Here is a 57,671-nt window from a genome sequence, read left to right on the forward strand (position 1 = left end):
AATACTTCTGCGGCGAGCTGAGCTTCCGCCACCGTCTGCCGTTCGATCGATCGTCGATGACGCGCTGGCGGCAGCGGCTCGGCGAGGAGCAGCTCGTTGCGCTAATCCAGGAAAGTCTGTCGGTGGCGCACATGACAGACGCCCTCGGCCCGAAGGACCTGGAGCGGGTGGTGGTCGATACCACGGTGCAGCCCAAGGCGGTTGCGCATCCGACCGACGCGCGGCTCCTGCATCGAGCAATTATCAAGCTGGTCGGGCTCGCCAAGCGCAACCGTGTGCCGCTACGCCAGAGCTATCTGCGCCTGGCCAAGCGCGCCGCCATCATGACCGGCCGCTATACCCACGCCCACCAGTTCAAACGCGCCCGGCGGCAGCTCAAGTTCCTGCGGACACGGCTTGGCCGGATCATCCGCGACATCCGCCGCAAGATTGATGGCGATACGGTGCTGGAAGCTCGCTTCGGCCCGTTGCTCAGTTTAGCGCAGCAGGTGCGCAGCCAGGATCAGCATCAGCGCGGTCCGAAGGTCTATGCGTTACATGCTCCGGAGGTTGAGTGCATCGGCAAGGGTAAAGCCCGCGCGCCCTACGAGTTCGGCTGCAAGGTCAGCATCGCCACCCCTGTGACGTCTCCGAAGGGCGGCCAGTTCGTGCTCCATGCCAAGGCGCTGCATGGCAATCCCTTCGATGGGCACACGCTCGGTCCCGTAATCGCCGACATGGAGAAGCTCACCGGGGTGGAGGCTCGCGGTATCCACGTCGACAAAGGATATCGCGGTCACAACCACCCGCATCGGTTCAGGGTCTGGATCTCGGGTCAGGTCCGCCGCGTCACAGCTTCCATCCGTCGCGAGATGAAGCGTCGCGCGGCTGTCGAGCCCGTCATCGGCCACGTCAAGGCCGAGCACCGCATGGACAGAAATTATCTCAAGGGACGCCTCGGCGACCGCATCAACGCTGTTCTCGCCGCTGCCGGCTATAACTTCGGCCTGCTGCTGCGATGGCTCGCAGAGCTCTTGCGTGTCATCATCCGAGCCTTCTTCGAGACCGTCCCGGCTCGAAACACCGCTTAAGCCGGGCGCTGGCGCCAGTTCTTCACAAACGACCAAAAAGAAGGGACGAGCGGAGCCTAGAAGTGCCAAGCACCCCAACCCTTGGTGGCAACGTCGTGCTGAGTGGCCTGACGCCTGGGCAGCTCACGGGCCAAAAAGGCAATGCGACATCGACTGGCGCTGGGCCGCCTGATTTCGCAGAGTCCGCTTCCATAAGATCGTACCGAGCTTGCGACCGGATCTCGACATTCGGGGCTGAAATGACTTGCTGCCGGCTGATCGTTTCAAGTGCATCCTCCGTTGCGGTTTTCCTTCAGTGCGGCATCGAGGTGCTCGATCAGTGCATGTCCGGCGAAGGGCTTGGCCAAGAAGCCAACCGCTCCTGCGCTTAGAGCTGAGGCGCGCACGCGGTCGTTCGGGAAGGCAGTAATGAAAATGAACGGCACCCCGTGACCGCGAGTCCGCATTTCCGCCAGCAGATCCAAGCCGCTCATAACCGGCATCTGCACGTCCGTAATTACGCAGGAGGTCTCCTTCAACCGCGGCGATCTCAAAAATTCCTCCGCCGATGTAAATGTTTGAACGATGTAGCCGCGCGATTTCAATAGGTTCTCCGTCGCCGCGCGGACAGATGCATCGTCGTCTACGACGGAAATCAAAGGCGTGGACAAGACGATCCCTCCTGGCGCGGGACTAACGGCTGCCGAGGCATTAGCCACCCTGGGTGAAAAGTGGGCTCGAGGGACGAAATTGTAAAATCATACTTAGGTTTGTTCAGGACGATTGGCGCCGATCCCCAGAGTCTCAGCCATTCTGATCAGATCGGCCAGCGAGCGGGCACGCATCTTTCTCATTACGTGTCCCCGGTAGATCTTGACCGTAATCTCGGCGAGCCCAAGCTCAGCGGCTACCTGCTTGTTCATCAGGCCGGAAGCGACCAGCTTCATCACCGCCTGTTCGCGCGGGCTTAGGGTCTCAAATAGGGACTGCAGGTTCGCGACGGTTTGCTGGGCCTCCCGTCTTTTGCGGTCGCGCTCGGTCGCGGCAATCACCGCGTCAAGCAATTCCTGATCGCGAAATGGTTTGGTAAGAAAATCGACCGCGCCTCCTTTCATCGCCCTGACGCTCATGGGAATGTCGCCATGGCCGGTAATGAAAATGATCGGAGTATGTATGTTCAACTTCGCCAGCTCGGTTTGGAACTCCAAGCCGCTCAAGCCAGGGAGCCGAACATCAAGAACCAGACAACTAACAACATCCGGAAGTGTGCTCTGCAGCATTTCGCGGGCCGATCCAAATGCAACGACGTCCAACCCTACCGATTGAAAAAGGTTGGTGAGCGATCGACGCATGGAGATGTCGTCCTCGACGACGAAGACGATCGCCTTTGTCGAAGCCTCGAGATTGATGCTTGGCGATTCAAAGCGTCGCGTCATAAGGCGATCTCCTCATGCAACGGTAGGGCAAACTGGAATGTCACGCCCGGCTCCTGCTTGCGCACCACTGACAGCCGTCCTCCGTGAGCCTCAACGATTGACCGGCAGATCGAAAGACCCATTCCAAGGCCGCTGGATTTCGTGGTGAAGAAAGGCTCTAGCACGCGGTCCGCATCATTCTCGGCGATCCCGACGCCCCAGTCTGTCACGGCCACTTGTACATGCCCCATATCGTCCATAGACGACTGAATCAGCAACTCACGCTTCCGGTCCCTAATTGCGTCCATGGCTTCGATCCCGTTCATCACCAGATTGATGATCACTTGCTGCAGCTGAATCCGGTCACCCAGAATAGTTGGCAGCGCTGCCGTCAGCTCGGTTCTTAACGCCACCTGGTGGCTCACCAGCTCTCGGGTCACCAGCGCAATGACGTCTCTAACAACCTCATTGATATCGAGCGGCACCATCTCGATCGCGCCTTTCTTAGCAAGAGCGCGCACGCGACGGATCACTTCGCTTGCCCGTATTGCATCTTCGATGATCCACTCAACCGAAGAGCGCGCCGCCGATAGATCAGGAGTTTCGCGGCCCATCCAGCCGAGGCACGCGTCGGCGTTGCTGATGATTGCGGCGAGTGGCTGGTTAATTTCATGGGCAATGGAGGTTGTCAGCTCTCCTAACGTCGTCACACGTGTGACATGCGCAAGTTCCGCCTGTGCCTTCCGCAACTGTTGTTCGGCTTGATCTGCGCGAATGATAGCGGTGATGTCGGTGCTGACGCCGCGGTAACCAAGGAACTTGCCGTTCGTATCAAAAAAGGGCTTGCCGCTCGTCCGAACGTAGATCGGACATCCGGTCCGGTTGACAGTACGGTAGACGAGATCTCGGAACGGCAGATGCGCCTCCAGTGTGGCCCGGTGCTCCTGCCACTTCTCAGGTTCTTCTTCGACATCGCACGCAATGTCCCAGCGGAGCAGGCCCATCAATCCTGTCGCCAGGATTCCCGCCGTGCTGGTGTGCTCGGACAAGCGGGTAACCTGGTGGTCCGGCCCGGTCTCCCAGAGCCAATCGGACGCCGTCTCGGCGTAATCGCGAAAGCGCTGCTCGCTTTCGCGCAGCGCAGCGAGTGTGTTTTCCAGGCGCTCTCTGGCGGCGTATTGCTCGGTCACATCCATATGCGTTCCGATCAGTTCGCTCACGCGACCATCGTTGCCGAGCACGATATGCGCAACGGCGTGTATGCGCCTTATCCCGCCGTCTTTTAAAAGGATTCGAAAATGATATTCGAAGCGATCTTGCTTGAGCTCGATAGCCTGCCGCTGCACCTCCTGGAGCCCGGGGAGGTCGTCTGGATGAATGCGCGAGCGAATGGTCTCTATTGATACAGTCTCTTGCGGATCAAACTCAAACAGACGATCGACCTCGGCGGAGCGATACACAAAATCGAGCCCGTGAACATCCCAAGACCAGCTGCCAGTGTGACTGAGATGCTGGGCTTCGGCGAGATAAGCCTCGCTGCGGCGCAGCTTCTGCTCTGCTTGCCGTTCCGCGGTAACGTCCGTCGCTGCTCCCACAAACTCAATATCACCGCTTGCGGTTCTCGTGGCTCGTGCAAGCGCATGGATGTGCTTCACGGAGCCGTCCGGCAGCAGCAATCGGTATTCATGTTCGAAGTCCTTCGGATCTCGCATCGCCCGATCAATGACCTCTTGAACCGAAGCCCTATCATCTGGATGGGTGCGCTCGACGACGAGGTGCGGCGACGGAACGGTCTGCGGGTCCAACTCAAATATTCGAAATGTCTCCTTTGACCAGAAGACCTCGCCGGTGAGGACGTTCCAGCCGAAGCTGCCCGTATTGCTCAGCTCCTGCGCCTGGGCCAAATGTGCTTCGCTCCGCTGCAGGGCAAACTCGGTCCGCTTCCGTTCCGTGATATCTTCGCAGGATATCAGAACAATGGGCCGATCATCAGCCCAGAGCATGGCTTTGGCATTTTCACGTACCCACAGCACCGATCCATCGTTCCTGACTTTCCGGGCCTCCCAGGTCCGCGATTGACCGATATCTTCAAGGCAGGCGCGAATGCATTCGCGAGCTAACTCGCGATCCTCCTCCAGAAAGACTCCCAGGATGGAATGGCCGATCAGTTCGGAACGCGCGTAGCCAAGCTGTGCCGCGCCGAACGTGTTGGTATTGAGGACGGTACCGGCTTCGTCGACCATGACGTACATGGCCGGATTGTGTTCAAAGATTGCTTGCCAGCGTTTCTCGCGGTCCTCCAAATCGGCCGCGCTGATCCGGAGTTTGGCTGCGGCGTCACGCGCGGCTTGGCTTTCTTGGCGGACTTTTCCGATTAGGTGCGTTCCGATTATCGAGACAATGAAGAACGCGACGACCACCGGAAGATCTTGTGGGTCATCGATCCGCAGACTGAACGCTGGCGGCGCAAAGTAGTAAGCCAGAGCTAGGATGGCCACGACACAAAGCGCGGATGACGCGATGAGGCTGCCCATCAACGAAAACAGCAATACGACTAACAAATAGGCGAATGCCGTCGCGGCGAACTGCGCGTGAAGGTACAAGCAAGCCAGCGTCACCACGGCCAACGTTATGCTGCCGAAGGTAAACTGAGGGGCTGAAACTTTCAAACTGCTGATCTGGCTACGCATTTTTTTATCGTCCGGCCTTTTCTCCGGCGGGAGAGCTATAACATTTTAGGCAAAAATGAGGCAGTCCTTTCCGTGCCGACGTTTGTGCGCGGTTCCGAGATTGATTGCCTTCCGTTAAACTCAGCACGCGCCGAAGGAAGACGCATTACAAACGTACGTATAGTTGTCCTAAACCTTTCAATATTGCGAGCTGACTTCTGTACATCGAGGCTGGGTTGTCTGCTTTCCTCCGCCGACGCTGACCTCGGGGCAGGCGTCCGAAACTGCGGCCGAGGACCGACGCCGCGACCCAACGGCACCGACGACGAGGACAAGGAACCAGTTCAGCCAGGACGGCGCGGACGAAAAGCAGGCTTCCTCGTCGGACCCGGTAAAGGGCAGGTGCAAGCTGCGGGATCACGCATCTCGCGATCGATTATGCGGAAGGGAGCGCAATGCAATGTGCTGAGCTAGCAAGGCGAAGTTATGCAACTGCTGTCTATGCCTCGGGCCAGGTCCGCCCAGGCTTGGTGCCGACGAGCCGTCAGCCGAAATCCAGAGCGGGCATATGAGGGCCGAGCCGACACTTGCTTCTGCGATCTGTCTCGTCCCAGTCAAGGTGCCAATCTAAGTCCACGCTGATCACATCCATCGCGATCTGATACACACCGTGTACGGAGTTGCTCGGAAGACGCTACCGCCTCGTCGGCCGGTCGAGGCAAGTGTGTTGACCACCCAATGGGCATTTGTCGGCAGGCCGACACGTTGGTCCGTCACGCTGAATACGGTATTTGGCAGTCTTACCGTCTGGCTCGGCAATGTTGCACAGGCGCTCGGCTGGCCGAAGTCTGACCTCGAAAGCCCACGCTTGAAAATGACTTTCTAGAACTGCAGCTTTTTATCGCGTGCGGTAACCCGTCACAGGCGATCGCCGAGGGCGTGATGCGGAGCAAGAGCTGCGTTCCGGGGATGCCGTGGCAGAAAGCTCCGATTCGCAGATCAGGCACAGCGCCGACTTGAACTACAAGGACCGTAAATGCGGTTGCGCTTGGAGTCGACGCGTCTTGCAATGACGGCGGCCAAAATCCGGGGCCTACCTCCCTGTGTCGACAGTGGTGGGCCGGTCGAGCCGAGCGAGCAACGTCGCGTGCTCTAGCTCGCCTTCCCACCAGGATACGAACACGGCTGCAATGCCATTGCCAGTGATGTTGGTAAGGGCGCGTACCTCGCTCATGAACTTGTCGATCGAGAACACGATTGCCATACCCGGTACCAGCGCTGGGTTGACGACCGACAATGTTGCTGCGAGCGTGATGAAGCCCGCACCGGTGACGCCGCTTGCTCCCTTGGAGGTCAGCATTGCCACGAGCAAGATCGTAAGCTGTTGGCCAAAGGTCAGATCGACTCCGAGCGCTTGGGCGATGAACAATGTGGCAAGCGTCATATAAATGTTGGTGCCATCGAGGTTGAAGGAGTACCCAGTTGGGACAACCAGGCCGACCACGGGCTTGGAGCAGCCGAGCCGCTCAAGCTTCTCCATCAATTGCGGCAGCGCGCTTTCCGAGGACGAAGTTCCGAGCACGATCAAAAGCTCGTCCTTGATATAGACAATGAACTTGAAAATCGAAAAGCCGACGATGCGTGCGATAACGCCGAGCACCACCACCACAAAAAGCGCAGCCGTCACGTAAAATAGCGCGATCAGACCGATCAGATTGCCGAGCGCCGCCGGCCCGAACTTGCCAATCGTGAAGGCCATGGCGCCGAAGGCTCCGATCGGGGCCGCTTTCATAATGATGCCGATTACGCCGAACACCGCGTTCGCGACGTCGTCAATCATGCCGCGCAGCCGCTCCCCGCGTTCTCCTAGCGCCATCAGAGAAAAACCGAACAGGATCGCGAATAGAAGTACCTGCAAAACATCGCCGCGAGCGAACGCGCCGACCACGGTATCGGGAATGATGTTGAGGATGAAATCGACGCTCTTGGACGCTTCCGCTTGCTTGACGTAATTGGCAACCGCTGCCGTGTCCGGCTTGAGTGCAAGGCCACGACCGATTTGGATCAGATTACCCATAATAAGGCCCAATAGCAGCGCAAAGCTGGAGGCGATCTCGAAATAGACCAATGCTTTGACGCCGACGCGACCGACTTTCTTTGCATCCTGGATGTGCGCGATGCCGGATGCGACGGTGCAGAAGATGATCGGCGCGATCACCATCTTGATGAGTTTGATGAATCCGTCGCCGAGCGCCTTGACCCAGTCGTTGGTCGCGACAGCTGGCCACAGCCAACCGACCAAGGCACCAACCACGATGGCGATCAACACCTGAACGTAGAGGATCTTATACCAAGTCTGCGACGCGCGTGCGGGCGCTACGGTTGCCATGGTGGTCATGACGCTTCCTTCCCGAATATACTCGAATGCAAGTCGCCGCGTCGTTGAGAGGCGGCAGCCTCATGCGAGCTCGTTGTTTTAGCCGTGTCCGATTGAAGACGATCCGAGAGGCGGCGCGTCATCCCAAAGGCAGGCGTTCAGTTACGTTATCTTTTTTCGCTAAGCAAGATATGCACCAGATGTCCGATCTGCGGCGAATCAAGTGTCCGCGGATAAACCGTCTCTCCTTGGCTCGGTCCAGACCGCGGTTGCAAGCTCGAACATGACGTTGCAGCATAATGCGTATCTTTGGTTGGCTGTGCGTAGCGCGAACTCGTCTCGACCTAGAAGCCTGGCGTGGTCGGTATGCGCCGACTCATGAGATTGATGCAACACTGCGAGAGATTGGTAAAATCGATAGTTTCGATCGCAGGTATTCACACGATGGAAGTCTGGCACATCGAAGATCTAGAACGCGATTGCCTCCAATTCTGTGATGGAGGCGCCACTTTTTCGCTAGCGGCAAGGCGTGTCCGTTCGCGGGGCATTTGTCTCCAGGTGAAGTGACCGCACAGTTCAGCAGAAAGGCTGACATCTGGGCCTGTGCTCACAAGAGTCCGCAGAGGTCGTCCAAGAAGAAGGGATCTTACGGCCCTTGATGTCCTGCCGTATGTCGCCGAGTCCAGCGGCAACGTGGCCCCTCAAGACGGGCTACCGTCGTCGCCGCCGGAGCGCGGTTGGCCAGAATGGAACGCCGCACATGCTCTATCGCTCCCCGCATGTGGGCGCGCACTACGAAGCCAAATCGTGGTTTGATGAGAATCTCCGAGCACGGCCCATGCGGCGCAGACGAATGGGCGCGCTGATTCCGTCGTTTTTTATCGGATTGTCCAAGCCACGCGATGCTTGCGCCTTCACGACATCCATGCGCATGGGGAAGGGGCTGGCACGATCGTAAATCGTGCAAAGGCCCGCTTCGGCAACTTGGGGCGCGGCGAGTGTGGCGTTCGCGCCGACGACATCGTCAAGACGGACGGTGATCTTGACCACCGTGACGTCTTCTTCGGCGAGCCGCAGAAACGCGCGAAATGAAAAGATTCGCCCGGGGCACTACCACGGTCGACATCCGGGCGCTCTGTAGGTTCGCTGCAAACCATTCCGGCAGGTCCCGGTCCCAGCACAACTCTGCTGTCACCAGCACAACTTTGCATGTCACAAGGTTGTTCGCCCGCGGATTATGGTGCGCACATGATTGCCGGATGAAGGCGTCTCCGCTTGATGGTCTTTTCCGGCGCGTCAGTTGCGATGTCCTTGCAACCAGCCGCGTCCATTGTCGTAAATGGAAATGCAGCGGGTTGTGCTCGCGCTCAGCCGCGCTCGCGTTTGCTCGAACTCTAAACGGCCGGGGCAATTTTCGAAACAGAATCCACTTAAGGATCTCGTCGAGCGATCATCAAGCGCCGAAAGATCCAATAACAAACCTGAAGGCATCAAACTTCGCCAACAATTGTGCCCGCGCTGTCTGCTCGGGAACAAAGATGCCGCAAACCTGACAAGCGCAGGATCAACTTCACAGTGAACTCGTCGTCTGTGCGTATTTTCTCACGTTGAGCCTAGGATTCACCACATTGCTCAAGCGGCACAGGGATTGCTGGATGATGAGCGAGGAGCTGCCGCCGTCAAGATCGGTCGAAGCGGCCTCGTAACAGGAGTCTCCTATGAAGCTTGCGACGCTGCTCTTGGTTACGAGAACGACGGACGTCAAGGTGGTGGCCGCCAAGAAGTTCCGCACGACTAGGAGGTGCCGCGCGCCACATGCCTCGGCGCGCCGGGCGTGCAGGCGATCACTGCCCCGAGACGGTGACCGTCTCTCGGTGGGAGGCTGACGGCGATGGATGCGTTTTTGGCAGAGATCTGGCAATCGGTTGCGCTTACGGTGGAGCTCGCCAGCGTGACGACCATGATCCTCCTGGTGATTGGCGCGCCGCTCGCGTGGTGGTTAGCGCGTTCAAAGACTGCTCTGCGCGAGGCCGTGGCTGCGATCATCACGCTGCTGCTGGTGCTGCCGCCGACGGCACTCGGTTTCTGCGTCCTCGTGCTGCTCGGCCCCAGCGGCCCGGGCGGCCTTCTCGCTGCTTTCTGGGGTGAGCGCTCGCTCGCCTTTACCTTCGCAGGAATCGTAATCGGATCGGTGCTCTCGGCGTTGCCTTTGGTGGTGCAGCCAATCCGCAACGCCTTTGTTGCGATGGACGACCTTCCTTTGGAAGCTGCGGCGCGGGTTTCTCCATTGTATGCCTTTATTACAATCGGTTTGCCGCTGGCGCGATTGGAGTTTGTCAAGGCCGCTGTGATTGGTTTTGCTCATACGATCGGCACATTCGGCGTGGTGATGATGATCGGCGGCAATATTCCCGGCCGCACTAAGGTGTTGTCAGCCTACGTCATAGACTACGTTCAAGCATCGCGCTGGCGTGAGGCGAGTGTGGTTGCGGGCGGTATGGTGATGTTCGCATTTGCGGTCATCGTCACTTTAGCTCTCCTCGACAGACGCTGTGCCAGGAGAAGCACATGAGCGCAGGCACGCCAAGCCGGATGGGGAGGGGCGTTCCGCTTGCCGAACCAGACATGCCAGAGCTGGAGCAGCGCAAGGCACACTAACTAATGGCAAGGATAGAATGAACAAGCTTGCTATGGCCGCTGCGGTTGCTGGAATCAGCGTCAATTCAGCGCATTCAGCGCCTCTGGCCGAGGTCGTTGCCGATGACATCGGAGTTTCTCAGACGCCTTGCTAAGCTAGATGAGTTCTTCGATCGTGAGATCGAAAACAAACGAGTGCCGGGCGCGGTGGTTGCAAGGACGAACGCGACGCCTCCGCACCGCGAAGAAATGTCGGAGGCGCGTGCGGTGTCGTGATACGCCAAGAGGACCGCCGCCTGCCATCGATTGGCTCGCGCGATGCGCTCCTAGATGATAGCTCAGAACATCCAGCCCCTTGCACCAGATCCCGCGGTAATGCCGTGCGGCAGCCACTTGTGTGACAGATCGGATCGATCCGCCCTTTCAGATCAGAGCATGTGCGCTGCACGGCTCGGTATCGCCTTCTGCTCGGCCGTGGGCTGCCACTTTGGCGTGTTTCCGCAGTCGGACTATGACGCGGATCGAACCAATTGGCCCGTAGAGAGGAAGTCTGATTGAGACGGACGGCTGGCGCGGTGCTCGTCACCTGCACCACTCCTTCAAAAAGGGCACGCGCGCGTGTGTTCCGATCGTGCAAAAGCGAGCGTAGTCGCCAGGATTGTCAAATCATTGTGGTGCTCTGTTCAAGTTCTCACATCGACGTTCAAAGGCCGACATCACCGGCACGACAGGGCTCGACGGCGCGCGCCTGGCGTTTGCTGGTCGGCCCGCCGATTGGGCAAGAGTCGAAAGGCTGGCTTGGCACCCAGTCAAGCGTTGCGCTCCGATGGCCTGTTTCTTGCTGCTGGGTCAGCAGTTGATTACCGCCGACGACGACTCACATGGAAGGGTTCATGAGTGGGGCAACGGAGACGCTTTACAATGTCATCAGACGGCAGGGCATAACGCGTCGTAGTTTCCACAAATTCTGCAGTTTGACGGCCGCAAGCTTGGGACTTGGTCCGCTTGCCGCAAGCACCATTGCTGACGCCTTGGAGACCAAGCCGCGCGTACCCGTGATCTGGCTGCACGGGCTCGAGTGCACCTGCTGCTCGGAAAGCTTCATCCGCTCGGCCCATCCGCTGATCAAAGACACGCTGCTCTCGATGATTTCGCTCGACTATGACGATACGATCATGGCAGCGGCAGGAGAGCAGGCTGAAGCTATCCTGGAGGAAGCCCGCGCCGAGTATAAAGGCAGGTATGTGCTTGCGGTCGAAGGTAATCCGCCGCTGAAGCAGGCGGGTATGTTCTGCATCGACGGCGGCAAGCCGTTCGTTGAAAAGCTCAGGTCGATGGCTGAAGATTCGATGGCGATCATCGCTTGGGGTACGTGTGCGTCCTGGGGATGCGTCCAGGCGGCCCAGCCCAATCCTACTGGCGCTGCGCCGATCGATCAAGTGATCAAGAACAAGCCGGTCATCAAGGTGCCCGGGTGTCCGCCTATCGCAGAGGTCATGAGCGGCTTGGTGACTTTCATCACGACGTTCGGAAAGCTTCCGGAGCTCGATCGCCAAGGGCGCCCCAAGATGTTTTATTCCGAGCGCATTCACGACAAATGCTATCGACGTTCCCATTTCGATGCCGGGCAATTCGTCGAAGAGTGGGACGATGAGTGCGCACGCAAGGGCTATTGCCTCTACAAGATGGGCTGCAAGGGACCAACCACCTACAATGCCTGTTCGGCCCTTCGGTGGAACGGCGGTGTTTCATTTCCGATTCAATCCGGCCATGGCTGCCTGAGTTGCTCCGAAGACGGCTTTTGGGACAAGGGTTCATTTTACGACCGACTCACGACTATCCAGCAGTTCGGCATTGAGAAGAACGCCGATCAGATTGGTATGGCTGCTGCCGGGGTGGTTGGGCTGAGCGTCGCCGCCCATGCGGCGGTCACCGCCGTGAAGCGGTTGACCAAAAAGCCAGATCGCTCAGCTCCACCCAAATAAACGGAATGAGAAGAGGGTGATGGTGGCCGGACAGATACCAAATGGGTTCGATCTTGATCGCTCTGGCAAGCGAATTGTCATCGATCCGTTCACGCGCATCGAAGGCCACCTGCGTGTCGAAACCAATGTCGATTCCGACAACGTGATCCGCAATGCGGTTTCGAGCGGGACGATGTGGCGTGGCATCGAAGTCATCCTGCGCGGGCGTGATCCACGCGACGCATGGGCGTTTACTGAGCGGATTTGCGGTGTCTGCACCGGCACCCATGCGTTGACCTCCGTGCGCGCGGTCGAGAATGCGTTAGGAATCACGATTCCGGAGAACGCTAATTCGATCCGAAACATCATGCAGCTGTGCTTGCTGGTGCATGATCATCTCGTGCATTTCTACCATCTTCACGCGCTCGATTGGGTCGACGTGGAATCCGCGCTCAAGGCCACCCCCAAGTCGACCTCTGCGCTGGCGCAGTCCATCTCGCCGTGGCCATTGTCGTCCCCTGGCTATTTCAAGGATTTGCAGATCAGGCTGACTAAATTCTTTGGATCAGGGCAACTAGGTCCCTTCAAGAACGGCTATTGGGGGCATCCGGCCTACAAGCTGCCAGCGGAGGCGAACCTGGTGGCCCTGGCACATTATCTGGAAGCGCTCGACTTCCAGAAGGAGATCGTCAAAATCCAGGCCGTCTATGGCGGCAAGAATCCCCATCCGAACTGGCTGGTCGGCGGCGTGCCCTGCGCGATCAACATCGACGGAACTGGCGCGGTCGGTGCGATCAACATAGAACGCCTCAATCTCGTATCCTCGATCATCGACCGTTCGATCGAGTTTGTCGAGCAGGTCTATCTGCCCGACGTCGCAATGATCGGCTCGATCTATAAGGAGTGGCTCCATGGCGGAGGACTTTCAAGCAAAAGCGTAATGTCCTATGGCGATATCCTCGAAAACGCCAACGACTGTTCTGCGAACAATCTCAAGCTGCCGCGCGGCGTGATCCTTGACGGCAACCTCGCGGAGATATTGCCGATCGACCATAGTGATCCCGAGCAGATCCAGGAGTTCGTCACGCATTCGTGGTATAAATACCCGCACGATTGCTGTGGACTGCATCCATGGGATGGCATCACCGAACCGAATTTCGAGCTCGGGCCAAGAGCCAAGGGCAGTAAGACTGATATTAAGGAACTCGACGAAGGGGGCAAGTATTCGTGGATCAAAGCGCCGCGCTGGCGCGGCCACGCCGTCGAGGTCGGGCCTTTGGCGCGATACATCATCGGTTATGCGCAGGGCAAAGCCGAGTTCAAGGAGCCCGCCGACAGACTGCTCAAGGAACTGAATCTTCCCCTGACGGCGATCTTCTCGACGCTTGGCCGTACCGCGGCGCGGGCACTCGAATGTCAGTGGGCGGCGCATCAGCTGCGTTATTTCCAGGATAAGTTGGTCGCCCACATTAAGGCAGGCAATACGGCAACTGCCAATGTCACAAGATGGAAGCCGGAAAGCTGGCCCAAGGAGACCATGGGCTACGGTTTCGCTGAGGCGCCGCGTGGTGCGCTTGGACACTGGATCAAGATTAAGGACACAAAGATCGACAACTATCAATGCGTCGTGCCAACGACATGGAACGGATCTCCTCGCGATCCCAAGGGCAATATTGGCGCCTTTGAAGCCTCGCTGATCGGCACCCCGTTGGCCGATCCGCTGCGACCCCTGGAGATCTTGCGTACGATCCATTCCTTTGATCCCTGCCTGGCGTGCTCGACCCATGTGATGAGTCTTGACGGCCAAGAAATGGCTTCAGTCAGTGTTCGTTAGGGACATGCGAAACGAGGCTCGGCAGCCCCCGGCTGTCGATGCGGTACCGACCGAGCGTGGCATCGGGGATCGCGGCGCCTATGTTTATGACGCGCCCGTGCGACTGTGGCACTGGGTCAATGCGGCGGCCATTCTGATGCTGGCCTCAACAGGCTATCTGATCGGAACGGGCACACCGGCGATGTCGGGAGAGGCAAGCGGCAATTTCCTGTTCGGCTATATCCGATTTGCGCATTTCTCGGCAGGATATGTCCTCAGCGTCGGCTTTGTTCTGCGCATTTACTCGGCCCTGATCGGAAATCGACATGCCATGCAGATCTTTTGTGTTCCGCTCTGGCGCGGATGCTTTTGGCGCGAGGTGCACCACGAGATTCGCTGGTACGCGTTCCTTGCAGTTGAGGCCGATAGACACGTCGGGCACAACCCCCTGGCTCGGCTCGCAATGTTCGTTATGTTTACGCAAACGATCACGTTCATGATCGTCACAGGCTTTGCACTTTATGGGCAGGGCGCCGGTAGCGACAGTTGGCAGGACAGGTTGTTCGGCTGGGTGTTTTCGATCTGGCCGAATAGCCAGGACGTCCATACCTGGCATCATCTCGGCCTGTGGGTGATCGTGGTCTTTATGCTGGTTCACATCTACGCGGTAATCCGGGAGGACATCATGTCGCGCCGGAGCATCTCCTCCATGATTTCGGGTGAGCGCGAGTTTCGCGATTGAATGGCAAGCGGTTACTTATTCCAGAGAACAAGCAACGAATCCTTGTGCTTGGCATCGGCAATATCCTGTGGGCAGATGAGGGGTTCGGGGTGCGGGCGGTAGAGGAATTCCATCGCCGCTATGTAGTCGCTGACAACGTCACCATCCTCGATGGCGGCACGCAGGGGCTCTACCTCGTGAGTTATCTTGAGCAGGCTGATTGCCTGATCGTGTTCGATGCCATCGATTTTGCACTCCAGCCCGGACAGTTGAAGCTCATGCGGGATGCCGAGGTGCCAAAATTTGCTGCCGCCAAGAAGATGAGCCTACATCAGACCGGCTTTCAGGAGGTCTTGAGTGCGGCCGATCTGCTTGGCCGCTGCCCGCGAGACCTCGCTCTCATCGGATGTCAGGCGCTGGACCTGGAGCATTGGGGCGGTCCGCTGACAGCTCCGGTGCGCTTGCAGATTGCGCCGGCGATCGAACTGGCTTGCAAACTCCTGGCGCAGTGGGGCTCGCCGGCCACGCTGCGAGCGGCGCCGCTGCCTGCATCAGAATGGCTGTTGGCGAACAACATCGACCATGCGAGTTATGAGATGGGAGCGCAGCCGATCTAGCGGCCCGCGATTGATCATGTGCCTTGGTTTACCAATGACGATTATTGAGACCGACGACATCACAGCACTTTGTGAGTATCGCAGCGAACAGCGGCGTGTCTCGGTCATGTTGCTCTACTGCGCCCCGGTCGGCGCCAGGGTGCTCGTTCATATCGACACCGCCGTGCGGCTCTTGGATGAGGATGAAGCAAGACTGATCTCGGAAGCACTCGATGGGCTTGACGCCAGCCGCAACGGCCAGGACTCCAGCCCCTTCTTTGCGGACCTGGTCGGTCGTGAGCCGCAATTGCCCAAGCACCTACGTTAGCGGTTCTGCCGCAAATGTTGCGGTGACTACGCTTGCCCGCAAATCGATCAATCGCGCGCACTTCCGCATGGAAAAGTCAAATGCTTCGAGCGATGATTCCGGTCTCCCTCGGTGCGACGATGATTGGCACGTGCCTTGCTACATCTCGCCTAGCTCAAGCCAAGGACCATCCGAAAGGAGTCTGATGAAGTTCCAGCCGGCGCGGTATGACCTCGGACCCTGCCCGTCTGAAGTGGAGAGCATCAGCGCGCATGCAGGCTTGGTCACGCACGCTTCCCCTCGCGCGCCCGAACTGCCGCTGACGGTCGATGCCGTACATTCGCTCCAGGCCGTCCATGTTGCATTATCCGTTCCTGAATTGTTCAAGGCTCTTCGGCGCTGCGTGCAAGGCGCAGTGCCTGCGCATGCGTTGACTGGAAAGCTGGTCGGATGGTTCGGCTCGCGACGGGCACGGAAAGTCTCGATGTATTCCATAGCGGGCCGGCGACTATGGAGGCGATAGCCAAGCGCGCCCGGCGCGACGGCGACGAGCTTGCAAGGAACTATCCGAACGTCACGGTGCTGTTGTCGAACGTTGTCGCTGCCGCTCGCGGCCATCGGCAGAGCACTCGGACGCAGCTGTACGGACTCGCCAATCTCAGCGAGCTCGAGCGCAAGCTGATTGGCGAAGTGCTCGGCGAGGGCGAGGTCACCGGCGTAGTTGCGCTGCCAGATGGCTCTTTTGCGCAACTCCGGGAGTCGGTGCTTGCGGGAATCTGGCGCGTGCGTATCGGGGCCGAACCGGCGCACGAATATGTTGAAGTTGGGGCAATCCCGCAGATTGTGCAACGCGCCGCAACTGAGTTGACGTCTGCCGGCTTTCTGATCGGCGCGGCACCGGACGGCGCCATGAACGTGCTCGCGGTGCTTGCGGAAATACGCGAGCGGGCGCGTGTCTGGCGGTCGAACATGCGGGCGTATGTTATCAACCTGACATTGCTGCCGATGACCGCTGTGGACATGGCGTTCCTGCAGCAAAGTTTGCGCAACGGTCCGGTCCAGCTCATCTTCCGCGGTTACGGCACATGCCGCGTGCAGGCGACCGGGGTGAGGAACGTCTGGTCGGTGCAGTACTTCAATTCTTTGGACGACGTCATTCTTGATACGGTGGAGGTCGGAGACGTGCCTATCATTGCCTTGGCTGCTGACGAGGATTTCGAGGATTCTGCCGAGCGCCTGCAGGAAATTTTGGAGGCGTACTTCACATGAAGAACTCAACGAATTCTCGCAATCCGGTGGGACCTCGCAGTCTGCGCGCGGACGGCTGCTGCCAGGTGTTTTGCGCGAGCTAATAACGCAGCGGTGCATATGAGCTTCCCGGTCCGCAACAAAATCGATATCTCGGTCTGGCTTGCTGCCGACGTAATCGCCGCGGTCGAGATCATGCCCCGAGTCCGGCCACCGCTGGCGCGGCTGTTCGCCGGCAAACCGGCCTCGTTACTGCTCAAACAGATCCCGCGGCTCTTCGCATTGTGTGCCGTTGCGCAGCAAACCGCGCTTCTATCTGCGATCGAGGTGGCGCGCGACGAAGCGATTAGCCCCACGACAAGGCAGCATCGTGTTGCGCTGGTCGTTGCCGAGCGCATCGCGGAATTGCTACGGGGGCTCTTTGTCGGACACCTTGCCCGGGACACCGCCAGTGCTGCGGCTATTCGCTCCGTGATGCAAGGAATGTCAGCACTTATCGGGAGCGGACAACCTGCCTGCGGTCCTGCTCGACGCGAAGCGACGGCAAGAATTGTGGCTGGGCTGGCCGCGATCGGCATGCCGAACGGAGATGGCGCGGCCAGGCCCTGCAGCCCATTGGCAATCCGCATAGCCGCGCTGGACGAGATCGATCTGAAATCGATCCGGATCGCGCACTCGTTCCTGTCCGTTGCCGACGATCGTAACATCATTGAACGGCTGCTCGGCGATGACCCAACATTTTGTCATTGTCCGGACCTTGGAGGGCGTGCGCCCGAGACGGGTCCATGGGCACGCCAGATGACGCGTGATCGGCTCTGGCTGGGCCGGTCGGGTGCGGTCGAGCGGCTGGAGGCCAGAATTGCAGAAATCGTTCGGCTATCCGATTGGCTCAAGGCCGGTGCTCATATCGACTCAGCAGAGCCTGGGATTATCAAAAGCTACAAGTTGGGTCCAGGATGCGCCGCGACCGCGGTCGAATGCGCCAGGGGCAGGCTCTATCACGCGGTTGAGCTTGATCCTCAGGGCCAGATATACCGCTTCGAATTTCTTGCTCCGACGGAATGGAATTTCCATAGGACCGGACCGCTTGTCCGGAACCTGCAGGGCGCCGTTCTGACGGCGAGAAGGCATCGGAAAGCGGTTCGCGCTGTGATTGAATCGCTTGATCCCTGTGGCGGATTCACACTCAGGTTTCGCAAAGTTGACGATGCATGAACTGGCGATTTGTCTGGGCATTATCCAAATCGTCGAGGAGGAGATGCGTCAGCGATCTTTGTCGCGGGTGCGGAGCATCTGTCTGGAAATCGGGGCGCTGAGTCATGTCGCGCCTGATTCGATCAGGTTCTGCTTTGCTGTCGTTGCTACGCGAACGATTGCCGAGGGGGTAGCTCTTCAGATCCTTGAGCTTCCGGGTATCGCCTGGTGCATGAGCTGTTCTAACAGTGTCGAAATTGCTCGCCGCGGCGATCCCTGTCCTTGCTGCGGCAGCTATCAGTTGCAAGTAACCGGCGGCGAACAGATGCGAGTGAAAGAACTGGAGATCGATTGATGTGTACCGTTTGCGGTTGCGGCCAAGCGACGTCTTCGATCGAACTTGCCGGAGCGCGTGATCCGGAGACCCGAGGCCGTTGCTATTCTCATGAGCAGGACGATTGCGAGCGCCATGGCGTAGGGGTTCACGGCGACCAGAGCGTACAGAATTCATCCCATGCTCGACACAGCCATGATCACGAACATTATCAGAGTGATGGTCGGCAAGCGCGTCTGAGCTGCGGCGCGGCCCCAGCTGGATTGAAGGTCGCGGGCATGGACAGCGAACGCATCATTCGTGTCGAGCGTGACATCCTCGGCAAGAATAATGCGATCGCGGCCGACAACCGGACGCTTTTTGCGGCCGATGAGCTACTGGTATTTAATCTTATGTCGAGTCCCGGTGCGGGCAAAACCTCGCTGCTCGTCCGCGCCGTATCCGAGCTCAAGCTCAGCTATCCGACCGGAGTCATCGGGGGCGATCAGCAGACCTCAAACGATGCCGAACGCATTCGAGCGGTCGGCGTGCCAGCTATTCAAGTCAATACGGGTAAGGGGTGCCATCTCGATGCTGCAATGATTGGCGAGGCTTATCGTCGCTTGCCGCGGCTCACGCACGGCATTCTCTTCATCGAGAACGTCGGTAACCTGGTGTGTCCGGCGGCCTTCGATCTTGGCGAGGCCTGCAAGATCGTTGTGTTGTCGATGACCGAAGGTGAAGACAAGCCGTTGAAATATCCCGATATGTTCGCGGCTTCTTCACTCATGGTGATCAACAAGATCGATCTGGCTTCGCTGCTTGAGTGCGATCTGGACAAGACCGTTGGATATGCCAGACGCGCGAATCCAAAAATCGAAGTGGTTACGGTTTCGGCCCGTACCGGAGAGGGGTTTGGCGCGCTCTACACTTGGATTGATAGACAGGTGGCTCACCAAAGGCGAGCCGTCGAAGGCGCCGGGCAATGAGTGCCGCAATTTGCGACCGAACACGGCTGCGCGTGCGCGTGAGCGGAGCGGTGCAAGGGGTCGGCTTTCGTCCTTACGTCTATGGTCTGGCTACGCGGTACGGATTGGCGGGATTTGTCGCCAACGGCCCGGAGGGAGTCACAATCGAAGTCGAAGGGAGCCGTGCGTCGGAATTTGTTGCCACATTGCCGCTCGAGGCGCCTCCATTGGCGCGCATCGACCATATCTGCGTACAGGAGACAGCCGCGCTCGCGACAGAAAACTTTTCGATCGGCGCGAGCGAAGGCGGAAAATTGTCAACGCACATCATCGCCGACGCCGCGATCTGCGGGGAATGCCTCAGCGAGCTATTCGATCCGGAGAATCGGCACTATCTTTATCCCTTCATTAGCTGCTCCCATTGTGGCCCACGCTACACTATTGCCGGGCGGCTCCCCTACGATCGCCACAACACGGTGATGAAGGCGTTTAGGCTGTGCGCCGCTTGCGCGGCCGAATATGCGGATCCGGCGAGCCGCAGGTTTCATGCAGAGGCGATCGCGTGTCCAGAATGCGGCCCTCGGCTTAGCCATGGGATCAACACCATTGCCGCTGCGATCGCAGGCGGTCAAGTCATCGCCATAAAGGGTCTCGGCGGCTACCAGCTCCTCTGCGATGCCCGTAACCAGGACGCTGTGCAGCGCCTGCGCAGCAGAAAGCAGCGCGGTCAGAAGCCTTTTGCAGTTATGCTCGGTTCCATAGAGTGCGTCGACGAGATCGCGGAAGCGAAGGCTCTCGAGCTCGCGCTGCTCGAATCCGCAGCACGGCCCATTGTGCTCTTAACTTCGCGCAAATGTCTGGCGCCCGCTATAGCGCCCGGTTTGTCTCGCCTTGGCGTCATGTTGCCTGTTGCCCCGCTGCATCATCTGATTTTTCATGCGCTTCGCTCGACAAGAGCGTGGATTGCGGAACCAACCCCGGTCTTGGTCGTCACCAGTGCAAATCCTTGCGGCGAGCCACTCCTGATCGACAACGCGCAGGCGCTGCGCCGCCTCGAGGCCATCGCCGACCTTGTCGTTACCCATGACCGGGATATTTTAACGCGTGCTGATGACTCCGTGGTCGCGGTGGTGGCTGGCCGCTCCCAATTCATTCGTCGCGCCCGTGGCTATGTTCCCGAACCGATTCGGCTTGCGCAGTCAGTGCCGCCCGTGCTCGCTGTCGGCGGCGCGCTGAAATCGACCGTCACCATCACGCGGGACAACCAAGCGTTCGTCTCCCAACATATTGGCGACCTCGATACGCCCGAAGGCATCCGCGTGTTCGAAGGAACGATCCAACACCTCACATCGATTCTTGACGTAGAGCCTGTCGTCATCGCTCATGATCTGCATCCCAATATGGCATCCACACGCTTTGCGCAGGCAAGCGGCCGCGCGCTGATTGCAGTCCAGCACCACCATGCACACGCTGGCGCCGTGATGGCTGAACATGGCCATGCGGGACCGGCGCTAGCTCTGGTGCTCGACGGCCATGGCTTTGGCTCGGATGCTGGTAACTGGGGCGGCGAGCTATTATTGTGCGAAGGCGCGATGTGCCGACGCATCGGGCATCTCGCGCCGCTGCAAATGCCTGGTGGTGATCGAGCAACCCGTGAGCCGTGGCGCATGGCGAGCGCGGTACTGCACTGGCTCGGGCGGGGTAACGAAATTGCGCCGCGCTTTGCAGCGCAACGACAAGCTGGATGTATGTCGGCCTTGCTCGATCAGCCGGGCGGGGCCACCACGACCAGCGCGGGCCGGTTATTCGACGCGGTGGCGGCGCTGCTGGGGATTGTGAGTTGGCAGAGCTATGAAGGTGAAGCCGCGATCAAGCTCGAGGCGCTCGTGCGGCGGACTGCGATTCTAGAGGCCGGGTGGACGATCGATAGTGGCGTGCTGTCGCTTCGTCCGCTGTTTGCGCGGTTGATTGCAGACGACATTGACGCTGCGGGCGGAGCTGGCTTGTTTCATGGCACCTTCGCCGCTGCCTGCGTTGACTGGGTTATGCACTCCGCGCAGACGACCGGCGTCAATACCGTCGTTCTGAGCGGAGGTTGCTTTCAGAACGCGATACTGATGGATGGAGTCTGGCGTGGGTGCTGCGCTGGTGGCCTGACCGCGCTGTTGCCACAGCGAGTGCCGCCCAACGATGGTGGTTTGAGCTTCGGGCAAGCCTGGATTGCCGCTTTGCAGATTGCTGAACAGCCGTCCGCCAGCGAAGGGAGAGCCTGATATGTGTCTTTCGGTTCCGGCAAAGATCGTAAAACTTCTTCCCGATCACATGGCCATCGTGTGCATCGATGGTGTTAGCCTGGAGATATCGATTGCCCTTATCGACGAGCTCGATGTCGGCGATCACGTCCTTGTCCATGTTGGGTATGCACTGGCCAAGATCGATCCAATAGAAGCCAAGCGCACGCTTGAGCTGCTGCAAGAGCTAGGCAGCACAAGGCAGGAACTCCGGCCATGAAATATGCCGACGAATTTCGCGACAAGACCCTTGCGCAGGGGCTCGCCGGTGCGATTAGCGCGGAAGCCGATCCGCAAAAAGCCTATCGGTTCATGGAATTTTGTGGTGGACACACGCATGCGATATCCCGCTATGGCCTTGAGGATCTGCTGCCCGCCAATGTGCGCATGATCCACGGTCCTGGTTGTCCGGTCTGCGTTCTACCTGCCAGCCGCATCGATATGGCGATTCGTCTAGTCGAGCGGCCGGAGGTCACCCTTTGCGTCTACGGCGACCTGATACGGGCGCCTGGCTCGCAAGGACAATCCCTATTACGAGCCAAGGCGCTCGGCGCAGACATCCGGATGGTCTACTCGACGCTTGACGTTATCCGGATCGCCGAACAGGCGCCGAGCCGCGAGGTCGTGTTCTTTGCCATCGGATTTGAGACCACGACACCCCCGACAGCCATAATGATCCAGATGGCCGAAAAGAAGCGGCTGAAGAGCCTTAGCGTGTTCTGCAACCACGTGCTCACACCCTCTGCGATGCAGAGCATTCTCGAGAACCCGAAGATCCGCAATATAGGCGGGGCCGCAATCGACGGTTTCGTCGGACCTGCACATGTCAGCACGATCATCGGGACGCAGCCTTACGAGCTCCTGGCGGAACAATTTGGCAAGCCGATCGTGATCGCCGGATTTGAACCGCTCGACGTGATGCAGGCGATCCTGATGCTGGTGCGGCAGGTGAACGAGGACCGCTACGACGTGGAGAACCAATACAGCCGAGCAGTGAGGCGTGAAGGCAATCGGCGGGCCAAAGACGAGGTCTCGCAGGTATTCGAATCGCGTGAGCAGTTCGAATGGCGCGGGCTCGGTTTCGTACGAAATAGTGGACTGAAGCTGAGGCGGGTCTACGCGCGGTTCGACGCGGAGGCGCGTTTCGCGATGCACGAACTGCAAGTCGCCGACAATCCGGCGTGCGAGTGCTGCGCCATCCTGCGCGGCGCCAAGCAGCCAGTCGACTGCAAGCTGTTTGGAACCCTCTGCACGCCGGAAACTCCCATAGGATCCTGCATGGTCTCATCGGAAGGTGCTTGTGCGGCCTATTGGACATATGGCCGGGTTCGCGATGATCAGGTGAGGCGAATGTCATGAGCGGCTATCATCGCAAGCTCGATCTCGAGAACGGACGCGTTGATCTTTCCCATGGGGCCGGGGGACGAGCCATGGCACAGCTGATCTCCAGCCTTTTTCACCGAGCCTTCGGCAATGAATGGCTTGCCCGCTGCAATGATCAGTCGGCCTTTGACGTTGAGACTGGTAAACTGGTGATGACGACCGATGGTTATGTAGTTTCGCCGCTGTTCTTTCCCGGCGGCAATATCGGCTCTCTCGCGGTGCACGGGACGATTAACGACGTCGCGATGTCCGGCGCGCGCCCCCTCTATCTGTCGGCCAGCTTCATCATCGAGGAGGGTTTCCCGCTGTCTGATCTAAAGACGATTGCGGATTCGATGGGCGCGGAAGCGCGCGCCGCGGGCGTTTACATCATTGCGGGGGACACTAAGGTCGTCGAGCGTGGCAAGGCCGATGGTCTGTTTATCTCCACGACTGGGATCGGCGCTCTGGCCCATGGGTTCGATCTCTCCGCCGACAAGGCCATTGTCGGGGACCGTGTGCTGGTGTCTGGTAGCCTAGGCGACCATGGCGTGGCAATCATGTCAAAACGCCAGAACGTCGCGTTTCAAACCGAGATCGTGTCGGATTCCGCAGCGCTGCATAACCTAGTCGCGGTCATGATTGCGGCTGGCGGCGCCGGGATCCGGGTGATGCGCGACCCTACGCGTGGCGGTCTTGCGGCAACCCTCAATGAGATTGCGCATCAATCGGGCCTTGGCTTCCGTCTACAGGAAGCAGCCATTCCGGTGAAGCCAGCAGTTGCGGCAACCTGCGAACTCCTTGGGCTCGATCCGATCCATGTCGCTAATGAGGGCAAGCTCGTTGCGATCGTCGCGCCCAATTTGGCCGATGCAGTGCTTACAGCCATGAAGGCGCATCCCCTCGGATGCGATGCTGCTGATATTGGCGAGACGGTAGCTGACGATCACAAATTTGTGCAGATAGCGACCAGTTTCGGCGGCGGACGGATCGTCGACTGGTTGTCAGGCGAACAGTTGCCTCGGATTTGTTGAACAATCCACGCCCAATTGCGACGAGCATCAGGCGTCAAGCGTGGGCACTGCCGTTCAGGGAGCCTGATTGATAGCTAATAACGGTCATTTGGCCATCAGCGGTGGCAAACGATCCAGTCTCTGGGCAAATCCTGCCTCACGGGGAGACTACGATGTTCATTCTTTAACACGGTCGGCACCACGAGCCGAGAGCTGATTAAGCGAGTCATCGCATCGCGGAGTGCAACAATTAAGTTGAGCAAGCACTGCGGTCGCTCAACCCGCTCGGCATCGACTTGTTCGAAAACCTGCGCGGCTGGTCAAAGATCGCTGAATTCCTGCGCCATTTAGGCTGCTGCGTCGCAATATCGCTGCGCTCTTTCAATTAGAAAGGCGCGCTAGGCAGGGAGTTTGCAAATGAAAGTCGGAGTTCCCAAGGAAATCAAGGCACACGAATATCGGGTGGGCCTGACCCCTGGAGCTGTTCGCGAATACGCGGCAGCAGGACACCGCGTAATGATTGAGACCAATGCCGGCGCTGGCATTGGCGCAACCGATGACGATTATCGTGGCGCCGGCGCAGCGATCTTGGATTCTGCAATTGAGGTATTCGCATCGAGCGAAATGATCATAAAGGTCAAGGAGCCTCAGCCGTCCGAATGGGGCCAGCTGCGGGAGGGCCAGATCCTGTTCACATATCTGCATCTGGCACCAGACCCGGAGCAGGCCAAGGGGCTTCTAAAATCGGGTTGCACCGCGATCGCCTATGAGACCGTGACTGATGGCTATGGTGGCCTTCCGCTGCTGGCTCCGATGAGCGAGGTCGCAGGCAGGCTCGCGGTCGAAGCGGCGGGTAGCGCCCTAAAGCGCAGTGCAGGCGGACGAGGGCTGTTGATCGGTGGCGTGCCCGGTGTTCAGCCGGCCCGCATCGTGGTGATCGGTGGTGGCGTCGTTGGTGCGCACGCGGCACGGATGGCGGTCGGTCTGGGTGCAGAGGTGAGCATCATCGACCGCTCGATACCTCGGTTGCGCGAGTTGGATGAGCTGTTCGAGGGGCGCGTTCGAACCAGGTTTTCGACCATCGAAGCTGGGGAGGAAGAGGTATTTGCGGCCGATGTTGTGATTGGTGCCGTTCTCGTTCCAGGTGCGAGTGCGCCGAAGCTGATCCGCGGGAGCATGCTGAGGTCGATGCGTAAGAGGGCCGTGCTCGTGGATGTCGCTATCGATCAGGGAGGCTGTTTTGAGACTTCGCACCCAACCACTCACGCCGATCCAACCTATGAAGTGGATGGCATCATTCATTATTGCGTGGCCAATATGCCCGGCGCCGTGCCGCTGACCTCGAGCCAGGCACTAAATAACGCCACGCTGCCGTTTGGCTTGGCTCTGGCCAATAAGGGTTTTTCCGCCGTGCTGGAAAATCCGCATTTGCGTGCAGGCCTCAACGTCCATCGAGGCCGGCTGACTTACAAGGCGGTGGCCGATAGTCTCGGGCTCCCCTTCTCACCGATCGAGCAGGCTGCAGCCTGATCCCAGAGGCCCCTAAGGGCGTTTCCTCCCTGACTTGGGCCACCCTCCGGGGTGGCTTTTTTTTCGGCTCTGTCAATCTGCTGGGGTCCGCTGAGATTTATTTGCGACGCCGAGCGGCCGTAATCTGCGAGATCTGAAGATTTGCGTGCGCCGGCTCGGCCAGAAGGCCTCGATCACCGGAGCGGCTTTATTAGCGCCATCGCGACGATTTTTCTGGTTGCGATGTGGAGACGTTTGTTGAGCCGATGACGACGTCGCCCGATTGACATCGTGGTGCCTTCGCTGCCGCTGTCCGGGTGAGCAAAGCCTTCAGGGAGCGGTCTGCCCCCACCGAGGCGGTGGCACGGCTACAATCGATACCGCTTCAAACGCGCTCCGCCGCGACGTCAGGTCGAGCCGAGCTGCGTCTTATTGGCGAACCCCTTCACATGATCGCTGGCTGTCGCGAAATCTCGACAATGCGCAAGCTACGAGATCAAGCAGCTGCGATGCAGATTGTAGGGTTTACGACACCTGATCGAGGCGGCGGCTTGCGCTCTCGAAAGTAACCGAGAGAAATCAAGCACAAGACTCCTTGGCATGAGACTTGAAGGCAAGGCGTCGTCCCGCACCTTTGCTTATGGATCGGATTGATGGCCTACAAAATAATCGCGTCACAATGCACGGTCTGCGGTGCGTGTGAGTACGAATGCCCTAATGCCGCGATCAGCCTGAAGAACGACATTTATGTGATCAATCCGAGCCAGTGCACTCAATGTGAAGGGCATTTTGATGCGCCGCAATGCGCCGTCGTTTGTCCGGTGCCCGATACCTGTGTGCCGGCATAGATTGAGTACCGGCGGGTGGCCTCCGGCGTAAAACATGATCGAAGTCCTATCGAGGGCGGCTCCCTTTTTTGGTCGGTTTCCTAGGTCTTTCACACCCTGGCTCCGAGTTGGCCGAGACTTAGGCGATCTGCTCGGAGGAGAGGCGGCGCAATCATCGCTGCCGGTGATCGTCCATGCGCGAATGGAGTAGGCAATGGTAGCTGTACAAGAGACGGTTGAGCGCGTCCGGCGCATCGACGTCGACCAGTATCGATATGGGTTTGAGACGCTGATCGAGTCCGACAAGGCCCCAAAGGGGCTGTCGGAAGACACCGTCCGCTTCATCTCCGCAAAGAAGAATGAGCCGGCCTGGATGCTGGAATGGCGCCTGGAGGCGTATCGCCGCTGGCTGACCATGACCGAGCCGACCTGGGCGCGCGTCGACTATCCGAAGATCGACTACCAGGACATCTATTACTACGCGGCGCCGAAGCCGAAGAAGACGCTGTCCTCGACCGACGAGATCGATCCCGAAATCCTCAAGACCTATGAGAAGCTCGGCATTCCCCTGCGCGAGGTCGCGATCCTCGAGGGCGTCGAGCCGCCGCCCGGCGGCCCGCAGACGCCGAACCGCAAGATCGCGGTCGACGCCGTGTTCGATTCGGTGTCGGTTGCGACCACCTTCCAGAAGGAGCTGAAGGCGGCCGGCGTGATCTTCATGCCGATCTCCGAGGCGATCCGCGAGCATCCCGAGCTGGTGCAGAAATATCTCGGCACCGTGGTGCCGACCTCCGACAACTATTTTGCGACGCTGAATTCGGCGGTGTTCTCCGACGGCTCGTTCGTCTATGTGCCGCCGGGCGTGCGCTGCCCGATGGAGCTGTCGACCTATTTCCGCATCAACGAGCGCAACACCGGCCAGTTCGAGCGCACGCTGATCATCGCCGACAAGGGCTCCTACGTCTCCTATCTCGAAGGCTGCACCGCGCCGCAGCGCGACGAGAACCAGTTGCACGCCGCCGTGGTCGAGCTGGTCACGCTGGACGATGCCGAGATCAAGTATTCGACGGTGCAGAACTGGTATCCCGGCAATTCCGAGGGCAAGGGCGGCATCTACAATTTCGTCACCAAGCGCGGCGACTGCCGCGGCAAGAACTCCAAGATCTCCTGGACCCAGGTCGAGACCGGTTCGGCGATCACCTGGAAATATCCGAGCTGCATCCTGCGCGGCGACAATTCGAGCGGCGAGTTCTACTCGATCGCGATCTCGAACGGCTTCCAGCAGGTCGATAGCGGCACCAAGATGATCCACCTCGCCAAGAACACGTCGAGCCGGATCATCTCCAAGGGCATCGCAGCCGGCAAGTCGCAGAACACCTATCGCGGCCTGGTCAGTGCCCATCGCAAGGCGACCGGCGCGCGCAACTACACCGCCTGCGACTCGCTTCTGATCGGCGACAAATGCGGCGCGCACACCGTGCCTTATGTCGAGGCCAAGAATTCCTCGGCGACGTTCGAGCATGAAGCGACGACGTCGAAGATTTCCGAGGACGTGCTGTTCTACTGCTTGCAAAGAGGCTTGAGCGAGCAACAGGCCATCGGCCTTGTCGTCAACGGTTTCGCGAAAGATGTCCTGCAAAAGCTTCCGATGGAGTTCGCAGTGGAGGCGCAGAAGCTGATCTCGATCTCTCTCGAGGGATCTGTCGGATAACCAAACGTCCCGCGAGCCCTCGAACGCGGCTCGCCGTTCCGGACGACGCATTTTGAGGGATCAGATCAAAAATGACGCTGCTCGAAATCCGAGATCTGCATGTTGGTGTCGACAGTCGCGAAATAATCCGTGGCCTCGATCTTATGGTCAATGCGGGCGAAGTGCACGCGATCATGGGGCCGAACGGCTCCGGCAAGTCGACGCTGTCCCACGTCATCGCCGGCAAACCGGGCTATGAAGTCACCGGCGGCCAGATCCTGTTCAGGGGCGAGGACCTCCTGGAGATGGAGCCCAATGAACGCGCCGCCAAGGGCGTGTTCCTGGCGTTCCAGTATCCGGTCGAGATCCCCGGCGTCACCACCATGAACTTCCTGCGCACGGCGCTGAACGCCCAGCGCAAGGCACGCGGCCGAGGGGAATTCTCCACGCCCGAATTTCTGAAAAAGGTCCGTGAGGTGGCCGAGTCACTCAACATTCCCCGGGACATGCTCAAGCGCGGCGTCAATGTCGGGTTCTCGGGCGGCGAGAAGAAGCGCAACGAGATCCTGCAGATGGCGTTGTTCGAGCCGAGTCTATGCATCCTGGACGAGATCGATTCCGGGCTGGATATCGACGCCCTGCGTATTGTCGCGAGCGGCATCAACGGCCTGCGTTCGCCGGAAAGGGCGATGATCGTGATCACCCACTATCAGCGGCTCCTTCATTACATCGTGCCCGATTATGTGCACGTGATGTCGAAAGGCCGCGTCGTGAAGAGCGGCGGCAAGGAACTCGCGCTGGAACTCGAGGCCTGTGGCTACGGCCAGTTCGAAACCGCAGCCTGACGGCTCAAGGGATTTCCCATGAAGCAAGTATTGGCTAAGGCCGATGCCGGGTGTGCAACGAGCAATTTTCTCGCAGCTGCGCTCGGCCGGCTGCCTGGCGCGGGCCTCGTCCCCCATATCCGTGCGAGGGCATTCGAAGCCTATGAGCGCGCCGGCCTGCCGCATCGGCGCATGGAGGTCTGGAGATACACGGATCTGCGCGCCCTGATCGGCGAGGTGTTGCCACTCGCTCCGCGACCCGATGCGGCGGCGTTGGCGCGCGCAAAGGCGTCGGTCAGGCGAGTGGCTGTCGATCAGGCGGTCAAATTGGTCTTGGTGGACGGCATATTCGCGCCTGAGCTATCGGATCTCGGCGAGCTGGAAAATGAGCTCCATGTGCAGTCACTGCGAGAGCTGTTGGAGAATTCGGCCACTGGCGCAATGGCCGGTTTGGTGCTTTCGACGACGGACGATGCGGTGATCTCGCTCAATGCGGCAATGGCCTCAGATGGTCTAGTGATTTCGATTGCCGAAGGCAACACGATTAGACGCCCTATTCAAATCGTTCAGGTCGCAACGGGATCGTCGGTGTCCGCTTTTACACGCTCATATCTGCAGCTCGATAAAGGGGCGCATGCGACCGTGGTGCAAAGTTTCATCTCGGCCGAAGGCGCGAGCGGCTATCAGGCCAACGATGTCTTAATCGCCCTGGCTGGGGACGAGGCGAGCCTTTCGCATATCCGCGTAGCGGCTGACGCCGCTGATGCGGTGAACATCTCGTCGGGGATCATCGCGGTCGGCACCAAAGCTAAGCTCGATCTCTTCAGCATGACGTGCAGCGGCTCCATCAATCGCTATCAGGGATTTGTGACGCTGGGTGGCGAGGAATCCAAGCTCTCTGCGAACGGGGTTAATCTCATCAAAGACAAACTGCACGCAGACACAACAATTGTGGTCGACCACGCCGTGCCGCATTGCACCAGTCGGCAGAAATTCCGCGCGGTCGTTGATGATTGCGGCCGCTCGGTGTTTCAGGGCAGAATCGTCGTTCGTCCCGTCGCCCAGAAGACAGACGCGAGCCTGTCGACGCGAGCGCTGCTCTTATCCGACCAGGCCGAGGCGGACAACAAGCCGCAACTGGAAATCTCGGCCGACGACGTGACCTGCGGCCACGGAGCGACCTCAGGAGCGCTAGACGGCAATCTCGTATTCTATTTGCGCGCGCGGGGGCTGTCCGAGAAGGACGCGCAGATGTTGCTGATTAAAGCGTTTATTGGAGAGTCGATTGAGGAAATCTTCGCCGATAACCTGCGCGATTTTGTGACCGCGCAAGCTGAACACTGGCTGCAGGAACGGCAATGAGCGAACATCCCGCGGTCAGCAATGGTCGTTACGAGGTCGACCGTCTGCGTTGTGACTTTCCGGCGCTGGCGATGACCGTGTACGGCAAGCCGCTTGTCTATCTCGATAACGCTGCGTCCGCGCAAAAGCCAAATGCGGTACTTGACCGCATGATGCAGGTGTATTCCAGCGAATATGCCAACGTTCATCGTGGCTTGCACTATCTCGCCAATGCGGCGACCGAGGCGTATGAGGGCGCCCGTACCAAGGTGGCGCGGTTTGTGAACGCGCATTTGAACGAAGAGATCATCTTTACCCGCAGCGCCACCGAGGCGATCAATCTTGTCGCACAGACTTTCGGTCGAGAGCGCATCAGCCCGGGTGATGAGATCGTTCTGTCAATTTTGGAGCACCACTCCAACATTGTGCCATGGCATTTTCTTAGGGAGCGGCTCGGTGCAGTGATCAAATGGGCACCAGTAGATGATGACGGTAACTTCTTGCTCGATGAATTTGAACGACTGCTGACCTCCCGCACCAAGATGGTTGCAATCACACAGATGTCGAACGTGCTCGGCACGGTTTTGCCGGTAAAAGACGTGGTCAGAGTTGCACATGCTCGAGGTATCCCAGTGCTGGTCGACGGCTCGCAGGGATGCGTCCATCTGAGCGTCGACGTTTGCGACATTGATTGCGATTTCTACGTCATGACCGGCCACAAACTCTATGGTCCGACCGGAATCGGTGTGCTTTACGGAAAATCCGAGCATCTGGCATCGATGGCGCCCTTCAATGGCGGCGGCGAGATGATCCGAGAGGTCTCACGCTCCGGCGTCATTTATGGTGATCCGCCGCACCGGTTCGAAGCGGGTACGCCCCCGATCGTCGAGGCGATCGGGTTGGGCGCGGCCGTGGATTACATCAATTCAATAGGCAAGGCTCAAATCCGCAAGCACGAGAGTGCACTGCTCGCTTACACGCGGGAGAAGCTCGAGGACATCAACTGCGTGCGCATGATCGGAGCGCCGGCCGAGAAGGGGCCGATCATCTCGTTTGATGTGAGAGGTACGCATGCGCACGATATTGCTACCGTCGTCGATCGCGCCGGTGTAGCGGTACGAGCGGGAGCGCACTGCGCGATGCCGCTGCTCAAGCGCTTCGGCGCACTGGCAACATGCCGTGCGTCCCTTGGACTTTACAACACCCGTGAAGAAATTGATGTGCTCGTGCGCGCGCTTGTCAAGGCACGCCAGCTATTCGCATGATCGGCGAGCGAGCTGCGTTGAGGTGAGAGGGAGCCTGCATTGAGCTGCGAAGTTGAATGACGTCGTGCTCCTGAGCGTCATCATCATCGCAGAAGGTCAACATCTGAGGTCTCGGCAAGCAAAGTTCGCATTGGCAAGCCTGTTCGGCCAGGGCACCTTGCAGCCGTTGCTTCTTTGCGTCCGCCTTCGTCGAGCGCGGGGGCCGTAGTTCTAACGGCAGGTCGCGCCATAGCGCACCAGACGCAGGACCCAAAAGATGCCATCGAGCACGCGACGGTCATTTATGCGCTAAACGTCGCGCGGCTGGTTTGGTAGCATCGGTCTGATGGCGTCCATTCGTAATCGCTGAGTTCGTAGCGCATGATTTGAGGCTCCGGTTTCGGAGCTTGAATCATGTCTCGGGCCGCGCCATCAACCGCCATCGCCCCGCGGCTGAGCCGCTAACGCTCTGAATATACTTACGCTTTCGGCGGCGTAGCGGACTTGGCCGGGCTTGCTAGTGGCTCGATCCGGTGTCCATGACCGAAGTGGACATGACGTAAGATCGTCCTTCCAGAGGCTAGTCGCGCTGTCGTGAAAGTAATCGGAGCTTCGAGCGAAGGGCGACCCGCATTCACGTGAGGCCTTTTCGAAAACTCGCATGGCGATCTGGTCGATGCGCGATCCATAGTCGCTTGTGGCCCCGAACGCCCTGCGTCGCTCCGCGCCCGGAGGAAGGCGGATCGTTGCCTCCACGAGGGGCAAAGAACTGTGCGAACAACCTGTCTAGCTCGCCAGAAGCTCACCTTGCGTCCGTCCGACCGCAGTGAAAGGAGAGAGGTGCGGACGATCTCCGCAACTGAGACGTTTCGCAGAATTTAAAGGAAACCTATGGAAATCCACGGCACGGCAGCCACTATGACCGTGCCGAGGAGCAAGGCCAGCATGTACGCCAGGATCGGACCCATGCCTTCGTCGGGATGAATCCGACTGATGGCGCACGCCGCATAGTAGCCGACACCGAATGGCGGTGCGAAAAGTCCAATCCCCATCGCCAAAACGACGACCATGGCATAGTGGACCTCATGCACCCCCACCTGGCGGGCAATGGGGAAAAGCAGCGGACCGAAGAGCACGATGGCAGGGATGCCTTCGAGCACGCTTCCCAGGACGACGAACGCAAGGATCGTGACGATCAGAAATATCGGCGCACCACCCGGCAAGGAGGTCATGAAATTCGCAAGTGACGCCGAGAAGCCCGATTGGGTCAAAGCCCAGGCCATCCCCGTCGCCGTACCGATGATGAAGAGGATCGCGCCCGACAGAGCCGCGGTCTCAACCAAGATCGGATAGAGGCGACGCCAGTCGAACCGACGATAGACAAAAAGCCCGGCCAATACGCAATAGACGATGCCTATCGTCGAGACCTCGGTGGCTGTTGCGACCCCCTCGACCACTGCAGCGCGGATCACAAATGGAAGGGCAATGGCAGGAATAGCGATCAGAAAGGAACGGCCGATTTCACGCCTGGTCGCCCGCTGAACGTGCGACAAATCCTCTCCACGGTACCGCCACCACACCACCGCGCACAGTCCGACCGCCAGCACGATCGCCGGCAATAACCCGCCCGTGAACAGGGCCGCGATCGACACGCCCGTCACCGATCCGATTGTGATCAACACCAATGATGGGGGGATCGTCTCGGTCTGAGCGCCGGTCGCCGCCAGGAGTGCGACGAGATCACCACGCTTCGCGCCGCGTCTGGTCATTTCGGGGAAGAGCACAGGCGCTATTGCTGCCATATCGGCCGCCTTGGACCCCGAAATACCCGAGACCAGATACATCGCACCGACCAGCACATATTGGAGGCCGCCCCGAACGTGGCCGAGCAGGCTGGCGAGGAAACCGACCATGGCGCGGGCCATCCCGGTCATTTCGATCAACAAGCCGAGGAACACGAACATCGGTACCGCAAGCAGGATGAGATGGCTCATGCCTTCGTCCATGCGACCGATAACGACCACGTCGGGTGTGCTGGTCGTCAGCGTTATGTAGCCGATGGTCGCCAGGCCGAACGCGAAGGCGATCGGCACCGCTGCGAAAACCATGGCGCCAACGATAAACACGAAGAAGATCAGCAGGTTCAGATTGCCGAGCGGTTTAAGGATTGGTGCGAGCAGCGCGAGAACTCCGATCAGCGTTCCCACCGCAGCGATTGCAGCCGCGAAGTGCTTCACATTGGCCGTGGCTGCCAGCCTCAGAGCGGCAACGAGCAGCATCAAGCCGATGCCGACCGGCAGGGCGGCGCGCGCCAAGTGTTGACTATGCCCAGAGCCGGAGTTGTGACGAAGACTTCGTCGGCCGCAAACTCGTAGGCCGGGCGAACCACCAGAAGCAGGAACGCGAACGAGGCAGTCGTCGCAAAGACGTCAAGGAACAACCTGGCTTCCGGGCGAATCATGCCAACGATAGCCGTCATCCGCATATGCTCGGCCCGCTGGAAGGCGACGACCGATCCCAGCATCGCCAGCCACAGAAACAGGATGCCGGCGAGCTCATCCGACCAGACAATCGGGGTATGGAGCACGTAGCGAGAGACGATGCCGACGAAAAGGACTATCACCTCCGCAACGACCAGCAGTGCGGCAGGAATGGCGACGACGGGCTTCAGTGCCCTGTTCAGGTTCACAACAGCCTTGCGCCATCCGGAGGCAGGCTCAGGAAGTGCAAGTGTCGCCCCGTGCATGTGCGCATGTTCCATGGCTCACCCCAACTTGCCCGCGGCTTTCTCAAGTTGAACCCAGGCCTCTGCGCCGAATTTGGATTTCCAGTCGGTATAGAAGCTCGTCTTTGCCAGCGCCTGCCGGAAGGCGGATCGGTCGACGTCGAGGAATTGCATCCCCTTGGCCGTCAAATCGGTGCGGAGGGATGCACTAAGCTTTGCGATGTCGGCTCGTTCATCGTTGGCCGAGCGATCGAGCTCGTGCGTCACGATCTCTTGCACGTCCTGCGGAAGCTTCTGGAACGCGCGCTTGTTGCCGAGGATCCAGTAATTGTCCCAGACGTGCCCCGTCAGGCTGCAGGTTTTCTGCACCTCATACAGGCGCGCCGTTGCTATGATCGGAAGGGGATTTTCCTGACCGTCGACGACCTTGGTCTGGAGCGCGGAATAGACCTCGTTGAAGTTGATCGGCGCTGGTCCTGCCCCGAGCGCAAGAAACAGCGACGTTAGATTGGGTGCGGCAGGTACCCTGAGCTTGAAGCCCTTGAGGTCGTCCGGTGTCTTGATCTCACGGCCCGACGAAGTGATGTGGCGGAAGCCGTTGTCCCAAGGCTTGGACACCGCCATGATGGGCGTCTTGGCGATCTGCGCACGGATGTAAGCGCCCAGTTCGCCGTCCATGGCCTTCCAGACGGCATCGTAGTTCGGGAAGAGGAAGCCGAGATTTACGACGCCGGCGGCGGGTACAAGGGTAGCGAGGATCAGAGAGGAGAGGTTGAAAAACTCGACGCTACCGTTGCGAACCTGCGTCAGAAGATCCGTATCCGAGCCAAGCTGGTTGGCGGGAAAGAGATTGATTTCCAGGCGCCCGCTCGTCGCTTCCTTGATGCGATCGGCGGCCTCCTTGGCCCGAGCATTCACCGGATGCGCGGGGGCCTGCCCGGTCGCGAGCTTGTAAGTGAACTCTGCGGCGGCGACCGGGCGGCTGAGGACGGTGCACAACGGGACGGCCGTGCCGGCAAGGAGCAAATGGCGGCGGGTGATGGCAGTCGATTTTCGTTGGGGCATTGCTTCCTCCTTGTTGAGTATCGGTCTGTTGATCGGCCGCAGCACGCTTCTGCAATTCCGGCCGGTTCTCGGGCACCGGCCGTCAGGCAGCGGCCATCGCTCTCCGCGGCGGCGCCGCGTAGGCGATTCTTCTCTTGGTCGAAGTTGACGATCGAGGTTGCGCGTTTAGCGCAGCCACCCCTTGATCTGCCTTGTAACTTCGGCAGTCGAAATGCCGTAGCGATCGTGCAGCGTGGTAAGCGCACCAGCGGCAAGGAACTCATCGGGCAACGCGATCTGGCGGAAGGCTGGATGGACGCCGGAGCGCATCAACAGCGCTGCAATCGCCTCTCCAAGCCCGCCGATGATGGTATGGTTCTCGGCGACCACGACGAGACGGCAGGGTTTCGCTGCTTCGCGCAGTATCGCTCCGTGATCGAGCGGCTTGATTGTCGGTACATGCAGCACGGCTACGTCCACGCTATCACCGGCGAGTTCCTTTGCGGCTTCCAGCGCTCGCATGGTCATGATTCCAGAGGAAATGATCAGGACGTCCTGACCGTCCCGAATCAAGGATGCCCTGCCGAGGCTGAATTGATAGTTGTACTCGTCCAGGACGAGGGGCACCTGACCACGCAAGAGCCGCATATATACGGGCCCGTGATGCGCTGCGATGGCCGGAACGATCTGCTCGATCTCATGAGCGTCGCAGGGATCGATCACGGTCATGTTCGGCATTGCGCGGAACAGCGCGAGATCTTCCGCCGCCTGGTGGCTTGGGCCGTAGCCGGAAGTGAGGCCTGGCAAGGCGCAGACGATCTTTACGTTGCGGTCTTCCTCTGCAATCGTCTGGTGGATGAAATCGTAGGCGCGCCGCGAGGCGAACACCGCATAAGTCGTAGCAAAGGGCATGAATCCTTCAGCCGCCATGCCCGAAGCCGCACCGTAGAGGAGCTGCTCTGCCATACCCATTTGATAGTAGCGGTCTGGAAACTGCTTTGCGAAAATGTGCAGGTCCGTGTACTTGCCCAGATCGGCGGTGAGGCCCACCACCTCGGGGCGGCTCCGGGCCAATTCGACAAGTGCGTGACCGAACGGCGCTGGTTTCGTCTTTTGTCCCTCGGCGGCGATCGACGCGATCATCGCGGACGTGGTGAGCCGCGGTTTTCCGGGCGTACCTGAGGTAACCGACTTCATGACCTGTCTCCCGCATCAAGTTCTGCCAGCGCCAATTTCCATTCGTGCGCTTCGACCCGAATGAAGTGATTCTTTTCTCGCTGTTCGAGGAACGGAACTCCCTTGCCCATGAGAGTGTCGGCGATGATGATCCTCGGTTGCGGCTCGGGATGCGAAATCGTTGCGTCGAATGCTGCCACGACGGCGTCCAGGTCATTGCCGTCGACTCGACGTACGAACCAGCCGAAGGCCTCGAGCTTGTCGACCAACGGCTCGAACCCCATCATCTGTTTCGAAGGGCCGTCGGCCTGCTGGTTGTTGACGTCAATTATCGCGATCAAATTGTCGAGCTTGTGGTGTGCAGCCGACATCATTGCTTCCCACTTTGAACCCTCGTCGAGCTCTCCGTCCGAGAACAGCGTGAAGACGCGGCTCTTGGAGCCCTTGCGCTTCAACCCGAGGCCCATGCCGACCGCGATGCTCAGTCCGAGCCCCAGAGACCCGCCGGACATTTCCATACCGGGCGTGTAGGACGTCATGCCTGACATCGGCAGGCGGCTTTCGTCGAAGCCATACGTCTCGAGTTCGACTTCGGGGATAATGCCGGCCTCGATCAGTGCGGCATAAAGGGCGATCGCGTAGTGACCGTTAGAGAGGAGGAAACGATCGCGATCTTCCCAGGTGGGCTCCTCGGGCCGGTAACGCATCGCGTGAAAATATGCGACCGCCAACACGTCGGAAATATCGAGCGCCTGCGCGATATAGCCTTGGCCTTGAACTTCGCCCATGCGCAGGGCGTTGCGGCGAATGTTGCGCGCACGCTGCGAAAGGCTAGGCGCGTTAACAAGTGAACTCGTGAACATCTCTCTCTCCATCGCTGCTCTTAGTGGATGAGCATCCCGCCGTTGACGTCGATTACGGAGCCGGTGACGTATGCCGAGAGATCCGATGCAAGAAAAGTGTAGATGCCGGCAACGTCCTTGGCCTCCCCAAGCCGTCCGAGCGGAATGCCTTCCAGGATCTTCGCCTTCATTTCGTCGTCGAGCTTGCCGGAGGTGATGTCGGTGCCTATCAATCCTGGCGTGACGCAGTTGACGCGGATACCATCGGCGCCAAATTCCCGAGCCATCGCCTTGGCAAGCCCAAGGACCCCCGCCTTCGCCGCCGAGTAGTGCGGACCACCGAAAATGCCGCCGCCGCGCTGGGCCGATACCGACGACATGCATGCAATCGATCCCGATTTTTGCTTCCGCATATGCGGGATCACTGCCTGAGACAGGAACAGAATGCCCTTCAGGTTGACGTCCTGGATACGGTCCCAGTCGGCCGGCGTGATGTCGAGGAATTTGACCGGCTGTGTGATGCCGGCATTGTTGATCAGGATATCGATTTGGCCGAAAGCGTCAGCGACAGCTTCGACTGCCCTCTGACACGAAGCCTGGTCGGCGACGTCGCAAGCAATTCCGATATGAGCGTCTCCGAGGCCTTGCGCGGCGGCTTGCGCAGCGGTCCCATCGATGTCGAGGATGGCGACCCGCGCGCCCTCTTCGGCAAATCGCCTGGCGGTTGCAAGGCCAATCCCGCGAGGCGAGGCCGCCCCTGTGATGATCGCCGTTTTGCCGCGAAGCAGCATTCGAATCCTCCCTGTCCCTGTCGTTTTGGACGCCGCGATAGGCAGCCGGTCCTCTTGCCCATTGCTAGAGCCGAGGGGGCGGCCGGGACAAACGCGCAGTTGTCTTGGATGTGTGAATCTGGTTCACTTATGGGTATGCTGCTGTCGAGCATCCCGATCTCCGCCATCCGGGCCTTCGAAGCGGCTGCGCGCACTGGCTCCTTCAGCGACGCGGCCGACGAGTTGCATTTGACACCGAGCGCCGTCAGCCACGCGATTCGCAAGCTGGAAAGCACCATGAGCACCGTTCTGTTCGAACGGAGTGCTCGTTCCGTCCGTCTAACGCCCGCTGGCGAGAACCTGATGCGCCACGCGGGTGCGGCCTTCGACAATTTGCGGCGCGGGATCGAGGAAGTCGCAGGTCGCGGGCCGCAACTCCTTAGAGTGCATTGTGCGCCAAGTTTCGCGGCGCAATGGCTGGCTCCGCGGCTGACCAAATTTCTCGCGGCCGAACCGAAGCTGGAGGTTCGGCTCGCCGCCAATACAGAGTACGCCCGCTTCACGAACGACGATTTCGATCTGGACATCGTCTACGGTTCACCTCGCGGTGAGGGCCTCGAAGTGATCCCGCTTGGTGAGGAAACTGTCACCCCTCTGTGTGCTCCTCAGATCGCGAAGAGAATCCGCCAGCCAAAGGATTTGTTGAGCCAAGTTCTCATTCGCTCCGACGTGAAGCAGGTTCAATGGTATCAATGGTTCGCCGCGAACGGGCTCGAACCTCCAGCAATTCATGGAATGCGATTCGACCGCAGCTTCCTCGCAATAGCCATGGCTTGCGGCGGGGTTGGCGTGACGTTGGAATCAACTCGCTTGGCTGAAAGTGAGATAGCATCGGGGCGCCTGATAGCGCCACTGGCTGGCCGCTCCACCGACATCCGCTACGTTGGTCATCATCTAGTGTTTCCGCGCGCTGGCCGTCAGCGCCGCGCTTTGCAGACCTTCGTGGAATGGATCAGGTCTGAGATTGCGCCGAGTTTATAGTGGAGCGTGAGCCGGAGCTGACGTCTGCTCCTGGCCGCTCGCGTTATTTCGTCGCGCTGCGCAATTTGGTCGCTATCGGGCCATAGCGGATTCTGGCAAGCCGTCCGCCCGGCAGATTTATGAGTTCACATTTAGAACGAAAACACGCGCTGATAACTGGCGGGCGGCCATTTCGAGCATAGCGCGCCCTTGTTCCGTTTCGAACAGGTCAAACCGAGAAGTCTGCGAGCAAGGCGCGATGTCGCGTTCGCAACAACGGCGTTGCACCCGCGCGAGACGCGCTAACTGCCGCTAATCGTTGCGGGTTTTGTGTTCACGAGGCGCTGGCATGCTGGTTGCAGAAGTCCTGGTCAGAAGCCGCTCTTGCAACAGAGAAACCTTGAGGACATCAGATGAGTCTCGCCACGACCCAGAGTATCGCAGATATCAGGGCTCGCAACAAACAGCTGATCGAGGAGGTGCTGAAAGTCTATCCGGAGAAAACCGCGAAAAGACGTGCCAAGCACCTCAACGTTCACCAGGCCGGAAAGTCCGACTGCGGGGTGAAGTCCAACATCAAATCCATACCCGGCGTGATGACGATCCGAGGCTGCGCCTATGCGGGATCCAAGGGCGTGGTTTGGGGACCGATCAAGGACATGGTCCATATCAGCCACGGTCCTGTTGGCTGTGGTCAGTATTCGTGGGGATCGCGGCGCAACTACTACGTTGGCACGACGGGGATCGATAGCTTCGTGACCCTGCAATTCACCTCCGACTTCCAGGAAAAGGACATCGTATTCGGTGGTGACAAGAAACTGGTCAAAGTTCTTGACGAAATCCAGGAGCTGTTTCCCCTCAACAACGGCATTACCATCCAATCGGAATGCCCGATCGGGCTGATCGGTGACGATATCGAGGCTGTCTCAAGAGCGAAATCCAAGGAGTATGGAGGTAAGACCATCGTGCCGGTCCGCTGCGAGGGTTTTCGTGGCGTGTCGCAGTCACTAGGTCACCACATTGCCAACGACGCGGTGCGTGACTGGATCTTCGACAAGTTCGCGCCCGACGGCGCACCAAAGTTCGAGCCGACGCCTTACGATGTTGCGATTATCGGCGACTACAATATCGGCGGCGATGCTTGGTCATCGCGAATTCTGCTGGAGGAAATGGGTCTGCGGGTGATTGCGCAGTGGTCCGGGGACGGTTCACTCGCTGAGCTCGAGGCAACTCCGAAAGCCAAGCTTAACCTTCTGCATTGCTACCGTTCCATGAACTATATCTCCCGCCACATGGAAGAGAAATTCGGTATCCCGTGGTGCGAATACAACTTCTTTGGACCGTCAAAGATCGCAGAATCGCTGCGAAAGATTGCCGCATATTTCGACGACAAGATCAAGGAAGGGGCTGAGCGGGTGATTGAGAAGTACCAGCCGCTGGTGAATGCGGTGGTTGCGAAGTATCGCCCGCGCCTTCAGGGCCGAACGGTCATGCTGTATGTCGGCGGGCTTCGTCCGCGTCATGTGATTGGCGCTTACGAAGACCTCGGGATGGAAGTCGTGGGTACCGGATACGAGTTTGGCCACAACGACGATTATCAGCGCACCGCTCAGAACTACGTAAAGGACAGCACGCTGATCTACGACGACGTCAATGGTTACGAGTTCGAGCGCTTCGTCGAAAAGATCAAGCCTGACCTCATCGGTTCGGGCATCAAGGAAAAATACGTGTTCCAGAAGATGGGTGTGCCGTTCCGGCAGATGCATTCCTGGGACTATTCGGGTCCATATCACGGCTATGACGGCTTTGCGATCTTCGCGCGCGACATGGACATGGCCGTCAACTCGCCCGTTTGGAAAAAGACGAAGGCGCCCTGGAAGGAAACGCCGAGGGCCAAGCTCTTGGCTGCAGAATAGGGCAGCAAGTCACGCTCTCAGCGGAGAGTAGGCGATCAATTTCGATAGCAAAAGGATCTTAATAATGGCGCAAAGTGCCGAGCACGTGCTCGACCATCTCGAACTGTTTCGCGGTCCAGAATACCAGCAGATGCTGGACAAGAAGAAGATGTTCGAGGATCCCCGCGAGCCCGCAGAAGTCGAGCGTATCAAGGAATGGACGAAAACGCCGGAGTACCGCGAGAAGAATTTTGCGCGGGAGGCGTTAACGGTAAACCCGGCCAAGGCATGCCAGCCGCTTGGCGCCGTATTCGCCTCCGTCGGCTTTGAAGGCACGCTGCCCTTCGTCCACGGCTCGCAAGGCTGCGTGGCCTATTATCGCAGCCATCTGTCGCGACACTTCAAGGAGCCGAGCTCCTGCGTCTCTTCGTCCATGACGGAGGACGCCGCTGTATTTGGGGGCCTGAACAACATGATCGACGGGCTCGCCAACAGCTACAACATGTACAAACCTAAGATGATTGCGGTCTCCACGACCTGCATGGCTGAGGTGATCGGCGATGACCTGAACGCCTTCATCAAGACGTCCAAGGAGAAGGGCTCGGTTCCGGCGGAGTTCGACGTGCCATTCGCTCACACGCCGGCCTTTGTCGGCAGCCACGTCACCGGCTACGACAACGCGCTCAAGGGCATCTTGGAGCATTTTTGGGACGGCAAAGCTGGAACAGCGCCGAAGCTGGATCGCAGGCCGAACCAGGCCATCAACATCATCGGAGGGTTCGATGGCTATACCGTCGGAAACCTTCGCGAGATCAAGCGCATTCTGGAGTTGATGGGAATCCAGCACACCATACTCGCCGACAACTCCGAAGTCTTCGACACCCCGACAGATGGCGAGTTCCGGATGTATGACGGTGGCACCACGCTGGAAGACGCAGCCAACGCCATTCACGCCAAGGCGACAATCTCCATGCAGGAGTGGTGTACGGAGAAGACGCTGCCATTCGTGGCCGAGCATGGACAGGATGTCGTATCCTTCAACTACCCGATTGGCATATCCGCAACGGATGACTTGCTGGTGGCGTTATCACGGATCGCAGGCAAAGACATTCCGGAACAACTCGCACGAGAGCGTGGCCGCTTGGTCGATGCCATCGCTGATTCGAGTGCGCATATCCATGGCAAGAAGTTCGCGATCTATGGCGATCCGGATCTTTGCTATGGGGTAGCTGCCTTTCTGCTCGAACTAGGCGCCGAGCCAACCCATGTTCTTTCCACCAACGGCAACAAGGCATGGCAGACAAAAATGGCCGCGCTGCTTGCAAGCTCGCCGTTTGGTCAGGGCTGCCAAGTCTACCCTGGCCGGGATCTCTGGCACATGCGTTCGCTCCTGTTTACCGAGCCGGTCGATTTTCTGATTGGCAACACGTACGGCAAGTACCTTGAGCGCGACACTGGAACGCCACTGATCCGAATTGGCTTTCCAGTCTTTGATCGGCATCACCATCACCGCTCGCCCATTTGGGGTTATCAGGGCGGCCTGAATGTACTGGTCAAGATCCTTGACAAGATCTTCGACGAAATCGACAAGAAAACCAACCTTCTCGGCAAAACCGACTACAGCTTCGACATCATTCGTTGATGACGAATGGTGCACGTGCCATCGCCGAGCCCGGCGATGGCACAAACGCATTAAACTTTTCAATTAGCTTCCGCTGAGAGGAAAACGGATGAGTTCGCTGGCGGCTAGGGTCCAGAATATTTTCGACGAGCCGGGCTGCGCCAAGAATGGCAGTAAGTCGGAGGCTGAACGCAGGAAGGGCTGCACCAAGCAGCTGCAGCCGGGCAGTGCTGCGGGGGGCTGTGCCTTCGACGGTGCCAAGATCGCGCTGCAGCCGTTTACCGATGTCGCTCACCTGGTGCACGGTCCGATTGCGTGCGAAGGTAACTCCTGGGACAATCGCGGCTCGGTGTCTTCTGGCTTGAACCTGTGGCGGACCGCATTCACGACTGATCTGAACGAAACGGATATCGTATTCGGAGGCGAGCAGCGGCTGTGCAAAGCAATCAAAGAAGTCATCGATAAGTGGGACCCCACCGCGATCTTCGTCTATCAGACTTGCATCCCGGCGATGATCGGCGACGATATCGATGCGGTCTGCAAGGCGGCGTCTCAAAGGTTCGGTAAGCCAGTGATCCCGATCAATTCCCCCGGGTTCGTTGGCTCCAAGAACCTGGGTAACAAGCTCGCCGGCGAGGCCCTGCTCGAACATGTCATCGGAACGCAGGAGCCGAACTACACAACCCCGTACGACATCAACCTGATCGGAGAATACAATCTTTCAGGAGAGCTCTGGCAAGTGAAACCATTGCTGGACGAGCTCGGAATCCGGATTCTCTCCTGCATCTCTGGCGACGGAAAGTATCGCGAGGTGGCTTCTTCTCATCGCGCGCGGGCGGCGATGTTGGTGTGCTCAAAATCTATGATCAACGTCGCACGCAGGATGAAGGAACGCTACGGGATCCCGTTCTTCGAGGGGGCGTTCTACGGTATTCACGATTCGAGTGATTCGCTTCGCCAGATTGCCCGCTTGTTGGTCGAGCGCGGAGCCCCCAAAGAGTTGCTCGGGCGCACTGATGCGGTGATCGCGCGCGAGGAAGCGCGCGCCTGGGCTGCCATCGAACCGTACAAGCCACGATTCAAAGGCAAAAAGGCCTTGTTGATTACCGGCGGCGTCAAGTCATGGTCGGTCGTTGCGGCACTGCAGGAAGCCGGCCTCGAATTGGTCGGAACCAGTGTGAAAAAATCAACCAGGGAGGACAAAGAACGCATCAAGGAGCTGATGGGGCGGGATGCCCACATGATCGAGGACATGACGCCGCGCGAAATGTACAGAATGTTGAAGGAAGCGGAAGCGGACATCATGCTGTCGGGCGGCAAATCGCAGTTTGTCGCACTGAAGGCGGCGATGCCCTGGATCGATATCAACCAGGAGCGGTGCCATGCCTATCTAGGCTATGTTGGAATGATCAAGCTGGTGGAAGAGATCGATAAGTCGCTCTCCAATCCGATGTGGGAGCAGCTGCGTCAACCAGCGCCATGGCAGGTCTTGGCGAAGGCGATGGTGCAGATGCGATCGCCGCTGGCCGAGATCGCTTGCGATCCTGCACTCGGCGAAACGGCGCGCCGAGCCAAAGAGATCTGCTTGTGCAACAAGGTCGATCTCGGAACAATCGAGGATGCAATCACCGCGCATGGCTTGATCAGCGTGGAAGCTGTCAGAAAGCACACCAATGCGTTCGGCGGCTGCTGCAACAGACGCATCGAGGGACTCTTGGCGGCCTCACCATCTGTCCTGCCACAGGCCGCAGAATAGGGACCTGTTATGGCCCTCGTCAAAGCGTCTAATAAATCTTGTGCGGTCAATCCGCTGAAGATGAGCCAGCCGATCGGTGGAGCCTTTGCCTTTATGGGATTGCGTGGGGCTATGCCGGTTCTGCACGGCTCGCAAGGCTGTACATCCTTCGGGCTCACGCTCTTCGTGCGCCATTTCAAGGAGGCAGTGCCGCTGCAAACCACCGCTATGAGCGAGGTCGCAACCGTGCTCGGTGGCTACGAGAATCTCGAGCAGGCGATACTCAATATCTACGGCCGAGCCAAGCCAAAGATCGTCGGCATCTGCTCGACTGGGGTCACAGAGACCAATGGCGACGATGTCGATGCTTACCTCAAGCTGATCCGCGACAAGCACCCGCAACTTGCGAAGTTTCCGCTGGTCTATGTCTCGACACCCGATTTCAAGGGCGCGTTCCAGGACGGCTGGGAGAAGGCTGTGGTGCGCATTGTGGAGGCGCTGGTCGAGGGGCCGGGCGTGAGTGGACTGCGCGACCCGTCCAAGGTGAATGTTCTTCCAGGATGCCACCTCACCCCCGGTGATCTAGACGAACTCCGGGCCATCCTGGAGGATTTCGGATTGCGGCCGTCCTTTTTGCCTGATCTGGCAGGCTCGCTTGATGGGCATATCCCCGATGAGTTTATGCCGACAACCACAGGCGGCATCGGCATCGACGAAATTGCGAGCATGGGGCGCGCTCAATGGACGATCGCAATTGGCGCACAGATGCGACGCGCGGCGGAGGTCCTGCAGGCCAAGGCCGGCGTGCCGTTTCGCCTGTTCGAACGGCTCTGCGGTCTCGATCCCAACGACGAATTTATCACCTTTTTGAGCGAGATCAGCGGCCGACCCGTACCGGTGAAATATCGGCGGCAGCGTGGCCAACTCACCGATGCAATGCTGGATGCGCACTTCCATATTGGTGGTCGCAGAGTTGCGATTGCCGCCGAGCCAGACCTCCTGTTCGACCTGTCCAGTATGCTGCATGACATGGGTGCACAGGTGACCGCAGCAGTGACAACCACACAGTCGGTCGTTATTGAGCGAGTCAAGACCGAGGAGGTCCTCATTGGCGACCTCGATGACCTCGAAGAACTCGCCAGAACCAAGCAATGCGACCTGCTGATCACGCATTCGCATGGCAGGCAAGCGGCGGCTCGACTGAAAATCCCGTTCTATCGCGCGGGTTTTCCTATGTTCGATCGGCTTGGTGCAGGACACCAGCTATCCGTCGGCTATCGTGGTACGCGGGACATGCTCTTCGATATCGCCAATCTCGTGATTGCTGACCGGGAGGAGAACCATCAGCCTACGCCGGATAGCTGGCGGGCTCCGCCCCAACCGCCACGACGAGCCGGCCACAGCTCGCTTGGCACCGCTGAGAGGTCGATAGCATGAAGGTCGCATTCGCTACGCAAGATCTCAGACGGGTCGATGCTCATTTTGGTTGGGCAAAGAATATCGCAATCTATGATGTCGCGGCGGCCGGGCACGTCTTTCTTAAAGCAGTCGAGTTTGAGGGCGATCTCAAGGAAGACGGCAACGACGATAAGTTGGCGCCGAAGATCGAAGCAATCAAGGATTGTGCAATTCTCTACGTCGCCGCCATCGGCGGTGCTGGTGCCGCGCGGGTGGTGGCCAACAAGATCCATCCCATCAAGGTGAGCAAGCCGGAAAGCATCCTGGAGCTGCTTGAAAAGCTTCAGGACGTGCTGAGTCGAACGCCACCTCCCTGGCTGCGCAAGGCCATGGCCAAGGACCAGCGCCGCGCGTTTGAGTTCGACGAATGAGGTGAGATGACCGAAGAAATAGTGCGACAGGGTAGCGGCATCGACACACCGTTCCTCATGGAGTTGATCAAGATTTGGCGTGCTCAGGATGCCAACGGCGCCTGGACGAAGAAGAGCGATCTCGACCTGCTCGAACCCTATATCTTGGATAAGGGGAGGCGGCGCGCCCTACCTATTGTCGGCGATCCCGATCCCGAGACGCTGTGGCGGCTTGAACTATTCTTCGACGCGGTCGCGCTCTCGATCGAGAGAGGCACCGGCGTGATGATCCAGCCCATTATGAAGCTGCATCATGAAGGCTTCGGCCGCGTGGTGTTGATCGCTGGCCGGCTGATCGCCGTGAACAAGCAGCTACGCGATGTGCATCGTTTCGGCTTCGTTAGTTTCGTAAAGCTGGCACAGGAAGGCGACAAATATGTCAACGACGGAATCGAGATGGTTCGCAGATTTCCGGACGTGGCGAACTATTGAGGGCGCTCATGAGCGAACGTGAAGCATTGAAAGCAGAACTGAAGAAGCTGTCAGGCAAAGCGCTGCAAGCCAAAATGGATTTGCACGACCTGTCGGAGGAATTGCCCGTCAACTGGGGCTCGATCATGACGGTGGCGCAGAGGGCGTACGATGCCTATGCCGAACTCGAGCGCAAGAGCCATGATTTGAAGGCGTTGGAAAACAATCAAAGGGGCTGACTTATGTCATTTGCAGCGCGCGATGGCCGCAAGTGGACACCGGAATACTTGATATCGATCGATGCCAAGAAGTGCATCGGTTGTGGCCGCTGTTTCAAAGTGTGCGGTCGAGATGTCATGACCTTGAAGGGAATCAGCGAAGAGGGCGAGCTTGTCGATCTAGACGATGACGCGGACGATGAGATCGAAAAGAAGATCATGGTTCTGAATGATCAGGGCGCATGCATCGGCTGCGGCGCCTGCGCCAGGGTGTGCCCGGCCAATTGCCAGATCCACGCCTCAGTCGGAGTTGAAGTCGCGTGAGCTAAGACCGCCTCGTCCAACGGCAGCAGAGGAGTGCACTCACATGCGCGGCCTCCGGATGACGCGCACGTGATCAGTGAGCTCGCCGCTTTGATCGGGCCATCGTGCTCAAACGTCCGAGACCAAGTGACTTGGAAATGATTGATTGGGTATGTTAGTTGGTTGAGAGCAACAACGTCGAGCGGCACGTCGTTGATCGCCCGTCCGCGACAAGGGGCACGCAGTTCATCTATCCAGTGGAGCCTTAAGGCGGCCGAGTCGTTGTCTGTCTTCCGGCGGATGCCTTGCCGAGCCCGTGGTGGGCCGGTGGCGCGGTAAGCTTGTGGTCAGCTAGAGATTGTATCCTCGTCGGCAGAGCTTGCGCGGCACGAGCTCGATTGCGTGCAATTCGCCGATAGGAGAACGATCCAGATGTATGGCAGAATCGTTGGCTCATCCAGCCAGTCCACAAGCGCGAAATCAGGCTGATGATTCGAGCGAGGCGGGAGACAGCCCCCGTTTTGCGGAAACAGTTGCGCGCATGGAGCGAGGTGGGTCGTCGTCGGGGGCCGCGGCGCCATATGCTCTGGATTCCCGCCCACCCATTTTCGAAATCGACGAACGAGAAGACTTCACGGATCTCGTGAAGAGATACACCCATGGCGATATCAGGGGTATCGCCGACAATCCACAAGAGTACTCCGAGTTTGTTTCGAGGAAAGCTGAGTGGGCTGCAACTGTTGCTGGAGCCTATGCCAGCACTTACCATGATCCGAATAGCCCCACGCGGTTCTTCAGCTATCAGCTGGGTAACGAAAGTGTCGGCCTGCTAGCAGTGGGTGGCCCGGTCCGGATCAAGGGAGACCGGCTTCGAGAACAGTTCGGGCGTAACGATATCACGTCCGTAGTAGATCTACGCGTTACTCACCCGCTTGTCGAAAACGCAGGCGATATCCTGCTCGAGCATCAATTGCGATTGGACGGTGATCATCCACTGGTCTTGTCACGTCCTGCCCGACCGGGGATGGAGCCCCGTCTAGCTGAAATGGGGTTTGTTCACGTGGCCCAGAATCACTGGGTGCTCGACCCTCACCAGCATCCAGAAGTGTGGACGAAGAACGAGAACGACAAGTGGCAGCGAGTAGGCAAGCCTACAAAATATCTTTCCAAAGTCGAAGAGGCCCGCAGCGGTAGTCAAGAGAGCGTTGAGACGGACTCATCTGACGATGATCCTTCGTTTTACTTGGAGCGCGAACTTCGACGAATGGCTGTTGAAGACGATTCGGAATGATCGGAGCGCGGCGGGACTGATCGGGTTTTCGCCATTGCTCGCGCCCGAGCGGAAGTCGTAGCCTTAAAGGGAGCGCGCGCCACGTCGCGCTCCCTTGTGCTTGCCAGATACCAGTTCGCGAGTTAGTTGGTGGAGCTGGGCCGGCCTTCTGTCATATGTGCCAGAGGGCCTGCTTCGCCGAGCCAGGAGGGCCTTAGTGCGGTTTGGGGGAGGACCTGCTTTATTCCGGATTTTGAACGGCAATCTGAGGCAAATGCGAGAACCGATTGCGCTCACGATGTCAGTACTTCCGTTAAACCCGGTATCACTTAACGGGTTGCGCGGTTGGCGATCGTGAAGATCGTTTTGCGACGACTAGCGCGGGGTCTGCCATCGGGTCTGCAACCAAATGGGCGTTCCAGCGTACGATCGAGCGTCTTGTCGGGCTCTCCAGCGCATGGGCGAAATTATCGCTACACCAGAAGATCAGTATTACAGAGACGCCCGTGAGCGCCAATGCGCGTACGCTGGGAGGCGGAATGGACCATGGGATTCCACGTTATGGTCCTCGATCATGACGACAATCACCGGCCGTGGTCCATCGTTGTCGTACGCTGGGGCAAGAAGGTGCTTGGCTATGTCAATAGGTGCCCGCACAACGGCATTGCTTTGGACTGGGAACGTAACGAGTTCCTCGATCCATACGGCGTCCGGTCGATGTGCGGCAAACACGGATCCACCTTCGAGCTCGGAACCGGGCTGTGCGTCGATGGTCCGTGTAAGAGCAGAACGCTCACGCCGATCGCCTTTACAGTTCTGGATGGTGATATCTCTGTCGTCGGCGTGCATGTTGTCGAGGACCGTGCGTCCCGGAACGAATGATGTCCGCGCTCAGACCGGCCGGTTCTCGTTGCGGTTTTTTACCGGCTCCATCCTTTTTAGCCCGTCTTCGTATGAGATTTCGTCGTAGGACAGGTCGAGAGTCTTTGCCGCATCGAGGAGGTAATCAAGCTTACCGCCTGCATCAAGCTTCTTGAGGTCGTCCTTGTTGAGCCCGACCAGGTCCATCATTTCCTTCCAAACAGTGGACTCATCGCACGGCAGGACGTGGAAGGTAATGCCACCGAGCTTGGTCTGGTATTTCGCCAGCAAATCTATGTTGTTACAGAACAAGAAATAACTGCCTTGTGGGCTTAAGGCACCATCAAGCACGGCAGCGACATCAGCAAGATAGGCGTAGGAGTGCAGGTAGCCAGCCAGCACCGGAATAGTGCCTTCTCCGTCCTGCGCGACCGTCAGAACCTGTTCGATCGAATAATCCGGCGGTCGCTTCTCGTCCGCGACTTGAGTCTGAAATTTTAGTGCGATGTCGCCGCGAAAGCCAAACCGGCCCGGCTTGGTCGTCCCGCCCTTGAGTACCGCATTGAGCAGGCGGCCCTCCTTTTCAAGTCGACCCAGTGCGGTGTTCTCGATTGCAGTCATTAAATTCGTCCTCGATTTGAGCTTTTCACCGGCGCGCTAGCCGATGCCAGCCGCGATGCAAAATGCTTGCCGGCGCCTCTATAACGATCCAGCCGTGCCGCGAAACAAAACGCGTATGCGAGAGGCGATCGTCCCAGGCAGCGTTGTCATGAACTCGACACCGGTGCCGAAGCCGACAGATGCGATCAAAAAAAGTGAGCTGGATCAAGCTTGTGCACGCTGGCACATGACTTGCCATTGTCAGGCAGACTAAGCTCTTGAGAGGTAGACCATGATCAACCTGACAGATAGCGCAGTGAGTGCAATCAGAGGCGCGATGGCATCCTCGATGCACCCGACCGGCGGCCTGCGCATTATGGTCGAAGCAGGCGGCTGCAATGGGTTCAAATACAAGATGGGCTTGGCCGAGGTGCCGACGCTCGGTGACACCGTGATCGAATGCGGCGGTCTGAAGGTATTTGTCGACAGCAAGAGCCATGAGCATCTGATCGGCACAACGATTGATTTCGTCTTGGCGCCGGAGAGCTCCGGCTTCACCTTTCAAAACCCGAACGCTACCGTGAGCTGCTCCTGCGGAAAATCGTTCAGCTGACGAAGACGAAACATCGCTGCATGTTGGCGGAATCGGAACAAGTATGGCAATCGTCGGTCGCTGCGAGAGAGCTTCGCATTCGCGACGCAATCGGACAGATGCAAGCGGATCTGCATGGCGATCGTAGCAACTGTCGGCTCATCGAGACCAATAGCCACAGCACCATCGGCAGTCTGTATGGCGCATCCGCGTTCCGTAAGCGTCCTCGACTGACGCTGGACCGCATTCAGACGAGGCTGGTCGAAAAAATCGGCGAATGCGCTCGTCTCGCCCCGGTTGCGGCTGTCGGCGAGATACTGGATTGAGCGGAATTCAAGTGCCGATTTACCTCGACAATAATGCAACGACGCGGACCGATCCATCTGTTGTGCAAGCCATGTTGCCGTTCTTCACCGAGCAATTCGGCAACGCCTCATCCACGCATGCCTTTGGCGGCGAGGTTGCAGTCGCCTTGAAGCAGGCTCGGCGTAGCTTACGGGGGTTGCTAGGCTGCGCCTACGATCATGAGATCGTTTTCACCTCGGGAGGGACCGAGGCCAACAATGCCGCGATTCTCTCCGCACTTGCGACCGAGGAAAGTCGCGACGAAATCGTTACCACCTCGGTCGAGCACTCCGCCGTTCTTGCGCTAACCGAGCAATTGGCGACAAGAGGAGTCAAGACGCACGTCGTACCGGTAGATTCCCGCGGCCGGCTCGATATCGAGGCGTTTCGCAGCGCGCTTGGGCCACGGACAGCGATTGTCTCCGTTATGTGGGCCAACAACGAGACCGGTACGATATTTCCTGTAGAGTTCCTTGCAGGGTTGACCCATGAGGCGGGCGCGCTGTTTCACACCGATGCGGTCCAGGCCGTCGGCAAGATGCGGGTAGACCTTAAGGACAGTGCGATCGACATGCTGTCGCTATCCGCGCACAAACTGCATGGACCCAAAGGCATCGGTGCGCTATATCTGCGCAAGGGGACAAGTTTCCGACCGCTGATCTGGGGCGGATCACAGGAACGACGGCGCCGCGGCGGAACGGAGAATATTCCCGCAATCGTCGGCCTTGGAAAGGCTGCAGAGCTTGCGGCGGAGCGGCTCGAACCGGAGCGCGTTCGCATTGCTGCGTTGCGCGACCGCCTCGAGCAGGGAATACTGCACATTGGCGAGTGTATTGCGCTCGGCGATATAAGCAACCGGCTAGCGAACACGACCAATATTGCCTTCGACCATCTCGAAGGCGAAGCAATCGCCCACCATCTCAATCGGGCCGGCATTGCTGTGTCGCTCGGATCAGCCTGCAACGCGGGCTCAATGGAGCCATCGCATGTCTTGCAGGCCATGCGGGTGCCGGCGTGGAGCATGCGCGGTGCGGTGCGCTTCTCGCTATCGCGAGAAACCTCATTCGCGGAGGTCGACGAGGTCGTGTGCGCCGTGTCTGACATCGTGGCTCGCCTGCGCGCCACTTCGCGGGAGTCGGCCCGCTTGGCCAGCCATGGTTCACAGTCGAGGAGTTCAACGTGAAAATCATGATCCGCCGGTCTCCGGACGCCGGCCTGTCGATCTACGTACCAAAGAAAGATCTCGAAGAGCCGATCGTCGAGTCCGAATATGAGACCCTCTGGGGCGGATGGATAAAAATAGCCAATGGCTGGGTACTCGATTTGCCTAAGATGGCGAGCGATACAAAATTACCGATCACAATCGACGCTAAAAAGCGGAGCGCGGACGGAGAGGGTCCGTGAAGGGGCCTCGGCGGATCGACTTTGTCGATGCAGTCGATGCCAAGACCATTCTCGTGGACATCGCTGCCGGGTTAAGGGCTGCGCGCGTGGTGCCCTATCTCGGTCCTGGCCTCACCGGCCTGTCCAGATCCGATGTGCCGGCCACGCCCGAGGCGCTGGCCGACTTCTTCGCCAGCAAGATTGCGCTGCCTCGGCGGGCCAAAGGCAATGCGTGGGCGTCGGCGCAGCATATCGAGGTCAGCAAACATCGCTCTAAGCTGACGACATTGATGGTGCAGGCCTTCGCTCGATCAGCGGAGCCGACGCCGTTACATCATCACTTCACGTCCCTGTCGCCGCCCGTCATCGTCGATGCATGGTACGATGGGGCGATGCGCGCCGCGCTGGGCAAGCGCGAGGGATGGGGTGAAGTGCAGGGTATTACCCGTGCCGGTATTGGCGAGAATCGTTGGTATCGCTTCTATGATTCCTCTGGCCAAGAGGTCGACAGTGCCGTGGCCGGCAGTTGGGCGACGGTGCTCTATAAGCCGCATGGCAGCGTGCACCCGGCCAACAACTTCCTGATCTCCGATGCTGACTATGTCGAGGCCTTGACCGAGATTGACATTCAGACGCCAATTCCGGACATCATCAAGGAAAGGCGGAGCGGACGGACCTTTCTCTTCATCGGCTGTCGCTTTAACGACCAGCTGTTGCGCAGTTATGCGCGGCAGATTATCAAGCGCTCGGGTGGCGCCCACTATGCGATCGTCGATCCGGATACGCTGTCGCGCAACGAGTTCCGTTTTCTACTCGAACAAGGTCTGGCGCCGCTTGCGATTCGGCTCCCTTGCGCGGCTGAGATACTGCTCACCCGTTAGATGTGTGAAGCTCGATAGCCCAACTGGTATCGCCAGTTGTGAGATGGCGCGATGCACGAAACGCCCTCAGAAATGAAGCCGGGTGTTGCGCGCGCTTTGGCACCATCATTGATGCGCCAGCCCGCAGAGTTCTGAGTGAGGATGAGGACGTATCTGTCGCATTCTTAACAAGCGTATCATTGCCGCTCTTACATGTCTCAACGTCGGTCGGGCCCGCTAACGCTATGACATGCTGGCCAAATGTCGTCTTCTGCGCCGTGGCATGTGAGTTGCTACGCCTCGTCTTGAGGCTCGCTCACGGATGGTCCTGGGAAGCCAATGTGCCTGCAGGGAAGAAAGAGAATGAATGCGGTCGTGGGGAGCGGAGGATACGCCAAAGCTGCGCTGGATAACGGCACGATGATGCAGTCTGCCGCCGAGCATAAGGGCTGTCGCACCGCAGCCAAGACAGCCCAGGCAGGCTGCGGGTCACAGACAAGCCAAGGCGATCTGCCGAGCGGAATCTGGGAAAAGGTGAAGAACCATCCCTGCTACAGCGAAGAAGCGCATCATCATTACGCCCGTATGCATGTGGCCGTCGCGCCAGCCTGTAACATCCAGTGCAATTACTGCAATCGCAAATATGACTGCGCCAATGAATCTCGCCCGGGCGTGGTGAGCGAAAAGCTTACCCCCGAGCAGGCGGTGAGAAAAGTGCTCGTGGTCGCGACCACCATTCCACAGATGACGGTGCTCGGCATCGCTGGTCCCGGCGATGCTCTTGCCAATCCAGAAAAGACGTTCAAGACATTCGAATTGGTCGCCAAGGCGGCGCCCGACATCAAGCTGTGTCTGTCGACCAACGGACTGGCTCTGCCGGACCATGTTGACACGATCGTCAGGTCCAAAATCGACCACGTCACCATCACTATCAACACAATCGATCCCGAAATCGGCGCCAAGATCTATCCCTGGATCTTCTTCAACTATAAACGCTACACCGGCATCGACGCGGCGAGGATACTCACCGACCGTCAGCTGCAGGGCCTCGAGATGCTTAGCGAACGGGGTATCCTGTGCAAGGTCAACTCGGTGATGATCCCCCACATCAACGATCAGCACCTGGTCGAGGTCAACAAGGCGGTGAAGGCGCGCGGTGCCTTCCTGCACAATATCATGCCGCTGATCTCCGCGCCTGAGCACGGCACAGTGTTTGGCCTAAACGGTCAACGCGGGCCGACGGCGCAGGAATTGAAGACGCTGCAAGATGCTTGTGAAGGGAAGATGAACATGATGCGGCATTGTCGCCAGTGCCGCGCTGATGCTGTCGGACTGATCGGAGAGGATCGCAGCGCAGAGTTCAGTACCGATCAGATCATGAAAATGGATGTCAAATATGACCTTGCTACGCGCAAGGCTTATCAAGACAGGTTAGAGGACGAACGCGCCGCCAGCGTCGTGGCCCACCAACAAGAACTTACACAGTTCGCCGCCGAGACGAGCGCGATCACGGTTCTGGTGGCGGTCGCAACCAAGGGCTCGGGACTGATCAACGAGCACTTTGGGCACGCAAAGGAATTCCAAGTATATGAACTTTCTACATCCGGCGCCAAATTCATCGGTCACCGTCGCGTCGACGTCTACTGCCAGGACGGTTATGGCGAGGAGGGTAGGCTTTCGACCATCATTCGTGGCATCCACGACTGCCATGCGGTGTTCGTGGCCAAGATCGGCGGCTGCCCAAAAAGCAACCTGATCAAGGCCGGGATCGAGCCGGTTGATCAATACGCGCATGAGTTCATCGAGAAGTCGACGATCGCCTGGTTCAGGACCTATCTCGACAAGGTGAAGAGCGGCGATGTCCGGCATGAGAAGCGCGGTGACGCCGCAATCCGCCAGGGAGCTCTGATCTCTGCGGCGTAAGGGGGGTATATGCCATTCAAGATTATCGCCTCTCAGTGTACCAGCTGCTCAGCTTGTGAACCCTTATGCCCGAACGTTGCCATCTCGGAAAAGGCAGGAAGCTTTTTCATCGAAGCGACGAAATGCACCGAATGTGTTGGCCATTTCGACGAGCCGCAATGCGCCGCCGCCTGCCCGGTCGACAATACCTGCGTAATTGACACCTCCTTGCCCCGCTATCAGGCGCCAGCCTAGAAAGCGAGCTTCCATGAACGGCATGCCAAGAGCTGGGGCTGAAAGCGTTGCAAACGTCGTGCGGCGCTTTGTCAACACCGTAGGTCTCGACCTTCGCACATTCCTTCGCGAAGGCGACTGCTGCGGATGTCCGCGCGATCGTGCTGTTGCTCGCCGGCAGCGGAGCGTCGGCAGGCATTTCATCTGGTGCGGCGCGCCAAAAACGCCTCTCAACTCCGAGCGTGGGCTTCGAGGTAGCGCGCCTATCGTTGATGTGACTGACGAAGCTACGCTGATCGGCGCATGCACCGCGGGATCAGCCTTACCGAGCCGCAACATCGCGGAATGCGCCGGGCGAGCGAAGCTGCCGATGACCTTCGAGGCAGCAGCCAAGTCGCCATCTGCCGGTCAGGGAGCGCTCATCGCGCGTACTTTGTTCGGCGAAGCCCCGAGCCAAGACCGGTGGACGGTTAACGCGACTGATGCTGCTGTTGATCACGCCGATATCATCATGCCGCGGTTGCATCTCTCCAGGTTGAAGGACTTCACCGGCCTCCCGATATGGGCCGGCAATCTGGAAGAAGGGACGAGGCCGCCACCAAGCTGTTCGAACTCGAACCGACTGACACGATCGGTGTCGAATCGTTCGCGGACGTCCTTGAGCGGAGCAGCCAATCCGATGATCGACCACATTGGCAACGCCGCCCCGGAGCATCACTCCAATTACGGTGCCAGCGCTCGTCCGTCGCGGAAGAAGGGCTGCGACTGCCGGCGTTCGGCTATTTGCGCAAATGATCGTGCCGGCAACGTCTCCAGCAGTTCTCCCGGCAGAATCCCGCGCTCAGCAACGGCGGCGCTTGGCGCGCAGACGTCGAGGTCCGAGCGATCGTGTCCACGCAGGCTAATGCCGTTGTCTTATTATCGGTGCTTGACGGCTATAGAAGCCTCGTCGTCCAATCCGGAAGATCGTTTCATACCGGGAAATGATGCCGATGCTGACCGACAAAATGCTGGCGACGCTCTCGTGCGCCACTTCGCCGCGCAGCTCCGCAATCAATCGGTCTGCGCCAAGGACGTCCAGTTCCGCCACATCGTGCCGCGTCGCGCTGCCGTTGCTGGGCTACTTGGCGTAGCTACGGGCAGATACGCTAGAGCGCGGTTGGATATCGCAGAACGGCCGTCACTCGGGGCACGAACTGCCCTACAGCGACATCCTGGTCAGCACGTCGACACGAACTGGCGAGCCGCATTGCGGTGGACGAATTGGCTGAGTGCGGCGAGGGATGAGCACAATCGTGAAGGATGTCTCCTGGTCGGGCTGGGCGGCACCCCCGGCATGTCTGCCAGCGAGCGATGCATGAGGAGCGCTACATGAGCGGTATTGTTCGCGACAGCGACGTCGTCGAGCTCGACGAGCCGCCTGTCTTCAGCTTTAGCCAAAAGGTACGAGCTAATCGCACCATCCGGAATGATGGCACCTTTCGTGGCAAGGAGATTGGCGACATCTTGGTCAAGAAGGGTGAGATCGGTTACGTCATCTCGATCGGCACGTTCCTGCAGCAGTTTTACATCTACGGTGTCGAATTTCTGGAAAGTGGCTACCGCGTTGGCATGAAGCGCAAGGAACTCGAGCCAGTGGATGGCAGCGGGGAGATCGATGATCTGCCATTGCCGCAAGAGGCCGTGTCATGAGTGAACCCGGCTTTCCAAAATATCGGCGAGGCCAGCGGGTTAAGACCGCAGTCGATATCATCAACGACGGCTCTTTTCCCAATGCGAAGCCTGACGGCGTCTTGCTCGGCGCCGGAGTGGCTGGAGAGATCATCAAGGTTGCCATCCATACCGAGGCGAACGTGCCGATCTATACTGTCGATTTTGGAGAACGGCTGCTCATCGGCTGTCTTGAAGAAGAAATCACAGTTTTTGAAGGGAGGCTTTTGCGATGAATGCCGGGCTGATGAGGAAGGTCAAGACCGGGCTGGTGGCGCACCCCAACGAGCTTGATCGCAAGCGGATCGAGCGCAGCTTGAGCTCCCGCACGCGCTATCTCTACGTCTCGCCGAAGGTGACGCCGGTGAAGGGCGGCTACCTCGTCGAGAGCCCCTGTTGCTCGCGCAATATTGACAAGGACGGCGCTCTAATCGACGTCGCGCTGATTCTTTATGATGGCGTGAGCGGAATCTGGAAGGTGTTTTGCAAGAACCATGCCCAAGGAATCTGGGAATTTTACAGTCTATATCACCGCCTGACTTCAGCGATCGGCGAATTGAACGCGGATCCGGAGCATTTGTTCTGGCAATGAGGGGCGGCTTTTGAGGGGTCTCAGAGGAGCCACGATGACGCTCACTACGCAGGAATTGATTGAAATCGAGCAGCTGCTTGCGGCCGACAGGGCCGAGGAGGAGCCGTTTGTCGAGCTGCGGCGCCGGTTTCCGCAGCTTGCTTGTGTGCGCTGCGATGCGTCGGATATGACGGATCAGCCATTCCGGCAGTTTGTGCGTTTCGATCTCCATCTGATCGATGGATCGGATCACTGCGTGCAGCTTACGGCCGATCCGGCGCGGGCGACCGGCATCATATTGGCCAAAAGAGACGCTGCGCAGTGAGCGGCACTGAGCTCGCAG

At 58.8% G+C, this 57,671-nt stretch carries 54 protein-coding genes and 2 pseudogenes; 44 read left to right on the forward strand and 12 right to left on the reverse strand.

Features of this window, described 5'->3' with window-relative positions; all coding sequences use genetic code 11:
* A partial coding sequence (locus H8A92_RS03835; protein WP_229194537.1) for an IS5 family transposase occupies window positions 1–1,070 on the forward strand: 1,070 nt, incomplete at its 5' end.
* A gap of 263 nt (window positions 1,071–1,333) precedes the next feature.
* Here H8A92_RS03835 and H8A92_RS03840 read toward each other — a convergent pair.
* From H8A92_RS03840 to H8A92_RS03850, 3 genes are all read right to left on the reverse strand, one after another.
* Window positions 1,334–1,720, reverse strand: a complete 387-nt coding sequence (locus H8A92_RS03840; RefSeq protein WP_229194538.1) for a response regulator transcription factor — start codon at window positions 1,718–1,720, stop codon at window positions 1,334–1,336.
* A gap of 93 nt (window positions 1,721–1,813) precedes the next feature.
* Window positions 1,814–2,485: a response regulator transcription factor gene (locus H8A92_RS03845; protein WP_229194539.1), complete on the reverse strand. Its 672-nt coding sequence runs from the start codon at window positions 2,483–2,485 to the stop codon at window positions 1,814–1,816.
* The gene (locus H8A92_RS03850; protein ID WP_229194540.1) at window positions 2,482–5,154 is read right to left on the reverse strand and encodes a PAS domain S-box protein; all 2,673 of its coding nucleotides are present in this window, start codon (window positions 5,152–5,154) and stop codon (window positions 2,482–2,484) included. Before H8A92_RS03850 ends, H8A92_RS03845 begins: the two co-directional genes overlap by 4 nt.
* A 706-nt stretch (window positions 5,155–5,860) precedes the next feature.
* Here H8A92_RS03850 and H8A92_RS03855 point away from each other — a divergent pair.
* Window positions 5,861–6,019: a hypothetical protein gene (locus H8A92_RS03855; protein ID WP_229194541.1), complete on the forward strand. Its 159-nt coding sequence runs from the start codon at window positions 5,861–5,863 to the stop codon at window positions 6,017–6,019.
* A 207-nt stretch (window positions 6,020–6,226) separates the two neighbouring features.
* Here H8A92_RS03855 and dctA read toward each other — a convergent pair whose 3' ends face one another.
* Both dctA and H8A92_RS03865 read right to left on the reverse strand, forming a co-directional pair.
* Window positions 6,227–7,531, reverse strand: a complete 1,305-nt coding sequence (gene dctA, locus H8A92_RS03860) for a C4-dicarboxylate transporter DctA (protein WP_229194542.1) — start codon at window positions 7,529–7,531, stop codon at window positions 6,227–6,229.
* Between the two features lie 771 nt (window positions 7,532–8,302).
* Window positions 8,303–8,560 (reverse strand): hypothetical protein, encoded by a 258-nt coding sequence (locus H8A92_RS03865; RefSeq protein WP_229194543.1) that lies wholly within the window; start codon window positions 8,558–8,560, stop codon window positions 8,303–8,305.
* Between the two features lie 841 nt (window positions 8,561–9,401).
* Here H8A92_RS03865 and H8A92_RS03870 point away from each other — a divergent pair.
* From H8A92_RS03870 to H8A92_RS03965, 20 genes are all read left to right on the forward strand, one after another.
* Window positions 9,402–10,082, forward strand: a complete 681-nt coding sequence (locus tag H8A92_RS03870) for a molybdate ABC transporter permease subunit (RefSeq protein ID WP_229194544.1) — start codon at window positions 9,402–9,404, stop codon at window positions 10,080–10,082.
* A gap of 958 nt (window positions 10,083–11,040) precedes the next feature.
* A complete protein-coding gene (locus tag H8A92_RS03875) occupies window positions 11,041–12,132 on the forward strand; it encodes a hydrogenase small subunit (protein WP_229194545.1) in 1,092 nt (363 codons plus the stop codon).
* Window positions 12,133–12,154: 22 nt separating this feature from the next.
* A complete protein-coding gene (locus H8A92_RS03880) occupies window positions 12,155–13,945 on the forward strand; it encodes a nickel-dependent hydrogenase large subunit (protein WP_229194654.1) in 1,791 nt (596 codons plus the stop codon).
* Between the two features lie 4 nt (window positions 13,946–13,949).
* Window positions 13,950–14,666 carry a Ni/Fe-hydrogenase, b-type cytochrome subunit gene (cybH, locus tag H8A92_RS03885; RefSeq protein WP_229194655.1) on the forward strand — a complete coding sequence of 239 codons (717 nt, stop codon included), beginning with the start codon at window positions 13,950–13,952 and terminating at the stop codon, window positions 14,664–14,666.
* A complete protein-coding gene (locus H8A92_RS03890) occupies window positions 14,663–15,262 on the forward strand; it encodes a HyaD/HybD family hydrogenase maturation endopeptidase (protein WP_229194546.1) in 600 nt (199 codons plus the stop codon). Before cybH ends, H8A92_RS03890 begins: the two co-directional genes overlap by 4 nt.
* Before the next feature lie 16 nt (window positions 15,263–15,278).
* The gene (locus H8A92_RS03895; RefSeq protein ID WP_229194547.1) at window positions 15,279–15,569 is read left to right on the forward strand and encodes a HypC/HybG/HupF family hydrogenase formation chaperone; all 291 of its coding nucleotides are present in this window, start codon (window positions 15,279–15,281) and stop codon (window positions 15,567–15,569) included.
* Between the two features lie 429 nt (window positions 15,570–15,998).
* Window positions 15,999–16,817 (forward strand): hydrogenase expression/formation protein, encoded by an 819-nt coding sequence (locus H8A92_RS03900; protein WP_420831287.1) that lies wholly within the window; start codon window positions 15,999–16,001, stop codon window positions 16,815–16,817.
* Between the two features lie 99 nt (window positions 16,818–16,916).
* On the forward strand, window positions 16,917–18,011 hold the full coding sequence (locus H8A92_RS03905; RefSeq protein WP_229194548.1) for a hypothetical protein: 1,095 nt from the start codon (window positions 16,917–16,919) through the stop codon (window positions 18,009–18,011).
* A complete protein-coding gene (gene hypA, locus H8A92_RS03910) occupies window positions 18,004–18,345 on the forward strand; it encodes a hydrogenase maturation nickel metallochaperone HypA (RefSeq protein ID WP_229194657.1) in 342 nt (113 codons plus the stop codon). The genes H8A92_RS03905 and hypA overlap by 8 nt, the downstream gene beginning before the upstream one ends.
* A complete protein-coding gene (gene hypB, locus H8A92_RS03915; protein ID WP_229194549.1) occupies window positions 18,345–19,292 on the forward strand; it encodes a hydrogenase nickel incorporation protein HypB in 948 nt (315 codons plus the stop codon). The genes hypA and hypB overlap by 1 nt, the downstream gene beginning before the upstream one ends.
* Window positions 19,289–21,544, forward strand: coding sequence for a carbamoyltransferase HypF (hypF, locus tag H8A92_RS03920; protein WP_229194550.1), 2,256 nt, complete (start codon window positions 19,289–19,291; stop codon window positions 21,542–21,544). Before hypB ends, hypF begins: the two co-directional genes overlap by 4 nt.
* Window position 21,545: 1 nt before the next feature.
* Complete coding sequence (locus H8A92_RS03925; protein WP_229194551.1) at window positions 21,546–21,782, forward strand: HypC/HybG/HupF family hydrogenase formation chaperone; 237 nt, start codon at window positions 21,546–21,548, stop codon at window positions 21,780–21,782.
* Window positions 21,779–22,921 (forward strand): hydrogenase formation protein HypD, encoded by a 1,143-nt coding sequence (gene hypD, locus H8A92_RS03930; protein ID WP_229194552.1) that lies wholly within the window; start codon window positions 21,779–21,781, stop codon window positions 22,919–22,921. The genes H8A92_RS03925 and hypD overlap by 4 nt, the downstream gene beginning before the upstream one ends.
* Window positions 22,918–23,958: a hydrogenase expression/formation protein HypE gene (gene hypE / locus H8A92_RS03935; protein WP_229194553.1), complete on the forward strand. Its 1,041-nt coding sequence runs from the start codon at window positions 22,918–22,920 to the stop codon at window positions 23,956–23,958. Before hypD ends, hypE begins: the two co-directional genes overlap by 4 nt.
* 396 nt (window positions 23,959–24,354) lie before the next feature.
* Window positions 24,355–25,467, forward strand: coding sequence for an alanine dehydrogenase (gene ald / locus H8A92_RS03940; protein ID WP_229194554.1), 1,113 nt, complete (start codon window positions 24,355–24,357; stop codon window positions 25,465–25,467).
* Window positions 25,468–26,099: 632 nt separating this feature from the next.
* Window positions 26,100–26,294, forward strand: coding sequence for a 4Fe-4S dicluster domain-containing protein (locus H8A92_RS03945; RefSeq protein WP_128971097.1), 195 nt, complete (start codon window positions 26,100–26,102; stop codon window positions 26,292–26,294).
* Window positions 26,295–26,487: 193 nt separating this feature from the next.
* The gene (sufB, locus tag H8A92_RS03950) at window positions 26,488–27,984 is read left to right on the forward strand and encodes a Fe-S cluster assembly protein SufB (RefSeq protein WP_229194555.1); all 1,497 of its coding nucleotides are present in this window, start codon (window positions 26,488–26,490) and stop codon (window positions 27,982–27,984) included.
* A gap of 71 nt (window positions 27,985–28,055) precedes the next feature.
* On the forward strand, window positions 28,056–28,808 hold the full coding sequence (gene sufC / locus H8A92_RS03955; protein WP_229194556.1) for a Fe-S cluster assembly ATPase SufC: 753 nt from the start codon (window positions 28,056–28,058) through the stop codon (window positions 28,806–28,808).
* 18 nt (window positions 28,809–28,826) lie between these two features.
* Window positions 28,827–30,149, forward strand: coding sequence for a Fe-S cluster assembly protein SufD (gene sufD, locus H8A92_RS03960; RefSeq protein ID WP_229194557.1), 1,323 nt, complete (start codon window positions 28,827–28,829; stop codon window positions 30,147–30,149).
* A complete protein-coding gene (locus H8A92_RS03965) occupies window positions 30,146–31,393 on the forward strand; it encodes a cysteine desulfurase (protein WP_229194558.1) in 1,248 nt (415 codons plus the stop codon). The genes sufD and H8A92_RS03965 overlap by 4 nt, the downstream gene beginning before the upstream one ends.
* A gap of 199 nt (window positions 31,394–31,592) precedes the next feature.
* On the opposite strand, the pseudogene H8A92_RS40945 reads toward H8A92_RS03965, so the two are convergent.
* The 6 genes and pseudogenes from H8A92_RS40945 to H8A92_RS03990 form a co-directional block, all read right to left on the reverse strand.
* Window positions 31,593–31,755, reverse strand: a pseudogene (locus H8A92_RS40945) (transposase); the annotation flags it as partial.
* A 495-nt stretch (window positions 31,756–32,250) separates the two neighbouring features.
* Window positions 32,251–34,133: pseudogene (locus H8A92_RS03970) on the reverse strand (TRAP transporter large permease).
* A 3-nt stretch (window positions 34,134–34,136) separates the two neighbouring features.
* A complete protein-coding gene (locus tag H8A92_RS03975) occupies window positions 34,137–35,162 on the reverse strand; it encodes a TRAP transporter substrate-binding protein (RefSeq protein WP_229194559.1) in 1,026 nt (341 codons plus the stop codon).
* Between the two features lie 165 nt (window positions 35,163–35,327).
* On the reverse strand, window positions 35,328–36,338 hold the full coding sequence (locus H8A92_RS03980; protein WP_229194560.1) for a transketolase family protein: 1,011 nt from the start codon (window positions 36,336–36,338) through the stop codon (window positions 35,328–35,330).
* Window positions 36,335–37,180, reverse strand: coding sequence for a transketolase (locus tag H8A92_RS03985; protein ID WP_229194561.1), 846 nt, complete (start codon window positions 37,178–37,180; stop codon window positions 36,335–36,337). The genes H8A92_RS03980 and H8A92_RS03985 overlap by 4 nt, the downstream gene beginning before the upstream one ends.
* A gap of 20 nt (window positions 37,181–37,200) precedes the next feature.
* Window positions 37,201–37,950 (reverse strand): SDR family NAD(P)-dependent oxidoreductase, encoded by a 750-nt coding sequence (locus H8A92_RS03990; protein WP_229194562.1) that lies wholly within the window; start codon window positions 37,948–37,950, stop codon window positions 37,201–37,203.
* A gap of 138 nt (window positions 37,951–38,088) precedes the next feature.
* Here H8A92_RS03990 and H8A92_RS03995 point away from each other — a divergent pair, with 138 nt between their 5' ends.
* The 11 genes from H8A92_RS03995 to H8A92_RS04045 all read left to right on the forward strand — a co-directional run bounded on the left by H8A92_RS03995 (window position 38,089) and on the right by H8A92_RS04045 (window position 49,152).
* Window positions 38,089–38,970 carry a LysR substrate-binding domain-containing protein gene (locus H8A92_RS03995; protein ID WP_050420793.1) on the forward strand — a complete coding sequence of 294 codons (882 nt, stop codon included), beginning with the start codon at window positions 38,089–38,091 and terminating at the stop codon, window positions 38,968–38,970.
* Between the two features lie 392 nt (window positions 38,971–39,362).
* Window positions 39,363–40,865 (forward strand): nitrogenase molybdenum-iron protein alpha chain, encoded by a 1,503-nt coding sequence (nifD, locus tag H8A92_RS04000; protein ID WP_229194563.1) that lies wholly within the window; start codon window positions 39,363–39,365, stop codon window positions 40,863–40,865.
* Window positions 40,866–40,929: 64 nt separating this feature from the next.
* Window positions 40,930–42,486, forward strand: coding sequence for a nitrogenase molybdenum-iron protein subunit beta (gene nifK / locus H8A92_RS04005; RefSeq protein WP_229194564.1), 1,557 nt, complete (start codon window positions 40,930–40,932; stop codon window positions 42,484–42,486).
* An 88-nt stretch (window positions 42,487–42,574) separates the two neighbouring features.
* A complete protein-coding gene (nifE, locus tag H8A92_RS04010; protein ID WP_229194565.1) occupies window positions 42,575–44,221 on the forward strand; it encodes a nitrogenase iron-molybdenum cofactor biosynthesis protein NifE in 1,647 nt (548 codons plus the stop codon).
* Window positions 44,222–44,230: 9 nt separating this feature from the next.
* Window positions 44,231–45,637, forward strand: coding sequence for a nitrogenase iron-molybdenum cofactor biosynthesis protein NifN (gene nifN / locus H8A92_RS04015; RefSeq protein WP_229194566.1), 1,407 nt, complete (start codon window positions 44,231–44,233; stop codon window positions 45,635–45,637).
* Complete coding sequence (gene nifX, locus H8A92_RS04020) at window positions 45,634–46,029, forward strand: nitrogen fixation protein NifX (RefSeq protein ID WP_229194567.1); 396 nt, start codon at window positions 45,634–45,636, stop codon at window positions 46,027–46,029. Before nifN ends, nifX begins: the two co-directional genes overlap by 4 nt.
* A gap of 6 nt (window positions 46,030–46,035) precedes the next feature.
* The gene (locus H8A92_RS04025; protein WP_229194568.1) at window positions 46,036–46,500 is read left to right on the forward strand and encodes a NifX-associated nitrogen fixation protein; all 465 of its coding nucleotides are present in this window, start codon (window positions 46,036–46,038) and stop codon (window positions 46,498–46,500) included.
* 8 nt (window positions 46,501–46,508) lie between these two features.
* Entirely contained in the window at window positions 46,509–46,718 is a 210-nt protein-coding gene (locus tag H8A92_RS04030; protein WP_229194569.1) for a CCE_0567 family metalloprotein, read from the forward strand.
* 3 nt (window positions 46,719–46,721) lie between these two features.
* Complete coding sequence (gene fdxB, locus H8A92_RS04035; RefSeq protein WP_229194570.1) at window positions 46,722–47,021, forward strand: ferredoxin III, nif-specific; 300 nt, start codon at window positions 46,722–46,724, stop codon at window positions 47,019–47,021.
* Between the two features lie 415 nt (window positions 47,022–47,436).
* Window positions 47,437–48,291, forward strand: coding sequence for a host specificity protein (locus H8A92_RS04040; protein WP_229194571.1), 855 nt, complete (start codon window positions 47,437–47,439; stop codon window positions 48,289–48,291).
* Window positions 48,292–48,816: 525 nt separating this feature from the next.
* Entirely contained in the window at window positions 48,817–49,152 is a 336-nt protein-coding gene (locus tag H8A92_RS04045; protein WP_338026500.1) for a Rieske (2Fe-2S) protein, read from the forward strand.
* A gap of 9 nt (window positions 49,153–49,161) precedes the next feature.
* On the opposite strand, the gene H8A92_RS04050 is transcribed toward H8A92_RS04045, so the two are convergent.
* Window positions 49,162–49,752, reverse strand: a complete 591-nt coding sequence (locus H8A92_RS04050; protein ID WP_229157528.1) for a hypothetical protein — start codon at window positions 49,750–49,752, stop codon at window positions 49,162–49,164.
* 271 nt (window positions 49,753–50,023) lie between these two features.
* On the opposite strand from H8A92_RS04050, the gene H8A92_RS04055 reads away from it, so the two are divergent.
* From H8A92_RS04055 to H8A92_RS04105, 11 genes are all read left to right on the forward strand, one after another.
* A complete protein-coding gene (locus tag H8A92_RS04055) occupies window positions 50,024–50,344 on the forward strand; it encodes a HesB/IscA family protein (protein ID WP_229157529.1) in 321 nt (106 codons plus the stop codon).
* A gap of 20 nt (window positions 50,345–50,364) precedes the next feature.
* Entirely contained in the window at window positions 50,365–50,649 is a 285-nt protein-coding gene (locus tag H8A92_RS04060) for a hypothetical protein (RefSeq protein WP_229194573.1), read from the forward strand.
* Window positions 50,646–51,851: a cysteine desulfurase NifS gene (gene nifS, locus H8A92_RS04065; RefSeq protein ID WP_229194574.1), complete on the forward strand. Its 1,206-nt coding sequence runs from the start codon at window positions 50,646–50,648 to the stop codon at window positions 51,849–51,851. Before H8A92_RS04060 ends, nifS begins: the two co-directional genes overlap by 4 nt.
* On the forward strand, window positions 51,848–52,072 hold the full coding sequence (gene nifT / locus H8A92_RS04070; RefSeq protein ID WP_076828206.1) for a putative nitrogen fixation protein NifT: 225 nt from the start codon (window positions 51,848–51,850) through the stop codon (window positions 52,070–52,072). The genes nifS and nifT overlap by 4 nt, the downstream gene beginning before the upstream one ends.
* Window positions 52,069–52,932 carry an SIR2 family NAD-dependent protein deacylase gene (locus H8A92_RS04075; RefSeq protein WP_229194575.1) on the forward strand — a complete coding sequence of 288 codons (864 nt, stop codon included), beginning with the start codon at window positions 52,069–52,071 and terminating at the stop codon, window positions 52,930–52,932. Before nifT ends, H8A92_RS04075 begins: the two co-directional genes overlap by 4 nt.
* A gap of 342 nt (window positions 52,933–53,274) precedes the next feature.
* Complete coding sequence (nifB, locus tag H8A92_RS04080; RefSeq protein WP_229194576.1) at window positions 53,275–54,834, forward strand: nitrogenase cofactor biosynthesis protein NifB; 1,560 nt, start codon at window positions 53,275–53,277, stop codon at window positions 54,832–54,834.
* A gap of 9 nt (window positions 54,835–54,843) precedes the next feature.
* Complete coding sequence (locus tag H8A92_RS04085) at window positions 54,844–55,068, forward strand: 4Fe-4S binding protein (protein ID WP_229194577.1); 225 nt, start codon at window positions 54,844–54,846, stop codon at window positions 55,066–55,068.
* 1,350 nt (window positions 55,069–56,418) lie between these two features.
* Window positions 56,419–56,739, forward strand: coding sequence for a nitrogen fixation protein NifZ (locus H8A92_RS04090; protein ID WP_229194578.1), 321 nt, complete (start codon window positions 56,419–56,421; stop codon window positions 56,737–56,739).
* Window positions 56,736–56,993: a nitrogen fixation protein NifZ gene (locus H8A92_RS04095; RefSeq protein ID WP_229194579.1), complete on the forward strand. Its 258-nt coding sequence runs from the start codon at window positions 56,736–56,738 to the stop codon at window positions 56,991–56,993. Before H8A92_RS04090 ends, H8A92_RS04095 begins: the two co-directional genes overlap by 4 nt.
* A complete protein-coding gene (locus H8A92_RS04100) occupies window positions 56,990–57,349 on the forward strand; it encodes a DUF3024 domain-containing protein (RefSeq protein ID WP_229194580.1) in 360 nt (119 codons plus the stop codon). Before H8A92_RS04095 ends, H8A92_RS04100 begins: the two co-directional genes overlap by 4 nt.
* Before the next feature lie 34 nt (window positions 57,350–57,383).
* The gene (locus tag H8A92_RS04105; RefSeq protein WP_229194581.1) at window positions 57,384–57,653 is read left to right on the forward strand and encodes a hypothetical protein; all 270 of its coding nucleotides are present in this window, start codon (window positions 57,384–57,386) and stop codon (window positions 57,651–57,653) included.
* Window positions 57,654–57,671: the final 18 nt, after the last annotated feature.

The organism is Bradyrhizobium acaciae, assembly GCF_020889785.1.
GTDB lineage: Bacteria > Pseudomonadota > Alphaproteobacteria > Rhizobiales > Xanthobacteraceae > Bradyrhizobium > Bradyrhizobium acaciae.

What these genes read in the sequence shown, in the direction of transcription:
- H8A92_RS04060 (WP_229194573.1), top strand. Translation starts at nt 50,365, where the DNA reads ATGTTGGCGGAATCGGAACAAGTATGGCAATCGTCGGTCGCTGCGAGA.
- H8A92_RS04045 (WP_338026500.1), top strand. Translation starts at nt 48,817, where the DNA reads ATGGGATTCCACGTTATGGTCCTCGATCATGACGACAATCACCGGCCG.
- H8A92_RS03845 (WP_229194539.1), bottom strand. Translation starts at nt 2,485, where the DNA reads ATGACGCGACGCTTTGAATCGCCAAGCATCAATCTCGAGGCTTCGACA.
- H8A92_RS03965 (WP_229194558.1), top strand. Translation starts at nt 30,146, where the DNA reads ATGAGCGAACATCCCGCGGTCAGCAATGGTCGTTACGAGGTCGACCGT.
- sufC (WP_229194556.1), top strand. Translation starts at nt 28,056, where the DNA reads ATGACGCTGCTCGAAATCCGAGATCTGCATGTTGGTGTCGACAGTCGC.
- H8A92_RS04090 (WP_229194578.1), top strand. Translation starts at nt 56,419, where the DNA reads ATGAGCGGTATTGTTCGCGACAGCGACGTCGTCGAGCTCGACGAGCCG.
- fdxB (WP_229194570.1), top strand. Translation starts at nt 46,722, where the DNA reads ATGTCATTTGCAGCGCGCGATGGCCGCAAGTGGACACCGGAATACTTG.
- nifB (WP_229194576.1), top strand. Translation starts at nt 53,275, where the DNA reads ATGAATGCGGTCGTGGGGAGCGGAGGATACGCCAAAGCTGCGCTGGAT.
- H8A92_RS04100 (WP_229194580.1), top strand. Translation starts at nt 56,990, where the DNA reads ATGAATGCCGGGCTGATGAGGAAGGTCAAGACCGGGCTGGTGGCGCAC.
- H8A92_RS03900 (WP_420831287.1), top strand. Translation starts at nt 15,999, where the DNA reads ATGGTTCGGCTCGCGACGGGCACGGAAAGTCTCGATGTATTCCATAGC.
- H8A92_RS04085 (WP_229194577.1), top strand. Translation starts at nt 54,844, where the DNA reads ATGCCATTCAAGATTATCGCCTCTCAGTGTACCAGCTGCTCAGCTTGT.
- sufD (WP_229194557.1), top strand. Translation starts at nt 28,827, where the DNA reads ATGAAGCAAGTATTGGCTAAGGCCGATGCCGGGTGTGCAACGAGCAAT.
- H8A92_RS04040 (WP_229194571.1), top strand. Translation starts at nt 47,437, where the DNA reads ATGGCAGAATCGTTGGCTCATCCAGCCAGTCCACAAGCGCGAAATCAG.
- hypE (WP_229194553.1), top strand. Translation starts at nt 22,918, where the DNA reads ATGAGCGGCTATCATCGCAAGCTCGATCTCGAGAACGGACGCGTTGAT.
- nifK (WP_229194564.1), top strand. Translation starts at nt 40,930, where the DNA reads ATGGCGCAAAGTGCCGAGCACGTGCTCGACCATCTCGAACTGTTTCGC.
- H8A92_RS03870 (WP_229194544.1), top strand. Translation starts at nt 9,402, where the DNA reads ATGGATGCGTTTTTGGCAGAGATCTGGCAATCGGTTGCGCTTACGGTG.
- hypA (WP_229194657.1), top strand. Translation starts at nt 18,004, where the DNA reads ATGCATGAACTGGCGATTTGTCTGGGCATTATCCAAATCGTCGAGGAG.
- nifN (WP_229194566.1), top strand. Translation starts at nt 44,231, where the DNA reads ATGGCCCTCGTCAAAGCGTCTAATAAATCTTGTGCGGTCAATCCGCTG.
- cybH (WP_229194655.1), top strand. Translation starts at nt 13,950, where the DNA reads ATGCGAAACGAGGCTCGGCAGCCCCCGGCTGTCGATGCGGTACCGACC.
- H8A92_RS03905 (WP_229194548.1), top strand. Translation starts at nt 16,917, where the DNA reads ATGAGCTTCCCGGTCCGCAACAAAATCGATATCTCGGTCTGGCTTGCT.
- H8A92_RS04025 (WP_229194568.1), top strand. Translation starts at nt 46,036, where the DNA reads ATGACCGAAGAAATAGTGCGACAGGGTAGCGGCATCGACACACCGTTC.
- nifD (WP_229194563.1), top strand. Translation starts at nt 39,363, where the DNA reads ATGAGTCTCGCCACGACCCAGAGTATCGCAGATATCAGGGCTCGCAAC.
- H8A92_RS03980 (WP_229194560.1), bottom strand. Translation starts at nt 36,338, where the DNA reads ATGAAGTCGGTTACCTCAGGTACGCCCGGAAAACCGCGGCTCACCACG.
- H8A92_RS03875 (WP_229194545.1), top strand. Translation starts at nt 11,041, where the DNA reads ATGAGTGGGGCAACGGAGACGCTTTACAATGTCATCAGACGGCAGGGC.
- H8A92_RS03985 (WP_229194561.1), bottom strand. Translation starts at nt 37,180, where the DNA reads ATGTTCACGAGTTCACTTGTTAACGCGCCTAGCCTTTCGCAGCGTGCG.
- H8A92_RS03975 (WP_229194559.1), bottom strand. Translation starts at nt 35,162, where the DNA reads ATGCCCCAACGAAAATCGACTGCCATCACCCGCCGCCATTTGCTCCTT.
- nifE (WP_229194565.1), top strand. Translation starts at nt 42,575, where the DNA reads ATGAGTTCGCTGGCGGCTAGGGTCCAGAATATTTTCGACGAGCCGGGC.
- nifX (WP_229194567.1), top strand. Translation starts at nt 45,634, where the DNA reads ATGAAGGTCGCATTCGCTACGCAAGATCTCAGACGGGTCGATGCTCAT.
- H8A92_RS03895 (WP_229194547.1), top strand. Translation starts at nt 15,279, where the DNA reads ATGTGCCTTGGTTTACCAATGACGATTATTGAGACCGACGACATCACA.
- H8A92_RS03850 (WP_229194540.1), bottom strand. Translation starts at nt 5,154, where the DNA reads ATGCGTAGCCAGATCAGCAGTTTGAAAGTTTCAGCCCCTCAGTTTACC.
- H8A92_RS03925 (WP_229194551.1), top strand. Translation starts at nt 21,546, where the DNA reads ATGTGTCTTTCGGTTCCGGCAAAGATCGTAAAACTTCTTCCCGATCAC.
- hypB (WP_229194549.1), top strand. Translation starts at nt 18,345, where the DNA reads ATGTGTACCGTTTGCGGTTGCGGCCAAGCGACGTCTTCGATCGAACTT.
- H8A92_RS04105 (WP_229194581.1), top strand. Translation starts at nt 57,384, where the DNA reads ATGACGCTCACTACGCAGGAATTGATTGAAATCGAGCAGCTGCTTGCG.
- H8A92_RS04095 (WP_229194579.1), top strand. Translation starts at nt 56,736, where the DNA reads ATGAGTGAACCCGGCTTTCCAAAATATCGGCGAGGCCAGCGGGTTAAG.
- H8A92_RS04030 (WP_229194569.1), top strand. Translation starts at nt 46,509, where the DNA reads ATGAGCGAACGTGAAGCATTGAAAGCAGAACTGAAGAAGCTGTCAGGC.
- H8A92_RS04055 (WP_229157529.1), top strand. Translation starts at nt 50,024, where the DNA reads ATGATCAACCTGACAGATAGCGCAGTGAGTGCAATCAGAGGCGCGATG.
- sufB (WP_229194555.1), top strand. Translation starts at nt 26,488, where the DNA reads ATGGTAGCTGTACAAGAGACGGTTGAGCGCGTCCGGCGCATCGACGTC.
- H8A92_RS03945 (WP_128971097.1), top strand. Translation starts at nt 26,100, where the DNA reads ATGGCCTACAAAATAATCGCGTCACAATGCACGGTCTGCGGTGCGTGT.
- H8A92_RS03990 (WP_229194562.1), bottom strand. Translation starts at nt 37,950, where the DNA reads ATGCTGCTTCGCGGCAAAACGGCGATCATCACAGGGGCGGCCTCGCCT.
- ald (WP_229194554.1), top strand. Translation starts at nt 24,355, where the DNA reads ATGAAAGTCGGAGTTCCCAAGGAAATCAAGGCACACGAATATCGGGTG.
- dctA (WP_229194542.1), bottom strand. Translation starts at nt 7,531, where the DNA reads ATGACCACCATGGCAACCGTAGCGCCCGCACGCGCGTCGCAGACTTGG.
- hypF (WP_229194550.1), top strand. Translation starts at nt 19,289, where the DNA reads ATGAGTGCCGCAATTTGCGACCGAACACGGCTGCGCGTGCGCGTGAGC.
- H8A92_RS04050 (WP_229157528.1), bottom strand. Translation starts at nt 49,752, where the DNA reads ATGACTGCAATCGAGAACACCGCACTGGGTCGACTTGAAAAGGAGGGC.
- hypD (WP_229194552.1), top strand. Translation starts at nt 21,779, where the DNA reads ATGAAATATGCCGACGAATTTCGCGACAAGACCCTTGCGCAGGGGCTC.